Annotated in this window: 54 protein-coding genes, 1 tRNA gene and 1 riboswitch (2 of these 56 only partly in view); of the genes, 24 read left to right on the forward strand and 31 right to left on the reverse strand. The window is 70.7% G+C overall.

All coding sequences use genetic code 11. The features are described 5' to 3' along the window. The 3 genes from DAI20_RS00765 to galU all read right to left on the reverse strand — a co-directional run. Positions 1–600 carry the 5' portion of a hypothetical protein gene (locus DAI20_RS00765; protein ID WP_108248686.1) on the reverse strand. The gene continues 399 nt to the left of window position 1, outside the view, so 600 of the gene's 999 nt are visible here — the first part of the coding sequence; its start codon is at positions 598–600; its stop codon lies off the left edge, out of view. Between the two features lie 160 nt (positions 601–760). Further along, on the reverse strand, positions 761–1,423 hold the full coding sequence (locus tag DAI20_RS00770) for a GNAT family N-acetyltransferase (RefSeq protein ID WP_108248687.1): 663 nt from the start codon (positions 1,421–1,423) through the stop codon (positions 761–763). Positions 1,424–1,454: 31 nt separating this feature from the next. Then, positions 1,455–2,351, reverse strand: a complete 897-nt coding sequence (gene galU / locus DAI20_RS00775; RefSeq protein ID WP_108248688.1) for a UTP--glucose-1-phosphate uridylyltransferase GalU — start codon at positions 2,349–2,351, stop codon at positions 1,455–1,457. Positions 2,352–2,392: 41 nt separating this feature from the next. Here galU and DAI20_RS00780 point away from each other — a divergent pair, with 41 nt between their 5' ends. The 4 genes from DAI20_RS00780 (at position 2,393) to DAI20_RS00795 (ending at position 5,528) form a co-directional block, all read left to right on the forward strand. Then, on the forward strand, positions 2,393–2,971 hold the full coding sequence (locus DAI20_RS00780) for a 5-formyltetrahydrofolate cyclo-ligase (RefSeq protein WP_108248689.1): 579 nt from the start codon (positions 2,393–2,395) through the stop codon (positions 2,969–2,971). Between the two features lie 6 nt (positions 2,972–2,977). Beyond that, a complete protein-coding gene (locus DAI20_RS00785; protein ID WP_108248690.1) occupies positions 2,978–3,370 on the forward strand; it encodes an FmdB family zinc ribbon protein in 393 nt (130 codons plus the stop codon). Between the two features lie 2 nt (positions 3,371–3,372). After that, positions 3,373–3,816, forward strand: coding sequence for a large conductance mechanosensitive channel protein MscL (mscL, locus tag DAI20_RS00790; protein WP_108248691.1), 444 nt, complete (start codon positions 3,373–3,375; stop codon positions 3,814–3,816). A gap of 152 nt (positions 3,817–3,968) precedes the next feature. After that, complete coding sequence (locus tag DAI20_RS00795; RefSeq protein WP_108248692.1) at positions 3,969–5,528, forward strand: alpha-N-arabinofuranosidase; 1,560 nt, start codon at positions 3,969–3,971, stop codon at positions 5,526–5,528. A gap of 149 nt (positions 5,529–5,677) precedes the next feature. Here DAI20_RS00795 and DAI20_RS18355 read toward each other — a convergent pair whose 3' ends face one another. Continuing rightward, entirely contained in the window at positions 5,678–5,836 is a 159-nt protein-coding gene (locus DAI20_RS18355; protein ID WP_159084861.1) for a hypothetical protein, read from the reverse strand. 140 nt (positions 5,837–5,976) lie between these two features. Further along, positions 5,977–9,975 carry a DUF4011 domain-containing protein gene (locus tag DAI20_RS00800; protein WP_168927662.1) on the reverse strand — a complete coding sequence of 1,333 codons (3,999 nt, stop codon included), beginning with the start codon at positions 9,973–9,975 and terminating at the stop codon, positions 5,977–5,979. 313 nt (positions 9,976–10,288) lie between these two features. On the opposite strand from DAI20_RS00800, the gene DAI20_RS00805 reads away from it, so the two are divergent. Then, positions 10,289–10,360: transfer RNA gene (locus tag DAI20_RS00805), tRNA-Arg, on the forward strand. Positions 10,361–10,471: 111 nt separating this feature from the next. Here the strand turns inward: DAI20_RS00805 and DAI20_RS00810 are convergent. The 4 genes from DAI20_RS00810 to DAI20_RS00825 form a co-directional block, all read right to left on the reverse strand. After that, positions 10,472–12,064 carry an MFS transporter gene (locus DAI20_RS00810; protein ID WP_108248693.1) on the reverse strand — a complete coding sequence of 531 codons (1,593 nt, stop codon included), beginning with the start codon at positions 12,062–12,064 and terminating at the stop codon, positions 10,472–10,474. A gap of 219 nt (positions 12,065–12,283) precedes the next feature. Further along, positions 12,284–13,225 carry a S1C family serine protease gene (locus tag DAI20_RS00815; RefSeq protein WP_240605806.1) on the reverse strand — a complete coding sequence of 314 codons (942 nt, stop codon included), beginning with the start codon at positions 13,223–13,225 and terminating at the stop codon, positions 12,284–12,286. Between the two features lie 79 nt (positions 13,226–13,304). Then, a complete protein-coding gene (locus DAI20_RS00820; protein ID WP_159084863.1) occupies positions 13,305–14,114 on the reverse strand; it encodes a nuclease-related domain-containing protein in 810 nt (269 codons plus the stop codon). 199 nt (positions 14,115–14,313) lie between these two features. Further along, positions 14,314–15,090: a hypothetical protein gene (locus tag DAI20_RS00825; protein ID WP_159084864.1), complete on the reverse strand. Its 777-nt coding sequence runs from the start codon at positions 15,088–15,090 to the stop codon at positions 14,314–14,316. 307 nt (positions 15,091–15,397) lie between these two features. On the opposite strand from DAI20_RS00825, the gene DAI20_RS00830 reads away from it, so the two are divergent. From DAI20_RS00830 to DAI20_RS00840, 3 genes are all read left to right on the forward strand, one after another. Further along, positions 15,398–17,185, forward strand: a complete 1,788-nt coding sequence (locus DAI20_RS00830; RefSeq protein ID WP_108248697.1) for an MDR family MFS transporter — start codon at positions 15,398–15,400, stop codon at positions 17,183–17,185. Beyond that, a complete protein-coding gene (locus DAI20_RS00835) occupies positions 17,182–17,664 on the forward strand; it encodes a MarR family winged helix-turn-helix transcriptional regulator (RefSeq protein ID WP_108248698.1) in 483 nt (160 codons plus the stop codon). Before DAI20_RS00830 ends, DAI20_RS00835 begins: the two co-directional genes overlap by 4 nt. Positions 17,665–17,902: 238 nt before the next feature. Further along, complete coding sequence (locus DAI20_RS00840; RefSeq protein ID WP_108248699.1) at positions 17,903–18,766, forward strand: phytanoyl-CoA dioxygenase family protein; 864 nt, start codon at positions 17,903–17,905, stop codon at positions 18,764–18,766. Positions 18,767–18,873: 107 nt separating this feature from the next. On the opposite strand, the gene DAI20_RS00845 is transcribed toward DAI20_RS00840, so the two are convergent. Together DAI20_RS00845 and DAI20_RS18360 are read right to left on the reverse strand one after the other, a co-directional pair. Further along, a complete protein-coding gene (locus DAI20_RS00845) occupies positions 18,874–20,892 on the reverse strand; it encodes an amidase family protein (RefSeq protein ID WP_108248700.1) in 2,019 nt (672 codons plus the stop codon). A 224-nt stretch (positions 20,893–21,116) separates the two neighbouring features. Continuing rightward, a complete protein-coding gene (locus DAI20_RS18360; protein WP_159084865.1) occupies positions 21,117–21,287 on the reverse strand; it encodes a hypothetical protein in 171 nt (56 codons plus the stop codon). A gap of 231 nt (positions 21,288–21,518) precedes the next feature. Here DAI20_RS18360 and DAI20_RS00850 point away from each other — a divergent pair, with 231 nt between their 5' ends. Genes DAI20_RS00850 through DAI20_RS00860 form a run of 3 tightly spaced genes read left to right on the forward strand, consistent with a single transcriptional unit; the run spans position 21,519 to position 24,891 of the window. Beyond that, positions 21,519–22,175, forward strand: coding sequence for a DUF4956 domain-containing protein (locus tag DAI20_RS00850; RefSeq protein WP_108248701.1), 657 nt, complete (start codon positions 21,519–21,521; stop codon positions 22,173–22,175). Continuing rightward, the gene (locus tag DAI20_RS00855) at positions 22,172–23,050 is read left to right on the forward strand and encodes a polyphosphate polymerase domain-containing protein (RefSeq protein WP_240605807.1); all 879 of its coding nucleotides are present in this window, start codon (positions 22,172–22,174) and stop codon (positions 23,048–23,050) included. Before DAI20_RS00850 ends, DAI20_RS00855 begins: the two co-directional genes overlap by 4 nt. 8 nt (positions 23,051–23,058) lie before the next feature. After that, a complete protein-coding gene (locus DAI20_RS00860; protein ID WP_108248702.1) occupies positions 23,059–24,891 on the forward strand; it encodes a carbohydrate-binding domain-containing protein in 1,833 nt (610 codons plus the stop codon). Between the two features lie 308 nt (positions 24,892–25,199). On the opposite strand, the gene DAI20_RS00865 is transcribed toward DAI20_RS00860, so the two are convergent. The 5 genes from DAI20_RS00865 to DAI20_RS00890 form a co-directional block, all read right to left on the reverse strand. Beyond that, positions 25,200–27,179, reverse strand: coding sequence for a M23 family metallopeptidase (locus DAI20_RS00865; protein ID WP_159084866.1), 1,980 nt, complete (start codon positions 27,177–27,179; stop codon positions 25,200–25,202). A gap of 654 nt (positions 27,180–27,833) precedes the next feature. Next, the gene (locus DAI20_RS00875) at positions 27,834–28,922 is read right to left on the reverse strand and encodes a Gfo/Idh/MocA family protein (protein WP_108248705.1); all 1,089 of its coding nucleotides are present in this window, start codon (positions 28,920–28,922) and stop codon (positions 27,834–27,836) included. Then, on the reverse strand, positions 28,919–30,697 hold the full coding sequence (locus DAI20_RS00880) for a dihydroxyacetone kinase family protein (protein WP_108248706.1): 1,779 nt from the start codon (positions 30,695–30,697) through the stop codon (positions 28,919–28,921). Before DAI20_RS00880 ends, DAI20_RS00875 begins: the two co-directional genes overlap by 4 nt. A 121-nt stretch (positions 30,698–30,818) precedes the next feature. Further along, positions 30,819–31,781 (reverse strand): 3-hydroxyacyl-CoA dehydrogenase family protein, encoded by a 963-nt coding sequence (locus tag DAI20_RS00885; RefSeq protein WP_108248707.1) that lies wholly within the window; start codon positions 31,779–31,781, stop codon positions 30,819–30,821. Positions 31,782–31,828: 47 nt separating this feature from the next. Continuing rightward, positions 31,829–32,791: a sugar phosphate isomerase/epimerase family protein gene (locus DAI20_RS00890; protein ID WP_205781318.1), complete on the reverse strand. Its 963-nt coding sequence runs from the start codon at positions 32,789–32,791 to the stop codon at positions 31,829–31,831. Between the two features lie 172 nt (positions 32,792–32,963). On the opposite strand from DAI20_RS00890, the gene DAI20_RS00895 reads away from it, so the two are divergent. After that, entirely contained in the window at positions 32,964–33,335 is a 372-nt protein-coding gene (locus DAI20_RS00895; RefSeq protein WP_108248708.1) for an RNA-binding S4 domain-containing protein, read from the forward strand. Between the two features lie 103 nt (positions 33,336–33,438). On the opposite strand, the gene DAI20_RS00900 is transcribed toward DAI20_RS00895, so the two are convergent. Beyond that, positions 33,439–33,771, reverse strand: coding sequence for a DUF7882 family protein (locus DAI20_RS00900; protein ID WP_108248709.1), 333 nt, complete (start codon positions 33,769–33,771; stop codon positions 33,439–33,441). 216 nt (positions 33,772–33,987) lie between these two features. On the opposite strand from DAI20_RS00900, the gene DAI20_RS00905 reads away from it, so the two are divergent. Further along, positions 33,988–34,314, forward strand: a complete 327-nt coding sequence (locus tag DAI20_RS00905; protein WP_108248710.1) for a DUF7882 family protein — start codon at positions 33,988–33,990, stop codon at positions 34,312–34,314. Positions 34,315–34,326: 12 nt separating this feature from the next. Here the strand turns inward: DAI20_RS00905 and DAI20_RS00910 are convergent, their stop codons facing one another. The 3 genes from DAI20_RS00910 to DAI20_RS00920 form a co-directional block, all read right to left on the reverse strand. Beyond that, a complete protein-coding gene (locus DAI20_RS00910; protein WP_108248711.1) occupies positions 34,327–34,824 on the reverse strand; it encodes an HNH endonuclease in 498 nt (165 codons plus the stop codon). 352 nt (positions 34,825–35,176) lie between these two features. Further along, complete coding sequence (locus DAI20_RS00915) at positions 35,177–36,130, reverse strand: C40 family peptidase (protein ID WP_108248712.1); 954 nt, start codon at positions 36,128–36,130, stop codon at positions 35,177–35,179. Positions 36,131–36,402: 272 nt separating this feature from the next. Next, positions 36,403–37,095 carry an iron-dependent transcriptional repressor DtxR gene (locus DAI20_RS00920; RefSeq protein ID WP_108248713.1) on the reverse strand — a complete coding sequence of 231 codons (693 nt, stop codon included), beginning with the start codon at positions 37,093–37,095 and terminating at the stop codon, positions 36,403–36,405. A 97-nt stretch (positions 37,096–37,192) separates the two neighbouring features. On the opposite strand from DAI20_RS00920, the gene serC reads away from it, so the two are divergent. Both serC and DAI20_RS00930 read left to right on the forward strand, forming a co-directional pair. Continuing rightward, entirely contained in the window at positions 37,193–38,305 is a 1,113-nt protein-coding gene (serC, locus tag DAI20_RS00925) for a phosphoserine transaminase (protein ID WP_108248714.1), read from the forward strand. Positions 38,306–38,309: 4 nt separating this feature from the next. After that, positions 38,310–38,546: a DUF2530 domain-containing protein gene (locus tag DAI20_RS00930; protein ID WP_108248715.1), complete on the forward strand. Its 237-nt coding sequence runs from the start codon at positions 38,310–38,312 to the stop codon at positions 38,544–38,546. Here DAI20_RS00930 and DAI20_RS00935 read toward each other — a convergent pair. After that, the gene (locus tag DAI20_RS00935) at positions 38,543–39,430 is read right to left on the reverse strand and encodes a DUF3027 domain-containing protein (protein ID WP_108248716.1); all 888 of its coding nucleotides are present in this window, start codon (positions 39,428–39,430) and stop codon (positions 38,543–38,545) included. The two genes, DAI20_RS00930 and DAI20_RS00935, sit on opposite strands and share 4 nt — an antisense overlap. Beyond that, positions 39,423–39,806 carry a cold-shock protein gene (locus DAI20_RS00940; protein WP_108248717.1) on the reverse strand — a complete coding sequence of 128 codons (384 nt, stop codon included), beginning with the start codon at positions 39,804–39,806 and terminating at the stop codon, positions 39,423–39,425. The genes DAI20_RS00935 and DAI20_RS00940 overlap by 8 nt, the downstream gene beginning before the upstream one ends. A gap of 84 nt (positions 39,807–39,890) precedes the next feature. Between DAI20_RS00940 and DAI20_RS00945 the strand changes: the two genes are divergently transcribed. The 6 genes from DAI20_RS00945 to DAI20_RS00970 all read left to right on the forward strand — a co-directional run bounded on the left by DAI20_RS00945 (position 39,891) and on the right by DAI20_RS00970 (position 46,672). Continuing rightward, positions 39,891–40,166: a multidrug ABC transporter ATPase gene (locus DAI20_RS00945; protein ID WP_108248718.1), complete on the forward strand. Its 276-nt coding sequence runs from the start codon at positions 39,891–39,893 to the stop codon at positions 40,164–40,166. 19 nt (positions 40,167–40,185) lie between these two features. Next, the gene (locus tag DAI20_RS00950; RefSeq protein WP_108248719.1) at positions 40,186–42,069 is read left to right on the forward strand and encodes a helicase-associated domain-containing protein; all 1,884 of its coding nucleotides are present in this window, start codon (positions 40,186–40,188) and stop codon (positions 42,067–42,069) included. 20 nt (positions 42,070–42,089) lie between these two features. Further along, positions 42,090–43,736: a DNA repair helicase XPB gene (locus DAI20_RS00955; RefSeq protein ID WP_108248720.1), complete on the forward strand. Its 1,647-nt coding sequence runs from the start codon at positions 42,090–42,092 to the stop codon at positions 43,734–43,736. A 78-nt stretch (positions 43,737–43,814) separates the two neighbouring features. Next, a complete protein-coding gene (locus DAI20_RS00960; RefSeq protein WP_108248721.1) occupies positions 43,815–44,507 on the forward strand; it encodes a response regulator transcription factor in 693 nt (230 codons plus the stop codon). Between the two features lie 69 nt (positions 44,508–44,576). Continuing rightward, complete coding sequence (locus DAI20_RS00965; protein WP_108248722.1) at positions 44,577–46,340, forward strand: sensor histidine kinase; 1,764 nt, start codon at positions 44,577–44,579, stop codon at positions 46,338–46,340. A gap of 38 nt (positions 46,341–46,378) precedes the next feature. Continuing rightward, entirely contained in the window at positions 46,379–46,672 is a 294-nt protein-coding gene (locus tag DAI20_RS00970; RefSeq protein ID WP_108248723.1) for a WXG100 family type VII secretion target, read from the forward strand. A 98-nt stretch (positions 46,673–46,770) separates the two neighbouring features. Here DAI20_RS00970 and groL read toward each other — a convergent pair whose 3' ends face one another. The 6 genes from groL to DAI20_RS01000 all read right to left on the reverse strand — a co-directional run bounded on the left by groL (position 46,771) and on the right by DAI20_RS01000 (position 51,739). Beyond that, the gene (groL, locus tag DAI20_RS00975; protein ID WP_108248724.1) at positions 46,771–48,399 is read right to left on the reverse strand and encodes a chaperonin GroEL; all 1,629 of its coding nucleotides are present in this window, start codon (positions 48,397–48,399) and stop codon (positions 46,771–46,773) included. A gap of 134 nt (positions 48,400–48,533) precedes the next feature. Next, positions 48,534–49,571: a DUF3048 domain-containing protein gene (locus DAI20_RS00980; RefSeq protein WP_108248725.1), complete on the reverse strand. Its 1,038-nt coding sequence runs from the start codon at positions 49,569–49,571 to the stop codon at positions 48,534–48,536. 63 nt (positions 49,572–49,634) lie between these two features. Beyond that, on the reverse strand, positions 49,635–49,838 hold the full coding sequence (locus tag DAI20_RS00985; protein ID WP_108248726.1) for a cold-shock protein: 204 nt from the start codon (positions 49,836–49,838) through the stop codon (positions 49,635–49,637). A 407-nt stretch (positions 49,839–50,245) separates the two neighbouring features. After that, entirely contained in the window at positions 50,246–50,815 is a 570-nt protein-coding gene (locus tag DAI20_RS00990; RefSeq protein ID WP_108248727.1) for a LytR C-terminal domain-containing protein, read from the reverse strand. Between the two features lie 22 nt (positions 50,816–50,837). Then, on the reverse strand, positions 50,838–51,227 hold the full coding sequence (locus DAI20_RS00995) for a DUF3263 domain-containing protein (protein ID WP_108248728.1): 390 nt from the start codon (positions 51,225–51,227) through the stop codon (positions 50,838–50,840). A gap of 38 nt (positions 51,228–51,265) precedes the next feature. Continuing rightward, positions 51,266–51,739 carry a GNAT family N-acetyltransferase gene (locus DAI20_RS01000; RefSeq protein ID WP_240605808.1) on the reverse strand — a complete coding sequence of 158 codons (474 nt, stop codon included), beginning with the start codon at positions 51,737–51,739 and terminating at the stop codon, positions 51,266–51,268. Between the two features lie 69 nt (positions 51,740–51,808). Between DAI20_RS01000 and msrB the strand changes: the two genes are divergently transcribed. Continuing rightward, positions 51,809–52,210 (forward strand): peptide-methionine (R)-S-oxide reductase MsrB, encoded by a 402-nt coding sequence (gene msrB / locus DAI20_RS01005; protein ID WP_108248729.1) that lies wholly within the window; start codon positions 51,809–51,811, stop codon positions 52,208–52,210. Positions 52,211–52,311: 101 nt separating this feature from the next. On the opposite strand, the gene DAI20_RS01010 is transcribed toward msrB, so the two are convergent. Then, positions 52,312–53,292: a DMT family transporter gene (locus DAI20_RS01010; protein WP_108248730.1), complete on the reverse strand. Its 981-nt coding sequence runs from the start codon at positions 53,290–53,292 to the stop codon at positions 52,312–52,314. Between the two features lie 153 nt (positions 53,293–53,445). On the opposite strand from DAI20_RS01010, the gene DAI20_RS18365 reads away from it, so the two are divergent. After that, the gene (locus DAI20_RS18365) at positions 53,446–53,592 is read left to right on the forward strand and encodes a hypothetical protein (RefSeq protein ID WP_159084867.1); all 147 of its coding nucleotides are present in this window, start codon (positions 53,446–53,448) and stop codon (positions 53,590–53,592) included. Between the two features lie 138 nt (positions 53,593–53,730). After that, a riboswitch (cyclic di-GMP riboswitch) is annotated at positions 53,731–53,805 on the forward strand. 15 nt (positions 53,806–53,820) lie between these two features. Continuing rightward, a complete protein-coding gene (locus DAI20_RS01015; RefSeq protein WP_108248731.1) occupies positions 53,821–54,477 on the forward strand; it encodes a hypothetical protein in 657 nt (218 codons plus the stop codon). A 61-nt stretch (positions 54,478–54,538) separates the two neighbouring features. Here the strand turns inward: DAI20_RS01015 and DAI20_RS01020 are convergent, their stop codons facing one another. Beyond that, positions 54,539–55,921 (reverse strand): sensor domain-containing protein, encoded by a 1,383-nt coding sequence (locus DAI20_RS01020; RefSeq protein WP_108248732.1) that lies wholly within the window; start codon positions 55,919–55,921, stop codon positions 54,539–54,541. After that, a protein-coding gene (locus DAI20_RS01025) for an alpha/beta fold hydrolase (protein WP_108248733.1) crosses the window boundary here: on the reverse strand, positions 55,914–56,642 show its 3' portion. 102 nt of this gene lie beyond the right edge of the window; 729 of the gene's 831 nt are visible here — the last part of the coding sequence; the start codon falls outside the window, past its right edge; it ends in the stop codon at positions 55,914–55,916. Before DAI20_RS01025 ends, DAI20_RS01020 begins: the two co-directional genes overlap by 8 nt.

Genomic DNA, 56,642 nt, shown 5'->3' on the forward strand with positions numbered 1-56,642 from the left:
GGCAGCTGGCGCCGCGACCTGCGGATCCTGCTGGTCGCCGAAGTCGGGGAACGCGGTGCGCACGACGCGGCGGACGGGCGCCTGCGCCACCTTGCGGGCCTGGGCGATCCGCGACATCCGCTGCAGCCCGGCGAGGGCGAGCATCGCGGCGATCGAGCTGACCACGAGCAGACCCCAGGCGCCGGCGGACGCGACCTGGCCGAGCCCGACGGCGATCCCGATGAGGGCAAGCGCGAGCACGCCCGTCGCGGTCAGGCGGGTGCGGCGGAGTCGCACGGCGGCGGTGGGTGACGCGACGGTCTGCGGGGCGACCTTCGGCAGAGCACGCGCGGCGGCGGCATCGCGGGCCCGGGCCGCGGCCTCGGCCTCCTCGGCGGCTCGTCGCAGGGCACGCTGCTGCTCGGCGACGCTGCGCGCCGACGTCTCGGCGCGAACCTCGTCCGGCACCTCCGCCGTCTCCGCCAGGATGCGCAGCGTCTGCTGCAGGCGCACGGCGTTCCGTTCCGTCGCGAGGTACTGCCGCCTCCGCAGCCACGTCGGCAGCAGGTATGCCAGCCAAAGCAGCGCCGAAAGCGCGATGATGATGCCGCCGAACTCCATGCTCCCCACGTTAGGAGTCGGGTGCATCCGCACGGCCGAAGCAGCCGGGGTGTGTTGTGGGGAAAACGCCCGTGAGGTGCCGGATTCGGCGCTTCCCGAGCCGGATCCGGGTCCGAGTCGGGCACCTCACGGGGAGGGCCGAGCGGAACCGAACCTCAGGTCAGCGGCGGCGGGCGATCGGGAGCGGGTTCGCGGCCGCGTCGCGGTCCGCCTGCGGGATGGTGGCGGCATCCGTCGGCACGTCGCGGTCGAGCCAGCGGCGCAGCACGCCGGTGTCGAGCTCCTCCGTCACGAGCGCGAAGCAGAAGTGGTCGCGCCACTCCCCGTTGATGTGGATGTACCGGCGCCGCAGGCCCTCGTAACGGAAGCCAAGCTTTTCAACCACCCGCAGCGACGGCGCGTTCTCCGGCCGGATGCAGATCTCCATCCGGTGCAGGCCGAGCTGGTAGAAGCAGTAGTCCGTGGCCAGCGCGACGGAGATGGGCGTCGCGTTCTTGCCCGCGAACCGCTCCGCGACCCAGTAGCCGATGGTCGCGGACGAGAGCGAGCCGTAGCTGATCCCGGACACGTTCAGCTGGCCGGCCAGCTCGCCGTCGTACTCGATGATGAACGGCAGGCCCTGACCCGACCGCGCGTTGGCCTGGAGCGAGCGGATGCTGGCGCGCGCGTCGAAGGACAGCGGCGCGTGGGGGCTCGTCGCCTCCCACTGCCGCAGCCACGACCGGTTCTGCACGAGCTCGCGCTCGAGGGCGCGGGCGTCGCGCACCCGCACCGGGCGGATCGAGACGTGCCCCTCCCGGAGCGTCGGAATGGTTGCCGGCACTTCTGAACCCCGCTCCACGCGGACCGCGCGGCTAGCTTTCCAGCTTCTGCGTGAACTCCTGCAACCACGGACGGAAGTCGTCGCCGAGGTCCTCGTGGTCGGAGGCGAGCTGCACGATGGCCTTCAGGTAGTCCAGCCGGTCGCCGGTGTCGTAGCGGCGGCCGCGGAACACGACGCCGTACACGCCGCCGGTCCACTCGGGCGCGCCGGCGAGCTTCTCGAGCGCATCCGTCAGCTGGATCTCGCCGCCCTTGCCCGGAGGGGTCTTCTCGAGCACGTCGAAGACCTCGGGGCGCAGCACGTAGCGACCGATGATCGCGAGATTGGACGGGGACGTGCCCGGCGCGGGCTTCTCGACCAGGCCGGTGACGCGAACCACGTCGGGGTCGTCCGTCTCCTCGACGGTGGCGACGCCGTAAAGGTGGGTCTGCGAGGGGTCGACCTCGAGCAGCGCGATGATGCTGGCGTTGCGGCTGATCTGCTCCTCGATCATCTTCGTCAGCAGCGGGTCGCGCGCGTCGATGATGTCGTCGCCGAGCAGCACGGCGAAAGGCTCACGGCCCACGTGCATGGCGGCGCGGAGCACGGCGTGGCCGAGACCCTTGGGGTCGCCCTGGCGCACGTAGTGCATGTCCGCGAGGTCGGTGGACTCGTTCACCTTGCGCAGGCGCTCGCTGTCGCCCTTCTGCAGCAGGGTCGCCTCGAGCTCGGTGTTGCGGTCGAAGTGGTTCTCCAGCGCGTTCTTGTTGCGGCCCGTGATCATGAGCACGTCGTTGAGGCCGGCGCCCACCGCCTCCTCCACCACGTACTGGATCGCGGGGCGGTCCACGACGGGCAGCATCTCCTTCGGCATCGCTTTCGTGGCGGGCAGGAAGCGAGTGCCGAGGCCTGCGGCAGGAATGACGGCCTTGGTGATGTGAGAAGCCATAGGGGACAGGCTATCGAGATTTGTTAACTAAAATCGTCGCCATGGTTACGGAGGCGAGTCATCGCAAGCGGGCGCTGCGCATGGAACTGCGCGAGCGCCGCCGCAATCTCACCTCCTCGGAGCGCGAGGCGGCGACAGAGGGACTGACCCGCAACCTCATCGACCTCGTCACCTCGCACCGCGCGAAGTCGATCGCGTGCTACCTCTCCGCCACCGACGAGCCGAGCACGAGGCCGTTCGTCGATTGGGCGAACCGCAACAATCTCCGGGTGCTGTTCCCGGTCTCCCGAGAGGACGGGCTGCTCGACTGGATCGTCAGCCGCGCCGAGGAGGAGACCGAGGGCTTGTTCGGCATGCCCGAGCCGATCGGCGAGGTTCTCGGGCCGATCGCGATCAATCAGGTCGACCTCATCATCGTGCCCGCGGCCGCCGTGGACGAGCGCGGCATGCGGATGGGCTGGGGCCGCGGCTACTTCGACAAGACGCTCGGGTCCATGGAGGCCTGCCCGCCGGTCTACGCTGTAGTGTTCGATTCCGAATTCGTGGACTCCGTGCCGCGCGAGGTGCACGACCAGCCCGTCAACGGGATCGTCACCCCCACTCGCATCCTCACCTTCTAGGACACCGTGCCCACCTATTCCTACCGCTGCACCGCGTGCGGCAACGCCTTCGACATCCAGCAGTCCATGAGCGACGCGTCGCTCACCGAGTGCCCCGTGTGCGGCGGCACGCTCCGCAAGGTCTTCTCGCCCATCGGCGTGACGTTCAACGGGTCGGGCTTCTACCGCACCGACTCCCGCTCCTCGGGCTCGAAGTCCGGGTCGGCGAAGTCGTCCGGGTCGTCCGGATCCTCGACGTCGTCCGGCGGCGACTCCTCGTCATCCTCGTCCTCGTCCTCGTCGACCTCCTCCGGCTCCGGCACGGGATCCTCGTCGTCGAGCAGCGGGTCCTCGGGATCGGGCGGATCGAGCAGCGGGTCCTCGGGATCGGGCGGATCCGGCTCCGGCTCCGGGAAGTAGGCGTGAAGGGCTTCAAGGAGTTCATCCTCCGGGGCAACGTCATCGACCTCGCCGTCGCCGTCGTCATCGGCACCGCCTTCACGGCCATCGTGAACTCGCTCGTCGCCAACATCTTCAACCCCGCGATCGGCGCCCTGTTCCAAGCCTCCAGCCTCGACGCCCTGTGGGTCGTGACGCTGCCGAGCATCAGCGGCGAGGATGCGGAGATCCGGTTCGGGGCCGTCATCGGCGCCGTGCTCCAGTTCCTCATCATCGCCGCGGTCGTGTACTTCGTGCTCGTGCTGCCGATCAACCACCTGAAGAAGAGCGCGTTCGCGCGGCAGAAGGCGGAGGACGAGGCGACGCCGGAGAACCTGCCGCCGACCGAGGCCGAGCTCCTCATCGAGATCCGCGACCTGCTCGCCGGCCGCCCCTCCCCCGAGGGAACCCAGAACCCGCGCGGCTGACCCGTCGCCGGCCGGCGGCCGCGGGTCCCGATGCCGCCTCGCCGGGCGGAGAGCGCCCGCGGCCGCGCGGCGCCGCATTCCCGTCGTTACTATTGCGCACTGTCGCCCGCCGTCCGGCGGGCAGACACGCACTCGACGATGAGGATCCGCGAATGCCCCAGGACACCACCACCGCATCCGACGACACGACGGGAACGGGCACCGCGGTCCGCGCCGTCATCAACCTCGACCTCGAGGGTCCGCGGATCAGCAGACACATCTACGGCCACTTCGCGGAGCACCTCGGCCGGTGCATCTACGACGGGTTCTACGTCGGCGAGGACAGCGACATTCCGAACGAGGGCGGCATCCGCCTGGACGTCGTGGAGGCACTGCGCGCCCTGAACATCCCGAACCTGCGCTGGCCCGGCGGCTGCTTCGCCGACGAGTACCACTGGATGGACGGCATCGGTCCCAAGGAGGATCGGCCGAGCATGGTCAACACCCACTGGGGCAACGTCGAGGAGAACAACCACTTCGGCACGCACGAGTTCATGGCGCTGTGCGAGCTGCTCGGCGCCGACCCGTACATCAGCGGCAACGTCGGCAGTGGCACCGTGCGCGAGATGAGCGAGTGGGTGGAGTACCTGACCCGCAACGGCGACAGCCCCATGGTGCGCCTGCGCAAGCAGAACGGCCGCGAGGAGCCGTGGAAGGTGCCGTTCTGGGGCATCGGCAACGAGGCGTGGGGCTGTGGCGGCAACATGAGCGCGCAGGCCTACACGGACGAGGCACGCCGTTACTCCACGTACTGCCGGAACCACGGCGACAACACGCTGTACCGCATCGCGGCCGGCGCCCGGGACGACGACTACTCCTGGACGAAGACGCTGATGGAGTCCATGAACTGCCTGGGCTGCCAGCGCGAGCCCACGAGCTACTTCCAGGCCGTGTCGTTCCACTACTACACGATCCCCGGCCCCTGGGAGGACAAGGGGAACGCGCTCGTCTTCACCGACGACGAGTACTACCTGACGATGCTCAACGCGCAGCGCGTCGACGAGATCATCGAGGGCCACTCCCGGGTCATGGACTGCTACGACCCGAAGAAGCGGGTCGGCCTCGTGCTGGACGAGTGGGGCACCTGGTGGAACGTCGAGCCGGGCACCAACCCGGGCTTCCTGTTCCAGCAGAACACGCTGCGCGACGCCCTCGTCGCGAGCCTGCACTTCGACATCTTCCACCGGCACGCCGAGCGACTCGTGATGGCCAACATCGCGCAGACCGTCAACGTGCTGCAGGCGATGCTGCTCACCGACGGCGAGAGCCTGGTCCTCACGCCCAGCTACCACGTGTTCGAGATGAACAAGGGACACCAGGACGCCGCCTCCCTCGACGTGCACCTGCTGGGCGTGACCGCACGCGAGGTGGAGGGCGAGGAACTCCGGACCCTGTCCGCCTCCGCGAGCGTGAAGGGGAGCACCGCGCTCGTCTCGGTCAGCAACCTCGACGCGGGGAGCGCTCGCGAGGTGTCGTTCGACCTGCGGGGCCGGTCCGTGACCGGCGTGCGAGGCCGCATCCTCACCGCGGACACGCTGCAGGATCACAACGCCCCGGAGCATCCGGAGTCCGTCGCGCCGCGCGACTTCGACGGCGCCGAGACCACGGACGACGGCCTCCGCGTGGCCCTGCCGCCGCACTCCTTCGTCACCCTGGAGCTCACCCTGGCCTAGGTGCTCCGCAGCACGGTCGCGCACGGGTCCCCCTACGGTCCCTGAGCTCGTCAAAGGGACGTTCCCCGTGCGGGCAGCGTCCCTTCGACAGGCTCAGGGACCGTGGAAGGCAGGCTCCAAGCCGCGCCCCGGAGTCGGATGCGGGCGGGCTAGCCCCAGTGCGGTGGGACGTCGCGGCGCAGGCGCTCGTCGTTCTCGCCGCTGCCGGATGCGGGCCGGTCGCCCCAGGCCTGGTCGGTGTCCTCGCTCGCGCGCACCGGCGCCGCCCCGGGCACCTCGCGCTGCGGCGTGGGATCGGATCCGGGCACCGGCTGGGTCCGCGCCCGCCGCGGGCAGCGCTTCTTCGGTCCGGCTTCGGATGGCGCGGCTCCGGATCGCTCGGCTCCGGACCGCTGCGGTTCCGGTCGGTCGCTCATCGGGGCGCCGCGATCACGGGTCGAACCCGCGCTCACTCCGCGTCGGGCCGGTACGGCGACGCGGTCGACTGCGCGTGCCGCGTGTCGTCCGTCACCGGGATGGGTCCGGTCGCCGCGTCGGGCTCGCTGACCCGTGCGGCATCCGCCTGAGCCTCCCCGGCGAACGCGTTCCCGGCATCGGCCTGCGCGCCTTCGTCCGTCACGACGTCCGCAGCGGCACCCGCCTCGCCGTCCGACTCCTCCGCGCCCGCGGTCTGCACCGGGATGGGCTCGGTGTGCGGCGCGGCGGCACCCACGGCGCCGAGCGCCCGGGCGATCTTCGCGGCGACGGCATCCGGGTCGGCGAACAGCTCGAAGCTGTGCACGCGCAGGTAGTGCCAGCCGAGCCGCTTGAGCATCTCGGGGCGCAGGCGCAGCGACTCGCGCAGGCTGAAGCGGTTGACGGTGCTGTCGGTCTCGATCGCGATGGCGCGGCCCTCGTACGACGCGACGAGCGCGAGCTTGCCGCGGTGTCCGAGCGACACGGTGAGGCCGAGCACCTCGAGGCGACGGGCGAGGTCCACGAGCATGGCGTCGCTGTCGTCGGGCAGGTGCTCCTCGACCGTGCGGGCCTTGGCCTCGCCGAGGATCTGCGCGAGCGCGACGATGCCGTGCCGCATCCGGTCCTCGTCGATGTCCTCCGGCTGGAAGCAGGAGACGACCACCATGGAGCGGCGGGCGCGGGTCATGCCGACCGCGAGGAGTCGCTCGCCGCCCGGCGCCGCGAGGGCGCCGAAGTTGGAGAGCACGCGGCCGTGCGGGGTGCGACCGTAGCCGACGGAGAAGATGACCCGGTCACGGCTCTGCGCGACGCACTGCTCGAGGGTCGCGACCATGAACGGCTCGGCACGCTCGCCGAGGAAGAACTCGGTGACGTCCGACCGCTTCGCCGCCGCCGCGAGCACGGCCTGCTGCACGCGCACCGCGTGCTTGGCGCTCGCGGTGATGACCATGAGGGACTCGCGCGGCCGCCACTTGGCGTGGTCCAGTACGAGCTGCACGACGCGCGTGACCTCGGCGTCGACGCTCTCGACGGCGCCGGTGTCCTCGTCCGCCATGCCGTGCCCGTTCTCGACGAAGTCGAGCGAGAGGCTGCTGTGACCGAGGAACGTGCCGGCCCAGGGCAGGGACTGGATGCGGCCGCCGTAGAAGCGTCGGTTCACCAGCTCGGCGAGGTCCTCGCCGCCGGCGCGGTAGCTGCGGGTGAGCGACAGGGTCGGCAACAGCTCGCCGAGTCGCGCGAGGGCGGAGTCGGCATGCAGCTCGTCGAGGGTGGTGTCGTTCTGGCGGGAGGCACTGTCGACCGGCGGCGCGGGCTCGGTCACGGCGATCGAGAAGGGCGTCGGCGTCTGGGTGACCGGATCGCCGAACACGACGGTCTGCTTCGCGCGGCGGATGGCGCCCAGGCTCTCGGCGAGCGTGATGGCGCCCGCATCCACCAGGAACAGCGCGTCGAACGGCATGGTGTCGGTGATGTCCGGCACCTCGTAGGGCGAGGCGAGCCACACCGGGGCGACCGAGCGGGACAGGTGCGGCGCGGACTCCTGCAGGGTGAACGCGTTCACGTCGTCGCCGCGTAGCAGCTGCTTGAGCGCGTGCGACTCCTCCTGCCAGTCGACGAGGCCCATCTTCCAGGCCTCCGCGAGCTGCCACGCGAGCAGCTGTGCGCTGCCAGCGGCGTGCGCCTCATCCACGAGGCGGAAGTCGGCTTCGAGCCGGTCGAGGATGTCGGTGTTCGCGTTGAGCAGGCGCTTGTCGCTGGCCAGCAGGTGCTCGAGCACCGACTGCCACCAGGCCAGCTCGAGCTCGGCACCGACGCTCTCGGCGGGCATGTGCCGCTGCGACAGGTCCGTGAGCAACGGGTCGAGGTCGAGGGAGCGCAGCTCCGCGAGCAGCGCCGTGCGCTCCTGCAGGTTGTTCAGGACCTCGGACTCGGCCGCGAGGCCCTCAACCTTGGACAGCAGGTCCGGGATCGAGAGCTCGGCGAGCGGCTCGCGCCTGGTCAGCTGGCTCAGCGGCTCGTCGAGCACGGCGAGGTCCTCCGCGACGCGCTGGTACGCGGCGTGCACGTCGCCGATGCCCGTCGGCACCTCGGGCGTGACGCCGCCCGGCGCGTAGCGGTGCCACGACTCGCGCTGGTGCTGCACGCGCACGAGCGCCTCGTGCATGTCGGCGATGTGCACGCCGGGGCGCACGTACTCCTTGGCGAGCTTGCGGAGCCGGCGGCGGTTCGCGCCGGACATCTCGGCCGAGTCCTTGCGTGATCCGGTCGCGATGATGAGCTCGGTGAGCGGCCGGTCGAAGACGACGGGCTGGAACTTGTCGAGCGTCTCGCGGAGGTCGAGCAGCAGCCGCAGGTACAGACCGAGCTCGGCTATCGACTCGAACATGCGCATGTGCGTCTTGGCGACGAGGTCGGTCGCGCGCTCGAGAAGGTTGGGCAGCTCGGTGTCGTGCAGGGTCTTCGCGAGCTGGTGCGCGCTCGACGCGGCGGCCGTGGTCGGGAAGCTCGCGCCATACCAGGGCGAGTCGTCCGGGCCGTAGCGGAACTGGCCGAGCGCGGCGGCGCGGACGAGGGTCTCGGCGGCGCCGGCGCGGTCGTCAGCGAGGGCCTCGATGGAGCGGCGGGTGAGGCGGGCGGTGGTCGACGGCGGGGCCGGAAGCAGGGCGAGGCGCGCGAGCTCGCTCAGCGCATCCAGCACCGAGACATGCAGCACCGGATCCTGACGGCTGAGCGCGTGGCGGTAGTCGAGCAGCACGTGGCGCAGGCGTACGAGCGCGTCGTCGACCTCGTTCATCGAGGGCTTGCGCGCCTTCTCGTTGCGCGAGATGGCGGCCACGACGTCGCGGCGCAGCGTGCGCGGCGACACGGCGAGGCCGGGCAGGTCGATGGCGGAGAGCCGCTGGGCGATGCCGGCGAGCGTCGAGTGCCGCGGGCTGACCACGAGCACGCGCTTGTGCTGCGAGACGAGGCAGCCGATCGCGTTCACGATGGTCTGCGTTCCGCCGGTGCCGGGCAGGGTCTTCACGACCAGCGAGTTGCCCGCGTTGATCTGCGCGATGACGTACTCCTGCTCGGAGTCGGCATCCAGCAGCAGGGTGTCGGTGACCGGTGGGCGGTCGTCCTGGGCGATGGGCTCCACGGGCGCATACGCCTCCCCCACGCCCCAGCGGGCGGTGGGGTTGCCGGCGATCGCGTCGATGACGAGGTGGTCGAGGTTCTGGGCGTCGCGCGCCATGGCGAGCCCGACCTCGGCGAAAGACGACACCACGAGGCGCGGGTGCACCGTGAAGTTCGGCAGGTGCGTCGTGAGGCCGCGCAGGCGGTCGATCACGGGCTGCGGCTTGAAGGATCCGTCGGACAGGGCGAGGGCGACGAACGACCGCGCGTCGAGGGTGATGCCGAACTGCTCGTGCAGCGCGCGGGCCAACGACGGGTTGAGGAAGGGCTGACCCTTGAGCTTGATCTCGAAGTCGCGGCCGTGGCGACGGATCGCCAGCGGGCGGAGCAGCACCGGTGCCCGGTAGCCGTTCTCCCCGTTGGTCCACTCGGCGAGGCCGATGGCGAGGTGGATCGACTCGATGCCGCGCGACGACAGCAGCTCGATGCCCTTCTGGGTGAGCTCGCCGGCCGCCACGCGCGCGGTGCGCAGTGCGATCTCGTCACGGATGAGGCTCGACAGCAGCGTCGTCTTGCCCGTGATGAACTGCGCGAGCCCGCCCGGATGCGTCGTGGACAGCTCGATGCGCGACCGCGGGGTGTCCGAGAAGTGGAGCAGCGGCGAGGGGCCGCCCACCTGAGCGAGCTGGGCCCGCCAGCGCTGCCACGAGGGCTCGGCGACGTTCGTCGCCTGGAAACGCGGGTCGCCCACGCTCAGCGCGTGGGGCGCGGTGTCGTTGTGCGAAGCGTTCGTCAACGGATCCTCTGCATGCTCATCGACGATGCCGGACAGCAGGTCCTCGTCGTCGGTTCGGTTATTGGCGCGCCACACGGCACCCAGACTAAGCGCCAACAGGGGCTCCGCTCCCCCACCACGCCCGGGTGTCACGGGATCGAAGTCCTCCATATGTACCCCACGACGTCCCCCGTGTTACTCCTGGTGCCGGTGTCACGAGTGCCAGCGTGCACCGGTGGGGCCGGTCCATCACGGTCCCTGAGCTCGTCGAAGGGACGCAACGGGTCAGCACGTCGACTGGATCACCTGGACGCGGCAGGCAGCTGCGGCCGGCCCTCGCCGACACCGTCACCCAAGGCCGGCGCCCAGACACGACTCCCCCGCGAGCCCGGGTATCATGGCCGGGTCAGCCTCTGTAGCTCAATGGAAGAGCAGTTCCGTCCTAAGGAAAGGGTTGGGGGTTCGAGTCCCTCCAGGGGCACCCCGTCTTCAGCACCAGCGCCTCGCAGGGGCACGCTCACTGGCAGCAGGGTCGCGCACGACACGCTGTTGCTCGTCCTCCCCACCGAGGTTCGGGACCCGGACTCGACTCCTAACGCGAGCTGGAGCGGACGGAGCGATCCGCGTCAGTGTCCCCCTCCGCTGCGACGTCCGAGGCGCTCGTGACCCGCACGTTCCCGCTTCCGGCGGCGGCGTGGGTCGTCGCGTCCACGTAGGACGGACCGGACACGTCGCTGTCGGTCGGCCCGTCGGCGTCGGCTTCCGACGCGCCCTCCACCGCCGCACCCTCAGCATCCGCACCCTGCACCGGGGCCGATGCGTAGGCGGCGGAGAGGCGGCGGTAGGGCGCCGACACGAACGCGAGCAGCACGACCACCAGCAGCACGGCGCTCGCGCCGAAGAAGGCAAGCGCGATCCCGCGGGCCTCGCCTGGGCCGAGGAGCCAGCCGAGCGAGTCGCGGCCGGCCCGGGTGTTCATGTACGGGATCAGCCAGAACTGCGCGAGCGGTCCGATGATGAAGGACGACACCGGGGCAGCCGCCGACTCCAGGCTTGCCGCGAAGCCGAAGACGCGGCCCTGCTTCTCGAAGGGCACGACCCGCTGCACGATGGTCTGCTCCGACGCCTCGGCGATCGGCATCAGGCACATGAACAGCAGGATGCCGAGCGCGTAGACCCACCACACCTCGCGGATCGCGAAGGTCATCCCCAGCAGCGCGACTCCGATGTTGATGAGGAGCATCGTGCGCACGGGGTTCTTGCCGAGCCCGAACCGGGCGACCAGCCCGCCACCGACGATGAAGCCGATGCTCGTGACGCCCAGGACGATGCCCCAGATCTCGACCGAGAAGAGGGTCAGGCCGTAGGGGTCCATGAGCGCCATGAACACGCCGCCCACGAGGTTGTTGAACGTCGAGAACAGGATGAGCGCGAGCAGCCCCGGCACCGCGACGACGGCCGGGATGACGCCCTTGAACCCGAAGCCCTTGGGGGCGGCGCCCTCCACGTGCACGACGCCCCGCTCGGGGATCGGCACGAAGAACAGGTGGACGAGGGCGAGCGCGGTCGCGACGATCGCGATGACGACGGTCCACCCCATCCCGAGCAGCCCGATGGAGAGGCCGGAGAACACGCTGGTGACCATGAAGGCGAGCCCCTGCACCGCGCCGACGAGACCGTTCGCCTTGTCGCGGCGGTCGCCGGGGACGAGCAGCATCACGGTCGTGGACAGCGCGATGTTCCGCATGTTCTCCACGACCCCGCCGACGAGGATCACACCGGCGAACACCCAGAACCAGGGTCCGCCCCAGTCCACGAGCACGGCCTCGGGGAACGACAGGTACAGCCCGCCGGCGAGGAGGTAGGTGACCAGCGTCACGGCGCTCGCGAGCACCATGACGGCCTTCTTCTTGTTGTGGTCGACGATGACCCCGAAGACCACACCGAGCGCGGCCACGAGCAGCATGTACGAGCCGCCGATGATCGCCGTGGCGAGCACGGACCGGGTCTCGAGATAGGCCCAGAAGGTCAGCGCCCACCACAGGTAGCTCGAGGTGACGTTGGCCACCGCGGTGTTGGCGAGCACCTGGTAGAAGGCGCGGACGGTCCGCGGCCCAGGCGTGTACTCGTCGGGGCCGTTGCCCCTGTCCGACGTGTTGTCCGACGTGGCGACCGGATGCGACATGCGTGCTCCTCCTGCGGAGACTCGTGATGGAGCTGCTTCGGCGGACGGCTGATGTGGACACTGTTCACATCACATGAGGGACACGCTACCGAAGCGAGCCCCGCGCCCGCAATGGGGAATAGTCGGCGATCGGGAGAACGGCCGCTCTCGTCCTTTGCGCCCCTCGCCGAGCGGCGCGCTCGCCCGGCCGCGCGCCTACCGCTGCGACTGGCCGCGCGCCTACCGCTCGTCGAGCTCCCGCGGCACGGTGATCGCGTCCACGAGGGCGCCGTTGCGCCAGACGGTGATCTCGATGGGCCTGTCTATGGCGTCGTCCACCATGAGCTGCTGGATTGCGGTGGCGGTCAGCACGCGCGTGTGACCGAGCTCGATCACGATGTCGCCGCGGTGCAGCCCGGCCTCCTCGGCGGGGCTGCCGGGCGCGACACCGGCGACCTGCAATCCCGTGGCCGAGCCCACCCGCGCGGCCGCCTCGGGCGCGAGCGGTACCTGCGCCCCGATGATCCCGAGCCAGGCCCGACGCACCCGGCCTTCGGCCATGAGCGCGGTGATGATCCTCCGCGTCGTCGCATTGATCGGCACCGCGAGTCCCACGCCGACGCCGGCCACCGCCGTGTTCACGCCGACCATCCGACCCGCGCTGTCCGCCAGGACTCCCCCGCTGTTGCCCGGGTTCAGCGCCGCGTCCGTCTGGATCACCTCGTCGATCACCCGGCCGGCCTGCGTCGGCAGGGAGCGCCCGACGGCGGACACGATGCCCGCCGTGACACTGCCCGCAAGGCCGAGGGGGTTGCCCAGCGCCACCACGACCTGACCCACGCGCAGCTGCGACGCGTCGCCGAGCTCGACCGGATGCGGGACCGCGTCCCGGGCGCGCAGAACCGCGAGGTCGGAGAGCGTGTCGCGCCCGACCACATCGACCCGCGTCGTCGTGCCGTCCGAGAACACCGCGTCGGCGGCATCCGCCCCGGCGACCACGTGGGCGCTGGTCAGGAGGAGGCCCTCCGCGTCGATGACGCTCGCACTACCGGCGCCCGATCCCCGCGGGCCGCGCACGGCGATGCTCGCCACACTGGGGAGCACGCGCTCCGCGACCGCCACCACCGTCCTCGAGTAGGCGTCGAGGAGTCCGTCGTTGTCCATCCCGGGCGGGCCGTTCATGGCACCAGAGCGTACGTCCGGCCGCGCCCCCGACGAGCGTCGTTCGCTTGCAGCACAGACGGGGGAACTCGACTTGAGGTCAGTGCACCAGACCGGTGATCAGCGCGCCCGCGAGGGCGATCGCACCCTGACCGAGGGTGAGCGCACCCGTGACGAGCGCGGCACCTCCCGCCAGCGACCAGAGCCGGCGGACCGACCGTGACTCGCGCTCGCCGCGGTGCAGCTCCTCCCAGTGCACCTTGACGGCCTGGGTCGGCGGGACCATCGATGCGCTGTACCGCTCGAGCGCGGCGCAGACGGAGTCGGCCTGGAACTCGGACAGCGACGCCGGCCGGCTGACCAGGATGCGCACCAGCTGCGAGGCCGGGGCAAGGTCGATGCCGTCCGGCAGGACCTTGGCGTCGACACCGCGCGCCCCCACGATCGCGACGCACGCGCGAACGGGTACCCCGACCACGCCGGCGTCGGCGAGGATGCGGGCGACGCCGCGCGCCTCGTGCTGAGCGGCGCGGACGTACTGCTGCCGCCGGCCGTTGACGCGCACGTTCATTCCCCGGGCCCACACGCGTCCACCGCGGTGGTGCTTCGCGTTGATCGTGAAGACGCCCTGCGGCCCGACGACCACGTGGTCGACGTCCGACATCCCCGTGCCGATGGGCAAGGAGTGGAACACGTGCCAGCCGAGCGGCAGCCGGCTCAGTTCATGGCCGACCTCCTGCTCACCGAGCACGCCCTGATACCAGGGCCAGTCCTCGGCGGAGAGCGGCGAGACGCCGAGCACGCGCTGGAGCGCGGTCCGCTCGGTGGTCGTGGTGTCGGCGAGCCGCTCCATGAGCAGCTGCGCGGGTATGCGGCGCGGAGCCACCTTCACCCGAGTCCGCGTCGCCACGCGCGCGAGTAGATCCTGACCTGTCGTGCCCTGCATATCCTGCTCCCCCTTGCCCTTCGGCACGATATGGCCGGCCGGGGATGCGGCGCTGCCCCCACTTTGGGGCGCTGCGGCGACCCGGGCGGCTGCGAGAGCGCGTCCCACCGAAGATTCGCTACCTGATCGACGCTGCCCATAGGCGACGGGAAAGTCGCTTTCCCTACTGCGTAGCAGTTTCCAGATTCGCCATCGTCGCACTGGCGAGCTCTGAGACGACCTGTGGATCGATGCCTCCAAGACCCACCTGAGCGATGGTAACCACGTTGTGACCCGACGCGACGACGGCGATGTCGGCGATGACGATGAGGAAGCTCACCGAGGCCTGCAACTTGAACGCGAGCGTGGAATCCGCATAGTTGGGCAGCGAAACAGGCAGGATTTGCACCGCCGAAGTGATGCCCTGGTCGTCAGTGATAGTGAAGTTGGCACAATCCTTCAGCTTCTCGGCGAACGCCTCTAGCTTGTCGGAGTCCACCTCGGACTCGTAGCTCTTCAGCTCTACTGTGGCTCCGTGCAGGTCGAACATCTCGTCGCCGGACTTCTTGAACTCGGCCTTCGAGGCGGCGACCGCCTCCTCGCCCTCAGGAACGAGAGCAACGTCACCGAAGTCGGTACTTGCTGAGAGGTCGCACTCGGCCGGGTTGTACGTGGAGGCCGCGTCGTCGTCCGCCGCCCCCGCGTCATCAATCGACCCCACCTCCCACCCCTCGGCAGTGATGGCTTCGACGGCGGGCAGGGCGGCGTCAGCCTGATCTTGCGTCAAGACGCCTCGCGACCCGCTGGCTGCAGGTTCGGCAGTGGCTGTAGGAGAAGCGACCGCTTCTTGATCACCGACCGTGACCGCCTCTTTTGCCGGCGACGAACATCCGGCAAGTAGCAGCGCCGCGACTCCCATGGTTGTTGCAGAAATACTCAAGCCTGATCGGCGCAATTTCATCGATCTCCCTCATCCCCGTGTTCCGCTCACTCTAAGCGGAGCGGACGTCCCCTGCTTCGGGAGGCGAGAGCGCCCTTCGGTTGCGACCGACGGTCTCGGACCGAAGCAGCACATGGGACTGCACTGCTCATATGAAAAAGCCTGTAGATACTCGTCGCGTCCCTGGGCGAGCCCAGGTCGCTCGAGTCGCGTAACAAGAACTGGCCCAGGTGCGCCGCGCAGGCACCGGCAGCAGCCCGCGGAGATAGTTGACCGATGTCCACTACCGGCGTATAGTTGACAGCAGTCAACCAAAAGCAGGAGATCGATGTCGCGCACCACCACCGCAAAGCACCGCAAGGAAAAGGAACCACGCCAGCCCGTCTCGCCCGACGGCAGCATGAGCCAGAGGCAGGTGCTCGAGTCCCTGTCGGGGCTGCTGCTCGGCATGTTCGTGTCGATCCTGGCCGGCACCGTCGTCGCCACGTCGCTGCCGATCATCATCTCGGACCTCAAGGGCGACCAGTCCGCCTACACCTGGGTCGTCACCGCGACGCTGCTCGCCACGACGGTCAGCACGCCGCTCTGGGGCAAGTTCGCCGACCTCTTCAACCGCAAGCTGCTCATCCAGCTCGCGCTCACGATCTTCGTCCTCGGGTCCGCGCTCGCCGGTTTCTCGCAGAACACCGACATGCTGATCGTGTTCCGCGTGCTGCAGGGCCTCGGCGCCGGCGGCCTCGCCTCGCTCAGCCAGATCATCATGGCCGACATCATCAGCCCGCGTGACCGCGGCAAGTACGCCGGCCTCTTCGGCGGCGTCATGGCCATCGGCACCGTCGGCGGCCCGCTGCTCGGCGGCCTCATCACCGACGGGTTCGGCTGGCGCTGGAACTTCTTCATCGCCCTGCCCGTGGCCGTGGTCGCCATCATCCTGCTGCAGCGCACGCTGCACCTGCCCAAGCACCCCAAGCGCACCGTGCACATCGACTACTTCGGTGCCGTGCTGATCGCCGCGGGCGTGTCCCTCCTGCTGATCTGGGTCTCCCTCGCCGGCAAGGACTTCGAGTGGGCGTCCCTCCCCTCGTACGTCATGGTCGGCGGCGCGGCTCTGCTCCTGATCGCCGCTGTGATCGTCGAGCTGAAGGCCCCCGAGCCGATCATCCCGCTGTCGATGTTCAAGAACCGCACCTTCACCCTCGCGGTCATCGCGAGCATCTCGGTCGGCGTCTCGATGTTCGGCACGTCGGTGTTCCTCGCGCAGTACATGCAGCTGGCCCGCGGCGCGACCCCAACCCAGTCGGGCCTGCTCACCATCCCCATGATGGCCGGCCTGCTCATCGCGTCGACGATCTTCGGTGGCATCATCAGCCGCCGGGGCACCTGGAAGGCCATCATGGTCTCCGGCTCCGTGCTCGTCGTCGCCGGCACGATCCTCCTCGGAACCCTGCAGTACGACACGAGCCTCGTGTTCGTGGGCGTCTTCATGTTCACCCTCGGCGCCGGGCTCGGCATGCTGATGCAGAACCTGGTGCTCGTTGTGCAGAACTCCATCGAGGTGAAGAACCTGGGCGTCGCCACGAGCGCGGTCACGTTCTTCCGCAGCCTCGGCGGCACCATCGGCGTGTCCGTACTGGGCTCCGTGCTCGGCACGCTCATCGCGGACCACCTCGCGACCGGCATCGTGAAGCTCAGCCCCGCTGAGCAGGCCCAGGCCGCACAGACGCTCGGCGACGGCACCATCCCGCACGTCGCCGACCTGCCGGACGCCATCCGCATCCTCGTCGAGAGCGCCTACGGCTCCGGCGTCGGCAGCGTGTTCTCCTACAGCGTGCCGCTGGCCGTCGTCACGCTCATCGCGGTCATCTTCCTGCCGAACGCCAAGCTCGGCACCAAGAACGCCGTGCAGTTGCGGGGAGCCCGCACCGGTGCCGTGGACGTCACGGCCGTCGATGATCAGCGCAAGCGTGAGCGGGAGGACGCCGGGGATGCCGCCATCACCGCGTCCACCGCCACCGCCGCCCTGAGCGCGGTCGGCCAGGCCCACCCGACGGGATCCGTACAGGTCATCGACACGGACACCGACGACAACGCGCGCTCGGCTCAGGCACGCCGATGACCGAGTCCACGACAGCCGCCGGCCGCACAGCCACCGCGGACGACGAGGCGGCCGAGGCCCTGCACGCGGTCGAGGAGCAGATGAGCGCCCTCGGGCGTCGCATCCGGGCCGTCACGCGCGACGCGGCGGTGAAGATCGACCCGGCGCTGCCGCCGTTCGGGCTCAAGGTGCTCCGGCACCTGTTCCGCAACGGTCCGGCGCACGCCAGCGCCGTGGCGGACCACCTCGACGTGGATCGCAGCGTCATCAGCCGCCAGGCGAAGCAACTCGAGGAGCTCGGCCTGCTCGAGTTCCGCACGGATGAGAATGACGGCCGGGCCCGCTTCCTCGCCCTCACGCCGCGCGCCACGGAGCGCATGGCTGAGGTGGGCTGGGGCGACAGGACTCCGCTCTTCCAGACCCTCGCGAGCTGGTCCACCGAGGACCTCCGCCAGTTCGCGCGGTACATCGAGCGACTGAACGAGCCCCTCGAGAGCTGACGACCTCGAGTGCGATGAGGCCCCGGATGCCGGCATCCGGGGCCTTCCTGCGTCCTCGGGAGCTAGTGCGACCAGCCACTCCGACAGGGTCGCGAGGGTTCTTCTCTCTGACCGCGCAGGACCGGACACCGGGGCGGCCCGTTGCAGCCGACCGCGTCAACGGGTGACGCTGACGGGCACACCGGCATAGCGTTGCTGCACGGGATCCACCCGCACAACGAAGAGCGGAGAACGAGCAATGACGCACGTCACGGACAACCGACCGGACAGCATCCCCGTACCCGAGGGCGCGGACAAGCAGACCCGCGAGATCATCGAGGGCATCTACGGTGACGGGATCATCGCCTGCAAGGGCGCGCTGCCCCGGCGCTGGGCCGAGGAGCTGGCGGAGGACATCGACGTCGCCTTCAAGGAGGCCCTGACCCGGAAGAACGGTGCCGTGGGCCGCGGGCCGAACCGGCACTACGTCGAGATCCACCCCGAACAGATCCGCGGCTTCGTGGAGCTCGTCGACCACCCCTGGGTGCGCGCGGTGTCCGAGGCGATCCTCGGGCCGGACTACCAGATCATCGAGCTCGGCTTCGACGTGCCCCTCGCCGGCGCCGTGAACCAGCCCTGGCACCGGGACTTCCCCATGCCGGAGGAGACTCGCGTGCACAAGCGGCTCAACTCCCTGGCCTTCAACGCGACGGCCGTGGACACCAAGGAGGACATGGGGCCCTTCGAGATCGCGCCCGGCACCCAGTGGGACCTGTCCGAGGAGTTCGACCACGGGATGTTCCCGCCCAAGTCGTGGTACCCCCGCTACGAGGAGCGCGCGGTGCGGAAGTTCCCGCAGATGGGCGACGTCTCCGCGCGGTCGGCCCTCACCATCCACCGCGGCACCCAGAACTTCTCGCAGACCGCCCGGCCCGTGCTCGTGCTCGGCGTCGACGCGCCCGGCGCGGGCAACGCCGAGCGTCACGACATGGCTGTCACCCACGGCTTCTGGGACTCGCTGCCCCAGCGCGTGCGGGATCACCTGGTCTGCCCCGTCGTGGACGAGCTGCAGCCGATCTACCAGAAGCACACCATCGAGGGCCTCATGATGGGCAACGCCTGACGCCGCGCCGTTCCGCTGACGGCGGAAGTCGCGAGCGCATCACCACGGTCTGCAGCGCGAAAGGGCCCGAACCGCGCCGCGGCTCGGGCCCTTCCTCGTGTGTCCCCTTAGTGCTCGGCTCCCGGTGAGGTCAGCGCCCGCCGGCGGCGGTCCCGCATCCGGCCGGATACCAGCGCCGCGGCTCCGGTGACCATCAGGGCGAGGGCGGCGAGACCGCTCGGCACCGCGTCCCCCGCACCGGTCGCCGCGAGCGCACCAGGCGCCTTCTCACTCTCGGGCGCAGCGTCGTCGGTGGGCAGAGTCACGGGCGTCTCCCCCGCGGGCACGGTCGGCAGGGACGGCGCGAGATCAACGTCCGGCTCCTCCGCGCCGGGATCCGCGCCCGGGTCTACGGGCGCAGGCGGCGTCGTGCCCGGGTCGGGCTCGGTCACCGGCGTCTCGGCTCCAGGGTCGGGCTCGCTCACGGGCGGCTCTTCCACCGGCGGCTCCTCGACCTCGCGCGGCAGCTCGGGCGTGCTGGCGGGGGCGACGCGGTGCAGCGTCGCCTGCTCGTAGTCGTATGCCATCGCCAGCAGCTCGGCGTCGTGGTTGCGCGGTGCCGCGAGCTCGAGGCCGATGGGCAGCCCCGACTCGGTGAAGCCCGCGGGCACGGACATCGTCGGGATGCCGGTGTTCGCGCCCAGGTCGCAGAACGCGGTGCCCGCGCCGTCGGGCGCCGCGGGGACCTCGGAAGTGGGCATCGCCATGGCGTCGAGGTCGTGCTCCTCGAAGAACGCGTCGATCGCCAGCTTGCCCGCGTCCTGCGCCGCCACGGCGGCGTCATAGGCCGTATTCGGAATGTCCTCGTTGCTCAGGAAGTAGTCGACCGTGTCCTGGGTCAGCGACGTCTTGCCGTCCGCGACGACATCCGAGAAGGTGAGCGCGTCGACGGGCGCGGTCAGCTCGGCGAGGCCCTCCGGCCACTCGGCCTCGGTCGCTGCGAAGAAGGCGTCGATGCTCGGACGGATGTCGATCCAGCCACCGCTCGCGAGCACGGTCTGCACGAACTCCCGGGTGAAGGGAACGTCCACGATCTCCGCGCCCTGAGCCTCGAGGTCCAGGACCGCCTGATCGATGATGGCCGTCGTCTCGGCTAGGCCGGGGTACCCAGGCTGCTCCTCGAAGTCCCAGTGGAAGTAGCCGATGCGCTTGCCTTCGAGGGCGGTGTCGCTCAGGCCCTCGACGTACTCGTCCGTGTTCTGGCCCACGGCGATCTCGGTGAGCGGGTCGGCGGGGTCGTAGCCCGCCAGCACCTCCATCAGGAGCGCGGCGTCGGTGACGGTCTTGGTCATCGGCCCGGAGACGTCCTGTCTGGCGGACAGCGGCACGATGCCGTTGACGCTCGTGAGGCCCATCGTCGGCCGGTAGCCGACGAGGCTGCCGTGCGCGCTGGGGCCGATGATCGACCCGCACGAGTCGGTGCCGAGCCCGGCCGGCCCGAAGCTCGCGGCAACCCCGGCGCCCGTGCCACCGCTCGATCCGCTCGCGCTCAGCGCCTGGTTGTACGGGTTGGCGGTGCGCCCCCGCTCCGAGCTGAGGGTGAACCGGCCGTGCCAGGCGAACTCCGACATGTTCGTCTTCGCCAGGATGATCGCCCCCGCGTCCCGGAGCCGCGCGACGGCCGTCGAGTCGGCGGCCGTCCGGTAGGTGTGCAAGGACGCGCTTCCCGCGGTGGTGGGCAGGTCGAACGTCGCGTAGTTGTCCTTCACGAGCACCGGCACGCCGTGCAGCGGACCGCGGATCTCGCCGTCGGCGCGCTCCGCGTCACGCTCCGCCGCGGTGGCAAGCGCCTCCGGATTCGTGAGGATCACCGCCGCGAGGCCCGGCTGGTCGCCGTACGGGTCGTCGTACGCCGCGATGCGGTCGAGGTACTCCTGCACGAGGGCGACGGAGGTCTGCTCCCCCGACTCAAGAAGGTCGAGCACGTCCGCGACGCCGAGGTCGACGACCGATGGGCGAGCAACTGAGGAGGGCGCGGCGAGCGCAGCGGGGGCGGTCACGGTGGCGGCGATGGCTATGCCGGAGCACAGGGCGAACGCAGCCGAGGCGCGGGTCGCACGGCGAAAGGCGCGTGCCGGTTCTGTCATGGAGTTCCTTCGGTGGGGGAAAGGGGTTCTCCGTGAGCATGGCCGCCGGCTGTTTCCGCGCCGTTACGCCATCGTTACGTTTCTCCGGGCGCCACCGCCCTACACCTCAAGCCGGCGCCTACGCGCCGGTGCGCTTCCGCTCAACGACGGTCCGGGACGCTCCGCTCATGAGGCGCTGCGGCCGCACGCTCCGCGCCGCGCGTCCGGGTGGATACGGGTACCGGTCAGACCCGGTTGCGCTTGGTGGTGATCGACCGGCGCACGAAGCCGATGGCGATCGTGCCGGCGATGAGGATGATCGCGATGATCGAGAGCCACACGAGGCCCTCCACGACGAAGCCGATCACGGCGAGGATCGCCCAGAGGACGAGGAGCACGATCAGCAGAACCACCATGCTGCGACCCTACGCCCCGACCACCACCCGTGAGGTGCACGATTCGGCTCCAATTCGCGCCGAGGAAGAGCCGATCCGTGCACCTCAGGGAAGACGAGGGAATGGGGAATGGGTGACGGACGTGCGGGGAGGGGCGAGGTGGATCCGTATGCCGCTCATCGGGTGGTCATAGGAATCGCATAGCGGCGACGGGCGGAATGGGGGAACCGCTACATCCCGGAGGTTCCCCCCATGGCGCAATTCGCCTTCATCCTGCTCGACCTCGCACTGATCTCGGTGCTGACGTTCGGGCTCTATTTCCCCCGGCACCGCAACCGCGACCTGGTCGTGGCCTACCTGTGCGTGAACGTCGGCGTGCTCGCCGTCGCGGAGGTGCTCGCCTCCAGCGTTGTCGGGGTCGGACTCGGCCTCGGCCTGTTCGGCGTGCTGTCGATCATCCGCCTGCGCTCGTCCGAGATCGCGCAGCACGAGGTCGCGTACTACTTCGCGGCCCTCGCGCTCGGCTTGATCGCGGGGCTCAGCTCAACGCTCGCCCCCCTGCCCATCGCCCTGATGCTGCTCCTCGTGGTCGTGATGTACCTCGGCGACTCCCCGCGGCTCCTGCGCCGCTACCGTCAGCAGATCATCACCCTCGACCGGGCGATCGCGGACGAGGGTGAGCTGCACGACCGCCTCGAGCGGACGCTGGGTGCCCGCGTGCGGGTGGCGATCGTCCAGCAGCTCGACCTGGTGAACGACACGACCCTTGTCGACGTGCGATACCAGGTGCCGCAGCACCCCCGTTCCCGCTCGGCAACCGGGTCGGCCGCTCCGGACGCGGCGCTCTCCGAGGCCGGCTCCCCCGCCGCCCTGCGCGCGGACGGGCTGTACAGCGAGGCGCGGTCGTGACCGCCCTCGACCGGCTGCGAACCATCGGGCTTCAGGAGCTCGTGGAGCAGGCCGCGATGCAGACGAGGGTCGACCGCAAGTACGTGCTCCCCCGCGACGACCTCGGCGAGGTGCTGCAGGCCCTCGACCCGGCCACCCGCGTCCTCGACGAGGGCGGCCGGCGTGGGTTCGCCTACGAGTCCGTGTACTTCGACACCCCGGACCTCGCCAGCTACCTCTCGGCCGCGCGCAAGCGGCGGCGCCGGTTCAAGATCCGCACCCGCGCCTACCTCGACTCCGCCGAGGCGTACCTCGAGGTGAAGACCCGCGGCGGACGGAGCCTCACCGTGAAGGACCGCATCGCGTACGGCATCGACGACCGGGCCGTGCTCACGGCGGAGGGCCGCGAGCACGTCGACCTCGTGCTCGCGGACGCCGGCATCGGCTCCGTCGGCCCGGGCGACCTGCGCCCCACCCTCGTCACCCGCTACGCGCGCACGACGCTTCTGCTGCCGGATGCCGTCGGCCGGGCGACCGTGGACGAGGACCTCGAATGGGCGTCTCCGGATGGACGGCGCGTCCGGCTGCCCGAGCTCGCGATCGTCGAGACCAAGTCCGGTTCGTCGCCCTCGACGGTCGACCGGCTGTTCTGGTCGCGGGGACACCGCCCCTGCGGCATCTCGAAGTACGGCGTCGGGATGGCAGCCCTCGATCCCGGGCTGCCCGCGAACAAGTGGAGCCGCATCCTGCGGCGCCACTTCGCCGGCCCGGCCCTTCTCGGCGGTGGACCCCCAGAATCTTCGCCCGGCAGCCGGCCGGCGCCCGGTCTCCCCGCCCCCGCTCTTCCGACCCACCACACCCCTCACCCGGCCACCTGGTCGGCACACACCCGTTAGGACACCTCGTGCGACACCCGAGATACTCCCTGTTCCTCCCCGTTCTGCTCACCGGCGGCCTGCTCGCGGGCTGCACCGCCGTGGCAACCGGGACCACCGGCACGTCCTCCACGTCGTCCGAGACCACCTCGTACGACGTCCCGGCGGACACGACCGCGGCCGATGTGCTCGCGGCGAACGACGCCGACCACGACGACGCATCCGACTACGAGTGGGACCCCGCGGACGTCGTGGCGGTGACACTCGAGGGCGACGGCGCGACCACCGCAGGCACCGGTGTGGCCAGCGACGGCGGCACGGTCACCATCACCGCCGCGGGCACATACGAGCTCAGCGGCTCGCTCGACGGCCAGGTCGTCGTCGACTCCTCCGACGAGGGATCCGTGCGGCTGATCCTGAACGGCGTCGACATCTCGAGCGACTCCACTTCGGCCATCGCGGTCACGGCGGCGGACGACGCCATGGTCGTGCTCGCCGACGGCTCGGAGAACACCCTGAGCGACGCCGCAGCGTACACGGAGGACAGCGAGGTGAACGCGGCGCTGTTCAGCGAGGCCGACCTCACGATCACCGGCGACGGCTCGCTCGACGTGACGGGCACCGGCAACGACGGCATCACGAGCGAGGACGGCCTCGTGATCGACTCCGGCACGATCTCCGTGACGGCAGCGGACGACGGCATCCGCGGCAAGGACTACCTGGTGGTCAACGGCGGCAGCGTGACCGTCGACTCGGGGGGCGACGCGCTGAAGTCCGACGACGAGGAGGACGAGACTCGGGGCTACGTGTCCGTGACCGCGGGGTCGCTCCGGCTCACCTCGGGCGGCGATGGCATCGATGCGGCCACGGACGTCGTCGTCACCGGCGGCAGCCTCGACGTCACGGCCGGGAACGGCAGCGGCAGCGAGCCCGCCGCCGACGCGTCCACGAAGGGCATCAAGGGGGCCGTATACGTCGTGCTCGCCGGCGGGGACGTCACGGTGGACGCGTCGGACGACGCCCTGCACTCCAACGGTGCGATCGGTCTGAGCGGCGCCACCATCAGTGTCGCCTCCGGGGACGACGGCGTGCACGCCGACAGCCAGCTGGCTGTCACGGGTGGCTCGGTCACGGTCACCGGTTCCTACGAGGGCCTGGAGAGCGCCACCATCGGGATCTCCGGCGGTGACGTCGCCGTGACCGCGAGCGACGACGGCATCAACGTGGGCGGAGGCGACGGCTCCGCCGAGCAGGGCCCGGGCGCGGCGATGGACCAGATGTCGGACACGGGCGACTACGCGCTCACGATCTCCGGCGGCACCGTCGCGGTGGACGCCGACGGGGACGGTCTCGACTCCAACGGCACGGCGACGATCTCCGGCGGCACGACGGTGGTGAGCGGCCCCACCATGAACGGCAACGGGGCACTCGACGTGAACGGCACCCTGACCGTGTCCTCGGGCACGCTGCTCGCGGCGGGAAGCTCCGGCATGGTGGTGACGCCGAGCGCGGACTCGCCCCAGTCCTCCGTCGCCGTCTCGTTCGACGCGACCCAGCCGGCGGGCACGGTGGTTCAGCTCCTGAACGCCGAGGGCGAGACCCTCGAGACGTTCGAGTCGTCGAAGGACTTCGCGTCCGTCATCTTCTCGTCGACGGACGTCGTGGCGGGTGAGGAGTACGAGGTCTATGTCGGCGGCACCGCGACGGGTGATTCGGTCGGCGGGTACTCCGCGGGAGGCGACTCGAGCGGCGCGACCCTCTCCTCCACTGTCACTGCCGGCGACTACAGCGCCGTCAGCAGCGGGATGGGTGGCGGCCCCGGTGGCGGCGGCCGCCCCGGTCGCCCGAGCGACGGCTCCTGAACGAGCCGGTTCGTCGGCTGCCGGTCAGCGCGCGTGGGCGAGCAGCGGTCCGTCACCGGCCCTGAGGAGGAGCGCCGGCCGGCTCTCGGAAATCCGGTTCGTTATATAGGAGATCCGGTCCGTTAAATAGGAGTGCCGCGGGCCCCCCGGCCCGCGGCATTCTCCGTGGTCGCATACCCCCCGGTAGCGACCGTTCCCCCCTTGCGTGCGAGCCCCCCGGCTCCCACATCTAGAAATCTAGGCGCTACTGGGAATTCACCACAGTCCCCCTTAGGGGGTTCCCCGTTGGGGGGTTCCCCCTACGGGGGTCAGCGGTTGTGCTCGGTCAGCCAGGCGTAGGGGTCCACCTTCACGCCCGCGACGATCACCTCGAAGTGCAGGTGCGCGCCGGTCGAGGAGCCGGTGTTGCCGACGCGGCCCACGCGGTCGCCCTGCTTCACGTAGTCACCCACCGCGAAGACCGGCGAGTTCACCAGCATGTGCGCGTACAGCGACTGCACCTTCCTGCCGTCGATCGTGTGGTCGATCACGACGTAGGTGCCGAAGCCGCTCGTCGCGGAGCTGCGCACGACCGCGCTGACCCGGCCGTCGGCGATGGCGGCGATGTCCGATCCGCTGCCCGGCGTGAAGTCGAGCCCGTTGTGGATCGGCTGGCAGACCGAGCAGACGTAGGGGCGCGGGCCGAAGCGGTCAGTGAGCGGAACGCCCTTGAGGAACGGCCACTGCACCGCGGCGTACGGGTTGTTGGTGAAGGTGCTCGCCAGGCGGCTGTAGGTCGCGACGTTCGCCTTGGGGAACACGGGCGCGGCCACCGTCACGGTCGAGCAGGAGAGCTTGACGTTGCTGCCGTCGCCCTTGTTGATGGCGTAGACGCACACGTCGTGCTCGCCCGGGCTGGTCACGACGTCGATCGTGAAGCCGTGCGCCGCCCCGTACTTGGGGTAGACCGCGGCCACGTCGGGACGCAGACGGTCGGCCTTCGCGGTCTGCGCGTACTTCCCGTCGACGTAGACGTCGACCAGGATCGCGCTCGCGGCGTTGGGGTCGAGGGCCCAGCCGCGCACGGACAGCGTGCCGACCTGGCCGATGAACTGCTCCACCGCGCCGACCGGGCTTCCGCCGGACAGGCTCGTCGCCCGGATGGGCTGGGTCACCGTGGGCTCGGGCTTCCCGGCGCCCAGCCACTCGGCGTAGCTGATGGGACGGTCGAGGGTGAGTCCGGTGTACCAGATGGTGGGGTCGTCGGCGGTCTTGTGGAAGTGCCCGCCCGGTGCGGCCGAGAGGACCTCGGGGCGCGGGTAGGCCTCCGCCGCCCACTCCGTGCCGCTGACCGCGTATCCCGCGCCACCGGCGATGTCGGTGTACCGGACGATCTCCGGGGCCCAGGAGAGCTTGCGGAAGCCCTCGTTCTTGCGCTGCTCGAAGGCACGGTAACCGGAGTCCGCCCACTCCTTGTTGGTCAGGGCGTGGTTGATGCCGTCGGGCCCCTCGACGAGCACGTCCTTCGACGTTCCCCACTGGTAGAAGTAGCTGCCCTTGATCCAGCCGGCCGCGCGGGCGGTCGGCGATCCGGCGGTGCGCCACTGGTCGAACGTCAGCGCCTCCCACTGCCAGGCACTCTCGCCGCCGGGCCAGAAGGTGACGGCGTAGAGGGTCGGCGACCAGGGGTACCGCACGTAGTCGGTCGCGGTGCTGCTCGGAGTCTTGCTGCCGTACACGGTGGACCAGCGCTTGTAGCTGAGCGGCGTCGGCGTCGTGCCGTTCACCAGCTCGTAGATGGTGGACGAGTAGTCGTTCTTGTAGATGCCCCAGGTCTTGGCGGTAGCGGTGGCCTGCACGTCGGCGATTCCGCTTCCGTCGGCCGGAGCGGGCGCCGCGGGCGTCGGGGTGGGCGTGGCTGCCGGTGCCTTCACCACGGCGGGCGCGGGCGTAGTGGTCGGTGCCGCGGTGGGGGCCGGAGTGGTCACCGGCGCCGCGGTTGGCGTGGGCTTCGGCGTCGGTGCCGCCGTGGCGGCCGGCTTGGGCGCGACGGGCGTCGCGCTGGGCGTCGGCGTGGCGGTGGCGACGGGCGCGCCGGTCACCGAACGACCCGCGGGCGAGGTCGTCGCCGACGACGTCGCCCCGTCCGTGCTGACGGTGCTCACCGGGTCCGCTCCCGGCACCGGGGCGCCGGTCGCAGCCTGCGCTGCGGTCGGGAACAGGAGGCATCCGCTCATCACTGCTGCTGTCATGAGAGCGGCGCCGCGTCCGTTCCGGCGGAACGCGGACTGCTTGTTGGACTTCTGCACTGGTTATTCTTCCCTCGTTCGGTGAGCGAGGGAGCGCGGGCGACCGCGCGCCTCAGCGCGGGCACACCCGTATCCCCCGGCCCATCTCGTGATCCCCCGACGGCTGTCGAGCACCGTCCCCACGGGCCCGATCAGCGACCCCGTACGCCGGTCAGGAGACCGGCCGGATCACTGTCGCCATCCTCACCAGCGGCGGCGTCCGCCGCGGTGTCCTCGTCCATTCTGGGGGTCGCGGACCATCGAGTCTTGCCCCCAATATGGGGCGGCGTCCGGCGTGGCGCCGCGGCACAGCGGCGGATCGCGCCATCCGCACGAAGGCGAAAGTGCGGATGAGAGGGAGAAAGGGCTGAGGCCCGGCTCCAACAAGGGGGGTCGTGGAGCCGGGCCTCGGAGTACGGCAACCCACGAAAAACCGGCTCGCACTCGGGAACGGGTAGGGGGGTATCCGTTCGGCCGGGGGCCGGGGTTCGCATCGGATCGCGCGTACCGCCAGGAGTTAACATAGCGCGTTGTCCTCCACTTGGGGGACCCCACTCCGGGGGGCGTGAAGCAAATGCACAGCGGGGCGCACCGGGAACGGACGGGGTGGCTGAACGCCGCTTCCCGCCGTCGCTTCGTCGCTTCGTCGCTCGCGTTCCAGGAGGGCCCGGGCGGCTATGCGTGCGCCCAGACCTGCGGTTCGGACCGGACCGGCTTGCCCGTGCGGGCCGACTCCTGCATGAGGAGCGAGAGGTAGTTGTCCTGCGACGCCTCCGCCAGGCTGTAGAACGGCGGACCACCATCGACGTGGTCACTCATCCGCACGAGGCATTCCGCGATCGCGATCTCATCGTCGCTCAGGCGACCCGGCAGGAAGGGATTCGTGAAGACCCACTCGTCGCCGAGGATCAGGCCGCGGAGGAACAGACCCTCGAGGTTGCCGCCCTGACCGGCCTCGATCCGTCGGATCGTGCCGAACATCGGGGTGCGGAAGTCCTGGAGATAGCTGACCTCGAGGTCGCTGATCTCTCCCCGCTCGCCGCGGATGAGTAGCCGGTTGCGACGGATCCAGGAGAAGTACTGCTCCCCGGCGAAGTCGTACACGCCGAGGCGGTCGGCGCCGAACTCGAAGCGGGCCGTGATCTGCTCCGCGGTCACGCTCCTCTCCTCGGTCGGGTCGCCGGTGCGGTCCGGTCCCTGCGCGAGCGGCGAACGGAACACCGAGGCGGTGATGGTCGCGTCCTCGAAGGTGATGCCGAGCGCGCGGCGGAGGATGCTCACGCCGTGGTAGTCGTGGCACTGTCCCACGAGCACATGGCTGATCGGGCCGAGCCGACCCGACGCCGCGACCGCCAGCTGCGCCCGAAGCAGAGGCGAGAGGTGGTACTGCTCGGCCACCTGCAGGATGGCCCCGTCCGCGACGAGGCGGTGCAGCGGTTCGGACGACTCGGCGTCCAGCGACGGCGGCGTCTCGGTGAGCGCGGGCACGCCGAGCTCGGTGAGCCGGATCATCGTGGCCGGTGCCTGCTCGCGCGGCACCGAGACGACGACGAACTTCGGCCGCGTCGCCACCAGCTCCTCGACGGTCCGGAAGGTCGGCACGCCCCAGGCCTGCTCCACCTCACGGCCGCGGTCCGCGGAGCGCGTGACGACCCCGGTGATCTCGAAGCGCTCGGGCAGCGCCCGCGCTATCCGCTGGAAGAACTCGCTCCGCCAGCCGCTCCCGACGATGCCGAAGCGGATGGGCGACGCGGCTCCCGTCACGAGGTCCCCTGCTCGGGCTGGGCCGCCACCGTGGGCAGGGCGTCAGCGATGGCGGTCACGATGAGGGCGAAGGAGTGGGCGCCGGGGTCCGGGGAGCCGAGGCTCTTCTCGGCGTGCGGGCGTGCGCGGCCCATGCGGGGCATCAGGTCCGACGTCGCCGCCGCCGCCTCCGTCGCGGCGAGCGCCGCGGCCGCGAGCGCGTCGCCGGGGGCGGACCCACGGTCGAGCTCCTCGCGGAAGCGCGCGGCGAACGGCACGATCGCGTCCACCATGGTCTTGTCGCCGACCTCGGCCTTGCCCACGCCGCGGATCGCGTCGACCGCAGCCTGCACGGCCTCGGCGATGTCTGCGGCGGCCGGATCCCGGTCGTCGCCGATCCGGGTGCCGAGCGTCGTCAGCGCGAGCCCCCACAGGGCGCCGGAGGTGCCGCCCGCCCGGTTCGACCAGGCGTCGCCCGCTCGGGTGAGCACCGTGCCCGCCCCGGCGTCGCGCGCCAGGGCGTCCTTCGCCGCACCGAGGGCCGCGGACGCGCCACGCTGCATGCCGATGCCGTGATCCCCGTCACCGGCGACGGAGTCGATGCGCCCGAGCTCGTCGGCGTGCTCGTCCATCGTCCCGGAGAGCGTTTCGAGCAGCGCGGTCACGACGGACGCGGCCGCCCGGGATGCCGGGCTGGCCTCGGGAAGCGCGGCCGACTCGGAGTCGCCCTCGTCGTCGAGCGCGTCCGCGGCATCGTCACCGAACTCCTCGCCGCCCGTGGCGGCACCGACGCTGCCCTTGCGGTAGGCCGGCGTGTCTGTGGGCGCCGACCAGAGCCGCTCGAGCTCGTCGTCGAGCCAGAGGATCGTGAGTGAGGCACCCGCCATGTCGAAGCTCGTCACGAGCTCCCCCACCTCGGGCTCGACCACCGTCACCCCGGCCTCCTCGAGCAGGCGGGCGACGCTCCGGTAGACGACGAAGAGCTCCTCGTACTTGACCGTGCCGAGTCCGTTCAGGATCACGGCCGCGCGCTGCCCGTTCGCGTCCTCGACGCTCGGGGGCAGCTCGTTCAGCAGGCTGGTGACGAAGAGCTCCGCCAGGCCGTCCGCCGTGGGCACGTCCGTCTCGCTGATGCCCGGCTCGCCGTGGATCCCGAGACCGACCGCCATGCGGCCCTCCGGCACCTCGAAGAGCGGGGCGTCCGCACCGGGAAGCGTGCAGCCGGAGAAAGCGACGCCGATGCTCCGCGTGCGGTCGTTCGCGAGTGTCGCCACGCGCACGACCTCCTCGAGGTCCGCCCCCTCCGCCGCCGCCGCGCCCGCCACCTTGAAGACGGTGAGGTCACCGGCGATCCCCCTGCGGCGGGAGATCTCGTCGACGGGGGCGCTCGAGATGTCGTCCGTCACGGTGACCGTGCGGCACGGGATGCCCTCGTCGTTCAGCCGCTGCTGGGCGGTGTCGAAGTTGAGCACGTCACCGGCGTAGTTGCCGTAGCTGAGGAACACTCCCCCGCCGTTCTCCGCCGCCTTGGCCACGGCGTAGACCTGCTGCGAAGACGGCGACGCGAAGAGGTTGCCCATGGCGGCGCCATGAGCCAGTCCGGGACCGACCAGCCCGCCGAAGGCCGGGTAGTGGCCCGAGCCGCCGCCGATCACGACGGCCACCTGTCCCTCCGGGGTCCGCTGGCGGCGGGCGACGCCGCCCTCGACTCTGCGGACCCAGCGCCGGTTGGCGGCGACGAAGCCCTCCACCAGTTCGTCCGCGAAAGCGGTGGGATCGTTGAACAGCCGGGTCATGCCGGACCTCCTCTGCGTTCGTGCAACTGCGGCAGTGCAGTTGCGTTTCGTGCGTCAACCGTTCGTGGTGCGGGCGTCGTCGACGGGCCGGGCCTGCCGGCGACCGACGGCGCCGGTGGGACTAGTGGATGGGCGACGGACCGAGCTCGCGCAGCAGCTGGGACAGCTTGCTGTAGGCCTCGCTCCGATAGGCCACGACGCCCTCGACCTGCTCGGGCGTGTAGTCGGTCGTCAGGCCCTGGCCGTTCTTCGTGCCGAACCGGCCGGCCTCGACGGCGTCCTTGAGCATCTGCGGCGTCCCGAGGCGCGGCCCGAAGGCCTCCTCGAAGGTGCGGAAGCAGTTCGCGTACACGTCGAGCCCGGCCATGTCCGCGATCTTGAAGGGGCCGAAGAACGCGAGCCGGAAGCCGAAGGTCGAGCTGACGATCGTGTCGACATCCTCGGGGGTCGCGATGCCCTCCTCGACGATGGACATCGCCTCCTTGAGCAGCACGTACTGCAGCCGGTTGAGCACGAAACCGGGAACGTCGGCGACGAGGGCGCTCTGCCGGCCGGCGCGGGCGAGCATCTCCTTGACGACGGGCACGAGCGACCGGTCCGTCGCCTCTCCGGCCACCAGCTCGACGCCCGGGATGAACGGGGCCGGGTTGCTCCAGTGCACCGTGAGGAAGCGCTCGGGGCGGTCGACCGCGACCGCGAGGACGCTGACCGGGATCGTGGACGTGTTGCTGCCGATGATGGCGTCGGGCCGCGCGGCCGCGCTGATGCGGCGGAGCACGTCGTGCTTGACCTCGACGATCTCGAGCACCGCCTCCTCGATGAAGTCGACGCCGGCCACCGCATCCTCGATGCTCGCCGCGGCGCGGAGGTTCGCCCGCACGGCGTCCGTGCTGCCCGCCGGGAAGAGGCCCTGGAGCTCGAACTGCTCCGCCTCGCGCAGCAGGCGCGCGAGCTGCTGCTCGGCCACCTCCGCCGACACGTCCGCGATCACGACGGGCATGCCCGTCATGGCGAGCGACTGGGCGATGCCGCCGCCCATGTATCCGGCGCCGATCACGGCGACGCTCTCGATGCGTTCGATCATCCCTGTGGTTCCTTTTCGTAGTGACGAGTGATGCGGGTGCCGACCGATCAGGCCGGCACCTCGGCCGGAAGGATCCGGCGCAGGTAGTCGCGGTTGGTCGCGCTCACGCTGAGCCCGTCGCCGCCGTAGTGCTCGACGCAGAAGGCGCCACGGTAGCCGGACTCGATGGCGAACGCGACGGCGTCGCGGTAGTTGATGACGCCGAACTCCATGGGGGACGGGATGGTCATCACCGCGCCCGTGGTCGCGTCCTCCGCCCGGTAGTAGTTCTTGACGTGCCAGTAGTTCGCGTACGGCACGGTCTTCTTGACCATGTCCTGCCACGACTCGACCGGCCGGTGCAGCCGCACGATGTTGCCGAGGTCCGGGTTGAGGCCGACGTGCGGGTGGTCGACGTCGCGGACGAAGCTCACGGCGCCGTCGGCCGTGCCGATGTAGGTGTCCTCGTACATCTCGAGCGACACGTGCACGCCGATGGACTCCGCATGCTCGCCGAGCTCTCGGATGCGCTCGACCGCGGTGCGACGCACGCCGTCGTCGTCCGGGTCCTCGGCGCCCTGAACGGTCCAGAACCACAGCGCCTGCTGCTGCTCGGGGGTGAGCGCCCGGAAGAGGCCGAACGACACGGTGCCGATCCCGAGCTCCGCGGCGACGTCGAGAACGCGGTGGCTGTACTCGAGGTACTCGTCCCCGTGCTCGGGGTCGACGACGCTCCGCCTGGCCGTGGACAGCGACACCATCGCGAGGTCGTGGTCCTCGACCACCGCCGCGAACTCGGCCCGGCGCTCCGGGGAGAGGTCGGCGACGCGGAGCCAGGAGTCCGTGGGGTCGAGGTGCCGGAAGCCGGCATCCCGCACCTGACCCAGGGTCCTCGCCCACTGCTCGGCGGTCTGGTCCTGCACGCCGGCGCCGTTCATGGTGGACCCCGCGAAGTTGATCATGGCCGCCGCGATGGGCCAGTTGTCCCGCCCGAGCGGGCCGTTCAGTCCGAGGTGGGGTGTTCCGGTCACGCTTGTTACCTCCGCCGTCGACAGGTTTCTCTCGGCACCCGCACACACATCGTGGAGGTCCCCGGTTCGCCCAACGGTAGTAGGGATTCCGGGCGGGTGCGACACGCCGCCACCCCGGCCCCCTCTGTGAGCCCCCTCCGTGGGCCGCGCGCGGGAGACATAGCATCGACTCATGGAGCAGCTTTCCTCGGTGCGGGTCGACGCCTGGATCTGGGCGGTCCGGCTCACCAAGACGCGCTCGCTGGCGACCGCGGCCTGCAAGGCCGGGCACGTGCGCGTGAACGGTGACCGGGCGAAGCCCGCGCAGACGGTCAAGGTCGGCGACGCCGTGCGCGTGCGCACGGGCGAGCGGGAGCGCATCGTCGAGGTCGCGCGCATCGTCGCCAAGCGGGTGGGCGCCGCCGTCGCCGCGGAGTGCGTCGTCGATCACACGCCGCCGCCCCCGCCGCGAGAGCACGTGGCGATCGCCGGTGTGCGCGACCGCGGCGCGGGACGCCCCACGAAGCGCGACCGCCGCGACCTCGATCGGCTCCGCGGGTACTGAGGACCCGCGAGCACCGGGACGTCGCGAGGGCGGAGGCTCCCCGAGCACCGGGGCTTCGCGGTCGCCGAGGGCTCGCCCCGCAGCGGCGTCGCGACGGCGACGGTCAGGCGCGAGCGGCCCGGGACGCCTCCGTCCGGGCGACGGGCTCGGCCATCAGCACCAGCCCCGGCCCGCTGTTGGCCCCGGCCATGAGCTGCGAGATCCATTCGTGGTTCAGCTCCGGCATCCGCGTGCCGAGGTAGCGGAAGTACAGCGGCACCGAGGTGTCGAGCCAGATCGAGGTGCGCCGGTCACTGTCCTGCCCGTCATCGCTCCACGACAGCAGGAACGACTCCCGTCTGCGCAGCTTCGTGCCGATGACGACCTGGAGGTGCGCGAGCGTGCGATCGTCGAAGTCGACGGTGAGGTCGCCGTGCCCGTAGATCAGAGTGCCCATCGACCACGTCCCGGTACGCTCGCCGGCTCATCATCGAGGGGCGTTTTGCACCGGAAGCGGCGAGCGCCGCTGCGCCTCACGTACAGTGATACCACGTCCACCGGGCGCGCAGCATCACCTCCCGGTCCTGTATTTCCCAACCCCGGAACGGGCTCCGTCGCCCACCGGGATCGGCGCGGACCGCGGTCTGCAGAGCGAAGGAGGCAGGGTACGACGATGGGCAGGCTGATGTACGGCGAGTCCGGCGCGGAGATCGTCTTCGACGATCGCGTGCTCGTGCACCTCCAGATCGCCATCGGTGCCAAGCTGCGCCGGCACGAGAGCTTCTTCCTCTCCTGGCGCGATGACACCGCCACGGGGTTCGGGCGGAGCAGCATCTGGCTCGACACGGCGATCCCGCTCTACTTCCGCTACTTCGGCGGCCGCACCCCCGAGATCAATCGCGACTGGATCTCCGTGCTCATGGACTCGGCGAACGGGCCCACCGGGATGCAGGTGCTCAAGGAGCCCGACCCGCCGGGGCACCCGAGGCCGCGGGCCTGACCCCGGTCCCGGTCAGGCGGCGGCCTGGAGGAACTCGTCCCACTCCGGGAGCGAGCGTTCCATGCCCTTGACGATCCAGGTCGTCCCGCGCGGCGCCTTCGGCGTCGTCCGCATCATCCAGCCCATCTCCATGGGAGTGCGGTCGCCTTTGACGTTGTTGCAGCGCAGGCAGCAGGCGACGAGGTTCTCCCAGGTGTCCTCGCCGCCGCGCGAGCGCGGGATGATGTGGTCGATGGTCGTCGCCGACCCGCCGCAGTAGGCACAGCGGGATCCGTCGCGTCGCAGCACCCCTCGACGGGACACCGGCACGGCTCGCGCCCCGGGGATCCGCACGTAGCGGCGCAGCAGGATCACGGACGGGCGCTCCCAGGCGCCGGCCGAACTCCAGATCGGATGCTCGTCGTCGCTGGCCAGCACCGTCGCCTTGCCCTCGAGCACGAGCACCAGCGCCCGCTTGAACGAGACGATGGAGAGCGGTTCGTATCCGGCGTTGAGGACCAGTGTGCGCATGTTCTTCCTTTCGGACCGGCCTGGACGGCTTCCAGGCAGTCGAGCTCGAACCGCTACAGGTGATTCCGGGCAACAAAAAAGGCACCGTCGTAAACGACAGTGCCTTCTCCGAGCAGCAGGCTGCCCGGACACGTGTGCACGCAATGCTCCCGCAGGCAGCACCGAGGTACCCGTTGGCCGCGCCCATCCATGGTTGGGATGGTTCGTACCGAGTCCATCAGTGCTCCCCGAGGAATCCGTAGTGGTGTCGGCAAACAGGGTAACCCATGGGATCCGAAAAGCAGCGACGGGTGCGCCCTCCTTGAAGGAGGCGCACCCGTCGCGGTGTCTTGCGGGAGGAAGAGGCCGGGACCTAGATGCCGATCCGGACGAAGTAGACGCTTCCGGACCAGATCGGCCGCTCGCTCACGCTCTTGCCCGGGCGGGGGGCGTCGATGAAGTTGCCGTTGCCCGTGTAGATGCCCATGTGGCTGTGGTCGTTCCAGATGACGAGGTCACCGGGGCCCGCCTCGGCGCGCGAGATGCGCGTGCCGACCGCGGCCTGGGCGCTCACGCCGTGAGCGAGGTTGACGCCGAACTGGGCGAAGACGTACTTCACCAGACCGGAGCAGTCGAAGCCCGCGGGCGTCGCACCACCGAAGCGGTACGGGACGCCGATGTACTGGCGCGCCACGGCCACCACCTGGGACAGGCTGGAGCTGGCGTACGGGGCCGCCTCGACGAGCTCCGTCGCGCTGGGTCCCGTGTAGGTGCTGCTGGAGTTGCCCGCGGCCGTGGTGCTTCCACCGGCGCTGCTGCTCGAGGCTGCCGTTCCCCGGCTCACCGGGGTGGCGGCGGCCGCGGCTGCGGCAGCGGCGGCACGCGCCTCTGCGGCGGCCTGAGCGGCGGCAGCGGCTGCGGCAGCCGCGGCGGCGGCCTCCGCGGCCTGGATCTCGGCAAGGCTCGTGGCGGTGAAGGTGTCGCGCGACAGCACGGGCGCGGCGGCGGCGACCGACACGGTCTGCGCGTTCACGGCGCTCAGGGTCTGGAGCGAGGCCGGCGCCGACGCGGTGGCGGCGGTGGCGTCGTCGGGGCCGACGGCGTAGGCCGGAAGCGCGAGAACGCCGATCAGGCCGGAGACGAAGGTCATCACGACGACGTTCACGACGCCGCGCCTGCGGTACGTAGCCCGAACGGGCTTGACCACTGAGATCGATGCGGTGTTCAGACGCTGAGCGAGCGCGTGCTGCTCGGCACGGAGTGCGGGAGAGACGGCCGGGATGGGGCGGATGATGCGGAGCTCGCCGGTGTTGGCGGGGTGCGTCATCGGGGGTGCGGGTGTGTGGGTGGGGCGGTTCACGAGCGAACCGGGGGCATCAGTCAGGGTCAATTACTCGGCCTCCAGCGCCTCAACGCGCAAGCGGCGTTGTCCCGTCCAGAACAAGTAGTCCTTGATCATCGAGCTCAAGAGACGGGAGATGGAGACGTCTTGACTCGGGCCCTCTGACCGGGGTGTCGGTCAGCGGGCTCGTTCGAGGGTAAGGGAAGATAACGGTTTTGTCACGCTGGCAAGGGCCTGCGCTAACAAATTGGTAACGCTCAGGCCGAGATGAAGATGTGGCTGGCCACCTCGGTGGGCAGCTCCAGACCGTCGCCGAAGCCCTCCACCTGCACCAGCACGTACCGTCCGGACTGCGCGAATGTCGCCGTCGCGCCGGGCACGACGCCCGCCTGCTTCAACTGCGCGAGCAGCTCGGGGTCGAACTGGACCGGCTCCCCCAGGCGACGGATCTCGCCGGTGACGGCACCCGACGCGGCGGCCACGACGGGCACGACGTTGGCGACGCCGGACATGAACGCCACCGCGGGAGAATCGCCCAGCTCGTCGAGACCGGGGATGGGGTTGCCGTAGGGCGACTCCGTCGGGTGACCCAGCAGATCGAGGATCTTCCGTTCGACCTGCTCGCTCATGACGTGCTCCCAGCGGCACGCCTCCTCGTGCACGAACTCCCACTCGAGGCCGATGACGTCGTGCAGCAGTCGCTCCGCGAGCCGGTGCTTGCGCATGACGTGAACGGCCTTGTTCCGGCCCTCGGTCGTCAACTCGAGGTGACGGTCACCGGAGACGACGACGAGGCCGTCGCGCTCCATCCGCGCGACGGTCTGCGACACGGTCGGACCGGAGTGTCCGAGGCGCTCGGAGATGCGGGCGCGGAGGGGAACGATGTTCTCCTCCTCGAGGTCGAGGATCGTGCGCAGGTACATCTCCGTCGTGTCGACAAGATCTGTCACAGCTGCCTCTCCCTCACGATGCCCGACCCGGTCAAGCCTACTGTCTGACCTCTCCCCCGCCGGACGGGCCGGATGCCCCGGTCGATAGGATGCCGCCATGCCAGAGATCACCATCCCGACGTCGCTCCTGCCAGCAGACGGGCGCTTCGGAAGCGGCCCCACCAAGGTGCGCCAGGAGCAGCTCGACCACCTGATGGCGTCGCGCGAGATCCTGGGGACCTCGCACCGCCAGGCCCCCGTGAAGGACCTGGTCGGCCGCGTCCGGTCCGGCATCGCCGACCTGTTCCGGTTGCCCGAGGGGTACGAGGTCGTGCTCGGCAACGGGGGATCGACCGCCTTCTGGGACGCCGCGGCCTTCTCGTTGATCGAGCGGCGAAGCCAGAACCTGGTGTTCGGCGAGTTCGGCCAGAAGTTCGCGTCCGCCGCGGCGGCCCCGTGGCTCGAGCAGCCCGACGTGCGCACGGCCGAGCCCGGCACCCGCAGCACCGCTTCGCCGGTGGAGGGCGTCGACGTGTACGCCTGGCCGCAGAACGAGACCTCCACGGGCGTCATGGCACCCGTGACCCGCGTGCACGGTGACCCGGGCGCCCTCACGGTCATCGACGCCACCAGCGCCGCGGGCGGCGTCGACGTCGACGCCGCGGAGTCCGACGTCTACTACTTCGCCCCGCAGAAGAACTTCGCCTCGGACGGCGGGCTGTGGCTCGCCCTTCTGTCGCCGGCCGCCATCGAGCGCGTCGAGCGGATCGCGGGCGGTGACCGCTACATCCCGGAGTTCCTGAGCCTGAAGAACGCGCTCGACAACTCCCGGCTCAACCAGACGCTGAACACCCCGGCCCTCGCGACGCTCGTGCTGCTCGAGGCGCAGCTGGACTGGATGAACGGGTCCGGCGGGCTCTCCTTCGCCGCCGCGCGCACTCGCGAGTCCTCCTCCGCCCTGTACGACTGGGCCGAGTCCGTGGACTACGCCTCGCCGTTCGTCGCCGACCCGGCGGACCGCTCGCAGGTCGTCGTGACCATCGATTTCGCCGACGCCATCGACGCGAAGGCGATCTCCTCCGCGCTGCGTGCCAACGGCGTCGTCGACACGGAGCCGTACCGGAAGCTCGGCCGCAACCAGTTGCGGGTGGCGACCTACGCGGGCATCGACCCGGCCGACGTGCGAGCCCTCATCGGCTCGATCGAGTACGTGGTCGACCAGCTCGGCTGACGCCATGCCGCTGCGCCTGTGGATCCGGGACCGTGACCGGCGGGCCGATCCGGCGCCCGCGGAAGCCACCGGGCGCACGGCCGTCGCGGTGGGCACCGTCGCCTGGTCGGCGGCCGCGGTCGCGGCCCTCGCGTTTCCAGGTGCGATCGGCGCCGACGACCCCGCCGTCGTCACGACGTGCGGGGTCGGGGTCGCCGTGGGCCTGATCGGCCTGGTCTACACCGGCCGGCGGCCCGGCTAGTAGACGTTGCCCTCGTCGTCCTCGTCGGTCCGGGGCGAGTCGTAGTCGTCGTCCTCGTCCTCGTCCTCTTCGGAGTCCTCGTCCTCCTCGTCGTCGGAGTCCTCGTCGTCCGATTCCTCGTCGTCGGAGACCTCGTCGTCGGAGTCCTCGTCGTCCTCGGTCTCCTCGAACTCGACGCCGTCGAGCACGTCGTCGAGGTCGTCGGTGAGATCCGTCTCCTCGAGCGCCTCCTCGTCGTCGACGTCATCGTCCTCGGACTCGTCGTCCTCCGCCTCGGCCTCGGCGGCGCGGGCGGCCTCCTCCTCGGCGAGCTCCTGCGCGGTGTTGTACTCCGCCAGGCGGTCCGACCACGGCACCCACTCGGGAGCGAGGAGCGCACCCTCGCCGGGCAACAGCTCCATCTCCAGTACCGACGGCGGCTCGTCCCCGCCGAGCACGGACAGGGTCACCGTCCAGTTCCAGCCCGGGTACCCCGTCATGGTGCAGGGGAAGAGCACGGAGACCGCGTTGTCCGCGGCGACGACGCCGCGCCATTCGGCTCCGACGGTGGACGCCGGAGTCACATCGAGCAGCGCCGTGCGGGCTATCTGGACGGTCGCCGGCGGAAGGTCGACGGGCACCGGCTCGAACGCCGGCACGGGCTCAGCCACGGGCTCCGCCTCGTCTAGGGGCTCCGCGTCGTCCAGGGGCGCTGCGACACCGGCGGGAGTCGCCTCGTCCACGGGCGCCCCGTCCACGGGCGTTACGTCGCCGACGGGTGCTGCCCGGTGCACGAGGGTGGCCTCGTCGACGGGCGCTGCCTCGTCGACGACGGGCACCGTCTCCTGCGCGGGCGCGGCCTCGTCGACGGATCCCGCCTCGCCGACGGACTCGGGGTCAGACATCCAGGTCGTCCGCGACCCGACGCAGCACGGCGGCGATCTTCCGGCCGTGGGCACTGTCGGGGTAGCGGCCGCGCTTCAGGTTCGTCCCGATGCCGTCGAGGAGCTTGACCAGGTCCTCCACGATGATCGCCATGTCGTCCGCGGGCTTCCTCGCCATCTTCGCGAGGCTCGGCGGAGCGTCGAGCACGCGCACCGACAGGGCCTGCACGCCGCGCTTTCCCGCGACGACGCCGAACTCGAGACGGGTGCCGGGCTTGACGCCTGACACGCCTGCGGGCAGGGCGGACGCGTGGAGGAAGACCTCTTGGCCGTCATCTGAGCTGATGAAGCCGAAGCCCTTCTCGTCGTCGTAGAACTTGACCTTGCCGGTGGGCATGGAGACCTCTTTCGGATGCGTGCAGGAACCTGCCAGCCTAGTTTAACCGTCCGCACCCGGTGAGGTCCGCCCTATCCTGGGTGGATGCCCACCGAAGCCGAGCGTCCCGTCTCCCGAGTCGAGCGCATCCTCGCGTTCATGTCGCTGACGCTTGTCGCGGTCTCCGTGCTCGCGATCCTCGCCGTCATCATCGGCACCGGCTTCGGCGCGGGAGAGAACGACGGATTCAGCCGCGGCATCTGGCCGTTCATCATCGTGCTGCCCGCCCCGGGCCTCACCCTCGGGCTCGTGCTCCTTCTCGCTCTCCTCGTGGTGTCGTGGAGTCGCCGCGGACGCGAGAACAAGCGGGCGTCCCACTGAGGACCGGCGGACCGCCGCGATGAGCACCGTCCTCGCGCTGGCCACGAGGCTGCGCGCCATGCCGGACGGGGAGCTCCTGTCCGTCCTGCGCGCCCGGGCGGTGCCGGCCAACGGCATCGCGGACGTGTTCGACCTCGCCGACGCGCTGCTGTCGGCCGAGAGCGTGCAGCGCGCGCTCGAGCGGCTCGACCGGCCGACGCTCTGCATCCTCGCCTCGGCCGGGGCCCTCGCCGCCGAGGGCACGGCGCCGACGATGGCCGCCGTGAGGGACAGGATCCTCTCGCTCGCCGAGCGCGACGACGCCGTGCCCGCCGACGCGGACGAGCGGGCAGCCGCCCTCAATGCGCTGCTGCTCGCCGAGTCGACGGGCGACGAGGTGCGCCCGTACGAAGGCGTGCGGGCCCAGCTCGAGCGCTGGCCGGAGCTCGGCCTGCCGTCCGAGGCCGAGCTGGCCGCCGCGGCCCCGCCGCCGTTCCTCGACGCGGTCGACCTCACCCGCGAGGGCGGCACCGATCGTCTCGCCGCCGAGCGGGCCTTCGCCACCGTCACAGCCGTCACCGAGCTCGTCGCCGCGCTCGCGGAGGAGCCGGCCCGCGAGCTCAGCAGGGGCGGGCTCGCGCTGCCCGACACCAAGCGGCTGTCGTCCGCCCTCGCCGTCGACCTGTCCGCCGTGCCCGCCGTGCTCGCCATGGCGGAGCGCGTAGACCTGGCGGCCCGCGAGGGGAACCTGTGGCTCCCCACCGGCTCCGCCTCGGCCTGGTCGCTCGAGTCCTCGGCCGACCGCTGGTGCTCGCTCGCCCGATCCTGGCTGGACGGCCTGTCGGAGGACGTGCGCGGGATCCTCCGGCTGCGCTCCCGGGCGATGTGGGGCGAGGGGCTGCTCGCGTTCGTGGCCTGGGCCTACCCCGCGGGGCAGGCGTGGCTGAACGCCCGCATCGACTCGGTCATCACCGAGGCGGAGCTCCTGGGCATCACCGCCCAGGGGTCGCCGAGCGTGCCGGGTTCCGTGCTGCTCGAGCACGGCGCCGAGGCCGCCGCCGACGTGCTGAGCGCTCTGTTCCCGGCCGAGGTAGACCGCGTCTACGTGCAGCAGGACCTCTCCATCGTCTCGCCCGGCCCGCTGGCCCCCGCGCTGGACGCCCGCCTGCGCACCATGGCGCACGTGGAGAGCCGCGCCCAGGCGTCCACCTACCGCGTGTCCGCGGACAGCGTGAACCGGGCCCTCGCGTCCGGCGAGACCGCGGACAGCGTGCTCGAGTTCCTCCGCGGCATCTCGCTGACCGGGATCCCGCAGCCGCTCGACTACCTCGTTCACGACGTGGCGTCGCGCTTCGGCCTGCTCCGGGTGGGCAGGCTCGACACCGGGGACGAGCTCGCGCGCAGCTACGTGCGGTCGGACGATGCGCACCTGCTGACCACGCTCGAGGTCGACCAGGCGCTCGCGGCCCTGCGCCTGACCAGGAGCCCCGGCGGCCGCCTCTCCTCCCCCGCCGACCGCGACGCCGTGTTCTGGGCGCTGGCCGACGCCCGCTATCCCGCCGCGGCGGAGGATCGCGAACACCGCGTCGTCCCCCTGCGGCGGGCGCGGGTCGGCAGCCGCCCGATCGAGGACCGCCCCGATCCCGCGCGCACCATCCTCGACCGCCTCCGGCTGGCGGAATCCTCCGACCCGAACTCGATGGGCGCAGACTGGCTCGCGCGGCAGCTCGACATCGCCATCCGCGGGCGCCTGACGCTGATCGTGCGGGTCGCCATGCCGAACGGCGCCGAGGTGCAGTACGAGCTCGAGCCGACCGGCCTCTCGGGCGGCCGGCTGCGGGCCCGCGATCGCCGCGCGGACATCGAGCGCACCCTCCCGGTATCGCACATCACCGGCCTCGGCCCGTCGGACACCGCGCAGTAAGCCCGATTACACTGACCGCCGTGTCTGACGGCCCCCTCATCATCCAGAGCGATCGCACTGTCCTGCTCGAAGTCGCGCACCCCCAGGCGGAGGACGCGCGACACGATCTCGCGGTCTTCGCCGAGCTGGAACGGGCGCCGGAGCACGTGCACACCTACCGCATCACCCGGCTGGGCCTGTGGAACGCGCGCGCCGCCGGGCACACCGCGGAGGACATGCTGGCGACGCTCGAGCGCTACGCCAAGTTCCCGGTGCCCCAGACCGTGACGGTCGACATCACGGAAACGGTCGGCCGTTACGGGCGGCTGCGCATCGAGCGCGACGACGAGGACGAGCTCGTGCTGCGCAGCACCGACATCGCCGTGCTCACCGAGGTCGCCGGGGCCCGCCGCATCACGCCGCTGCTCACCGGGCGCCGTGACGACGACGCGTTCACCGTGCAGCCGTGGGCCCGCGGCCAGCTGAAGCAGGAGCTCGTCAAGATCGGCTGGCCCGCCGAGGACTTCGCCGGCTACACCCCCGGCACGCCGCACGACATCGACCTGATCGAGGACGGCTGGTCGCTCCGCGACTACCAGCACCGCGCCGTCGACAACTTCCTCGGCGGCGGCTCCGGCGTCGTCGTGCTGCCCTGCGGCGCGGGCAAGACCCTGGTCGGTGCGGGCGCCATGGCGGCGGCGAAGACCAACACGCTTATCCTCGTCACGAACACGGTCTCCGCCCGGCAGTGGCGCAGCGAGCTGCTGAAGCGCACCACCCTCACCGAGGACGAGATCGGCGAGTACTCGGGCCAGACCAAGGAGGTCAAGCCCGTCACCATCGCGACCTACCAGATCCTCACCGCCAAGCGGAAGGGCGAGTACGCGCACCTCGCGCTGCTCGACGCGCTGGACTGGGGCCTCATCGTCTACGACGAGGTGCACCTGCTGCCCGCGCCCGTCTTCAAGCTCACCGCCGACCTGCAGGCCCGGCGCCGGCTGGGGTTGACGGCGACGCTCGTGCGCGAGGACGGCCGGGAGAGCGACGTCTTCAGCCTCATCGGGCCCAAGCGCTTCGACGCGCCCTGGCGCGAGATCGAGGCGCAGGGCTTCATCTCGCCCGCCGAGTGCTTCGAGGTGCGGATCGACCTGCCGCAGCAGGAGCGGCTGCAGTACGCCGCGGCCGCGGACGAGGAGCGCTACCGGCTCGCCGCGTCCGCCCCGGCGAAGCTCGACGTCGTCAAGCAGCTGGTCGCCAAGCACAGCGGGGAGCGCATCCTCGTGATCGGGCAGTACCTCGACCAGATTGAGGAGCTCGCCGACGAGCTGAACGCGCCGCAGCTCACGGGCGCGACCCCGGTCGACGAGCGCGAGCGGCTGTACCAGGCGTTCCGGGACGGCGACGAGAAGGTCCTGGTGGTCAGCAAGGTCGCGAACTTCTCCGTCGACCTGCCCGAGGCGACGGTCGCCATCCAGGTGTCCGGCTCGTTCGGCTCGCGGCAGGAGGAGGCGCAGCGCCTCGGCCGCCTGCTGCGCCCCAAGGAGTCCGGGCTGTCCGCGAACTTCTACACGCTGGTCTCGCGCGACACCGTCGACCAGGACTTCGCCCAGAACCGGCAGCGCTTCCTCGCCGAGCAGGGCTACAGCTACACGATCCTCGACTCGCACAGCCTGGAGCGCGCCGCCTAGGGCCGGGCGTCCGGCGCTGTCCGGCGGCGCCCACTCGACTCCCAGGCAGCGTCCAGCGAACCCGCAGATAATGTCTGCATGACTGACGGACCGAAGATCCTCATCGTCGACGACGAGCCGAACATCCGCGACCTGTTGACCACCAGCCTCCGCTTCGCCGGGTTCGCCGTGCGCGCGGTCGCGAACGGTGCCCAGGCCATCTCCGCCGTGCTCGAGGAGGAGCCGGACCTCATCATCCTCGACGTGATGCTCCCCGACATGAACGGGTTCGGCGTGACGAAGCGGCTCCGCGCGGCCGGCTACACGGCGCCTATCCTCTTCCTCACGGCGAAGGACGACACCGAGGACAAGATCACCGGCCTCACGGTCGGCGGCGACGACTACGTCACCAAGCCGTTCAGCCTCGACGAGATCGTGGCCCGCATCAAAGCGATCCTGCGCCGCACGATGCACGCCGACGAGGATGCGATCATCCGTGCCGGCGAGCTGACCATGGACCAGGACACGCACGAGGTGCTCGTGGGCAACCAGCCGATCGAGCTCAGCCCGACCGAGTTCAAGCTCCTGCGCTACCTCATGCTGAACCCCAACCGCGTGCTGTCGAAGGCGCAGATCCTCGATCACGTGTGGGAGTACGACTTCAACGGCGACGCGGGCATCGTGGAGTCCTACATCTCCTACCTCCGGCGCAAGCTCGACCAGTTCTCGAGCGAGCCCGTCATCCAGACGAAGCGCGGATTCGGGTACATGCTGAAGGCGGCGAAGGTCTAGCCATCCCCCAGCTTCCGTCGCCTAAGGTCGGCTAGTCCGAACGACCCGAACCGAGGAGGCCACCGCATCGTGCACGAGAAGCTTGCCGAGCGCTGGGCGTCCATCTCCCTGCGGACGAAGATCACGGGCGTCACCGTGCTCCTTCTCACCCTCGGCCTGCTCATCTCCGGTCTGGGCACGACGGCGTTCCTGAAGCCGCAGCTGGTTCGCAACGTCGACGACCAGCTCGTCTCCTCGCTGAGCGACATGAAGACCATCTTCGGCCAGGACTTCGAGGGCACGACGTTCCGCCAGGCTCACGTCGAAGGGGCGAACGAGAACTACTACGTTGCGCTCGTCGACCCCGAGGGCCGCGTCATCGCCGACAACTGGCGCCCCGACCGCGACAGGCGCCTGCGCCCCGTGCTGCCGGACCTGACGGTGGCCACCGCCAAGGAGGTGGGCACCTCGATCATGCCGCTCACGGATGCGTCGGGGCGCAACGAGTGGCACGCCGCCGTGCGCCAGAGCACCCTCTCGGGCAGCCCCGTCTTCTACACGCTCGTGGTCGCCTCCCCCATGCGGCCCATCGAGACGTTCATGGCCACCTATCTCGCGGTCTTCTTCGGCTTCGGCGTCGCCGTCGTCGTGCTCGGGGCCGCGCTCACCCGGCTGCTCGTGACCACGACCTTCGCGCCGCTGCGCGAGGTGGAGCGCACCGCCGCCGCCTTCGCCGACGGCGACTTCAGTCAGCGCCTCGGCGGGGCGACCCCGAACACCGAGGTCGGCCGGCTCAACCGGTCGCTGAACACGATGCTCAATCACATCGACAGCGCGCTCTCCGACCGCGCGACGACCATCGAGCAGATGCGGCGGTTCGTCGGCGACGCGAGCCACGAGCTGCGCACGCCGCTCGTCTCCGTGCGCGGCTACGCCGAGCTGTACCGGATGGGCGCGCTGCAGACCCCGGAGGACGTGGCGAAGGCCATGGACCGCATCGAGAAGGAGGCCATCCGCATGGGCGGCCTCGTCGAGAATCTCCTCGCGCTCGCCCGGCTCGACGAGACGCGGCCGCTCGAGGTTCAGCCCGTCGACCTCTACCCGATCGCCCGGGATGCCGCCCTCGACACCATGGCGTCGTCGCCCGACCGCGTGGTGACGGCGCTGCCGCCCGTCGTCCTGTCCTCCTCCGCCCCGGCCATCGAGGATGGCGCGGACGACGGCAGCGCCGCGCTGCCGGATCTCGAGGAATCGACCGCCGGCGCACCCGCCACCACCACGGGGGCGATCGCCCTCGCCGGCGCCCGCCTCGCCCGGCTCCGGGCCCGCCGCCCGCGACGCTCCGACCCGGCCGGCGCCGCTCCGGAGACCCTGCCCGCCGACGCGCCCCTGCTCGTGGACGCGGAGACGACGGAGGTGTCGATTCCCGCCCTCGTGCTCGCGGAGGAGAACAAGATCCGCCAGGCGGTCACCAACATCCTCGGCAACGCCGTGCGCTACACCCCCGAGGGCACGCCGATCGAGCTCGCCGTGACGGTCGACCCGGTCGCCGAGGAGGCGAGCATCTCGGTCATCGACCACGGCGAGGGCATCCCGCCCCAGATCCGGGAGAAGATTTTCCAGCGGTTCTGGCGCGCCGACACCTCGCGCACGCGGGAGACGGGCGGCAGCGGCCTCGGCCTGGCCATCGTCGCGGCGATCATCTCCGCCCATCACGGGCGCGTCGAGGTGCTGGACACCCCGGGCGGCGGCGCGACGTTCCGCCTGGTCTTTCCGCTCCTCCAGAGGAGCCAGCAGGCCCCCGCCGTCAACAGCATCACCCCGCCGGACGCCGGCACGCCGCCCCGCTCCTAGCGTGTGAGCCTCACCGTTCCCCAACGAAGGAGGCTTTCATGACGAGATACCAGGTGGACAGCGACGCCGTCGCCTCGGCGACGGCGGCCGCCCACGGCTACATCGGCCGCATCGAGGCGGAGGTGGGCGGTCTGTACGCCCTGCTCGTGGACCTGCAGAACTCGTGGTCCGGTCCGGCGGCCGCCGCGTTCCAGTCGGTCGTCGCCGAGTGGCGGGCGACCCAGCAGCGCATCGCCGAGGGCATCGCCGTGGTCAACCAGGGGCTGGCCGCCGCCGGGCAGCAGTACGCCGAGGTGGAGGTGGCGAACGCCAGGCTCTTCGCCGGTCGCTGACGCCGCCGCCGGCCGATCACACCCCGGACGCGACAGTGGGCGGTTCCCCGAGGGGAACCGCCCACTGCTGTGCGTGCGTTGGTGCTTACGCGACGGACTTAGAAGTCCATGCCACCCGTCGGGTCGCCGGCCGGGGCCGGGTTCTTCTCGGGCTTGTCGGCCACCACGACGGACGTGGTGAGGAACAGACCGGCGATGGACGCGGCGTTGACGAGCGCGGAGCGCGTCACCTTCACCGGGTCGCTGATGCCGGCGGCCAGCATGTCGACGTACTCGCCGGTCGCGGCGTTGAGGCCGTGTCCGGTGGGCAGGCCGCGCACCTTGTCGACCACGACGCCGGGCTCGAGGCCCGAGTTGTAGGCGATCTGCTTGAGCGGGGCGTCGATCGCGACCTTGACGATGTTCGCGCCGGTCGCCTCGTCGCCGACGAGACCGGTGAGGGCCTCGGAAGCGAACGCGGTCTTGCCCGCCTGGATGAGGGCGACGCCACCACCGGCGATGATGCCCTCCTCGACGGCGGCCTTCGCGTTGCGAACGGCGTCCTCGATGCGGTGCTTGCGCTCCTTGAGCTCGACCTCGGTGGCCGCGCCCGCCTTGATGACGGCGACGCCACCGGCGAGCTTCGCGAGGCGCTCCTGCAGCTTCTCGCGGTCGTAGTCGCTGTCCGTGTTGTTGATCTCGCCACGGATCTGCGCGACGCGACCGGCGATCTGCTCCTCGTCGCCACCACCCTCGACGATGGTCGTCTCGTCCTTGGTGATGATGACCTTGCGAGCCGTGCCGAGCAGGTCGAGGGTGACGTTCTCGAGCTTGAGACCGACCTCCTCGGAGATGACCTGGCCGCCGGTGAGGATCGCGATGTCCTGCAGCTGGGCCTTGCGACGGTCACCGAAGCCGGGCGCCTTGACGGCGACGGACTTGAAGATGCCGCGGATCTTGTTGACGACCAACGTGGCCAGGGCCTCGCCGTCGACGTCCTCGGCGATGATCAGCAGCTGCTTGCCCGCCTGGATCACCTTGTCGACGACGGGGAGCAGGTCCTTGATGTTGGAGATCTTGGAGTTGACGATGAGGATGTAGGGGTCCTCGAACACCGCCTCCTGGCGCTCCGGGTCGGTCACGAAGTACTGCGACAGGTAGCCCTTGTCGAAGCGCATGCCCTCGGTGAGCTCGAGCTCGGTGCCGAAGGTGTTCGACTCCTCGACGGTGACGACGCCCTCCTTGCCCACCTTGTCGATGGCCTCGGCGATCAGGGCGCCGATCTCGCGGTCGCCGGCGGAGATGGACGCGGTGGCGGCGATCTCCTCCTTGGTCTCGACCTCCTTGGCGTTGCTGATGAGCTCGGCCGTGACGGCCGCGACGGCCTTCTCGATGCCGCGCTTCAGTCCGATCGGGTCGGCGCCTGCGGCCACGTTGCGGAGGCCCTCGCGGACGAGCGCCTGGGCGAGCACGGTTGCCGTCGTGGTTCCGTCGCCGGCGACGTCATCCGTCTTCTTGGCGACCTCCTTGACGAGCTCGGCGCCGATCTTCTCGTACGGGTCGTCGAGCTCGATCTCCTTGGCGATGGACACGCCGTCGTTGGTGATCGTGGGGGCGCCCCACTTCTTCTCGAGTACGACGTTGCGGCCACGCGGGCCGAGCGTCACCTTGACCGCGTCGGCGAGGGTGTTGAGTCCGCGCTCGAGGCCGCGACGAGCATCCTCGTCAAAAGCAATGATCTTTGCCATATGTGTTTTTCGCCCTCCCGGACGTAGTGAAAAAACGATGGGGGTTAGCACTCATGGTTCGCGAGTGCTAGCCAATTCTGGCACTCTCGCTAGTCGAGTGCAACTGAGCGGCGCGGCCGGTCAGGAGACGGCGGTCAGGAGACGGCGCTCCGCACGGTGCCCGTGCCGTTCGGAACGAGCTCCACCCAGGTGTTGCCCGGCGAGAGGGTCAGCACGGTGCCGGTGGCACTGACGAGCCGCAGGGGCGCGCGTGCGCCCTCCTTGACCCAGGTGCCGCGGACGATGCTGCCGCCGGTGGCGATCCACGCCTCCCCACTGCCCTCGAGCTCGGTACGCGGCACCCCGGGCGACTCGTCGATGTCGACCCGGGCGACGACGACGTTCACCGCGGTGATGGGCGCGCCGGACTGCGCGACGTCGGGCACGCCGTTCTGCGAGCGCGCGTAGTTCCCCGCGCGCGGGTCGTGCGCCCAGGCGGAGGAGCTCGTCGGCGAGAACGTGGTCTCCAGCGTGGCCGAGGGCTCACCCGAGACCACGGCGGCGGCCTCGTCCGGCGTCGGCGAGTACCGGAACTGCAGGGGCGGGGCGTCGAGGTCGCGGTTCTCGGCCACGATCCTGTCGGCGCGGAGGAGCACGTTGTGCGGGGCCTGGCGCTCGAGGGACCGCCAGAACACGTCCGCCGTGCCCTCCTCGCCCTCGAGGGCGTTCAGGACGCCCGTCTCCCGCATGGCCCGCACGAAGCGGTCCTGGCCGCCCGAGTACGCGATGATGCCGCCGAAGGGCGAGACGATGTCGGGATCCATCGGCCGGATCGACCGGATCGGGCCGACGGCGGGCGGCAGGTCGGAATGCCACACGGCGACGTACCGCGTTATGCCGCCCTCGACCAGCTCCTCGAAGACGATGTCGGCATGCTCGAGGCCGTACTGCGGCCGCGCCGATGGGTGGTTGTCGATCTTCGCGGCGAGGGACGGATGCTCCCCGTCGCCCTCGTTCACGGGCGTGCCGAGCAACGGAGACAGCCGCACGGGGGCCTCGAGCGTGCTCGTCGGCGTCGGCTCCTCCGACGGGAGCGACGGCGTGCAGCCGGCGAGCGCCAGCCCGCCCGCCAGAAGCAGCAGCGCTGCTGTGCGCCCGCGACCCCTCGCGAGCGCGCCCCCGGTACGCGTCATGGCGAAAAGACTAACGCCGCCCGCTGATGCGGGCGGCGTCAGTGCTCGACGGTGGGGTCGCCGTTACGCGGGACGGACCGACTCGGCCTGCGGGCCCTTCGATCCCGTGCCCACCTCGAAGGTGACCTGCTGGCCCTCTTCGAGCGACTTGTAGCCGCCCATCTCGATGGCGGAGTAGTGCACGAACACGTCCTGCCCTCCCCCATCGACGGTGATGAAGCCGTAGCCCTTTTCAGCGTTGAACCACTTCACGGTTCCGTTCGCCATGTGTACTCCCTGTGCTGTTCCTTTATGTGCGGCTCGGAGCAACTGGCTCCGCCCGGGTCCTCCGCACCTTCCGTCCGTTCAATCCGCCCCGACCTGCAAAGGGACGACAACGGGTTGCACACCGACGAGCCAAATGATGACGACCAAACAGGATGATAATGACGAAGCGGGCCCTTTCGGGAGTGCTATTCGTCGTCAATTTCGATAAGCGCCGGTATACGGGAAAGATTAAACCTGGCGGTAACACCGCGGGCGGAACGGGCGCCCGCGCGACGGCCCGATCGGCGCGGACCGGAGCGAGTTCCGGGCCGCACCCCGGGACGGCAGGGCGCTCGGCAGAGGGCGGGTCAACACAGCGCCGGTCGACCCAGGGCCGGTCGACACAGGGGCGATCAGCACATCGCGGATCAGAGCGGGTAATCGGCGCCCACCACGACGGTCAGGCGCGCGACTCCGGCAGGGTCCTCGCCGTCCTGCGGCGCGTAGTTCTCGGAGAGGCGCACCTCGGCCGATCCGAGCGACTGGGCCGCCCCGAGCGCGGCGCCCTCGTTCACCGGGTCCCAGTAGTAGACGGTCGTGGTCTCGACGTCCCGCGTGCTCGCGTTGGCCCGGGAGCCGACGTTCCAGCCATCGTCCGCGAGCCGCTCGGCGACCTCGGCGGCGAGGCCGGCGGTGTTCGTGCCGTTGAGCACGGTGACGAGGATCGCGGCGTCGACGACGGGCTCGGGCGTCGCCTCCGTCGTGGGCGTCGGTGTCGCGGTCTCGGCGATGGGGAGCACGCTCCCGCCCTCGAATGCGATGCCCTCCCCGATGACCGTGAGGGCGATCACCCCGGCGGCGACGAGCGCGAGCGTCGCGGCGAGCGCCCAGGCGAACACGACGAGGCCCCGGCGCCGCGGACCGGCCGCCCGATGGGCGCCGACGCGCTTCAGGTCGTCGGGGATGTCGTCGAAGCGATCGCGGGGGTAGCTGGCCATCGGGAGGGTTCTGGCGTTTCTGTCAGTCGAGGCGGTCGGAGCGGCGACGGAGGTCGTCCCCCATGCGTCGGGCCCGCTCGGCCCTGGTCGCGGCCCTGCTGTCGCGCACGCGCTGCAGCCGCTTCACGAGCATCGGGTCGTGGGCGAGGGCCGCTGGCGAATCTATCAGCGCCCCGAGTATCTGGTAGTACCGGGCGGACGAGAGCCCGAAGTTCTCCCGGATGGCCTGCTCCTTCGCGCCGGCGTGCCGCCACCACTGCCGCTCGAAGGCGAGGACGCGAAGGTCCCGGTCACCGAGGCCGGGGGCTCGGGGCGCCGGAGCGTCCGCCGGTGACGCATCCGCTTCCGCATCGGGTGCTTCCGCATCGGGTCCGGACTCCGGACCGGGGGCGTGCTGTGTCGGCTCGTCCACGCCCGCCTCCTTCTCCGATGGTCCACATCGTAGGTCGGTCACGCGGTGGAGCCGCCGCGCCCCGCCCGGTACATCGAAATGTGCGGGATGCCCGCCTCCACGTACTCCTCGCCGAACGGCTCGAACCCCAGCGACGCGTACAGGGGTGCCACGTACGACTGGGAGTGCAGGAGGAGCGGCTCATGACCGTGCAGCTCGATCACGTACCGGAGCAGCTCCTTCGCGAGCCCCTCTCCCCGCCTGTCGGCCCGCACGACGACCCGGCCCGGCAGCCGCCTCGCGCCCCTGTGCTCGGGCTCGTCGAGCAGGATGAGGCGGAGGTACGCGGCCACACCCCTCTCGTCCTCGATCCACAGGTGCTCCGTGCGCGGGTCTGGGTCGCGATCGTCGAGCTCCTCCTCGTCGATCCGCTGTTCCACGAAGAAGACCTGTGTCCGCAGCCGGAGGAAGGCGAACAGTTCGTCCGTGCTGAGCTCGGGCCAGGTCTTGCGCGTGATGGAATGGTTCGGCACAGGGGCGAGTTTACGTATGTGGCCCGCCCCGGCCGCCCGCCGGGCGGGTCACCGACGAAAGGATTCCCCGTGGACTACAAGGTCACGAAGACTGACGAGGAGTGGCGCAACGAGCTCTCCCCCGAGGAGTACCAGGTGCTGCGCCAGCAGGCCACCGAGCGCCCGTGGACGGGCGAGCTGCTTGACGAGAACCGGATCGGCGTGTACGGCTGCAAGGCCTGTGGCGCGGAGCTGTTCACCAGCGACACCAAGTTCGACTCGCACTGCGGATGGCCGAGCTTCTACGCCCCCAAGGAGGGCGACGCGGTGAAGCTGCTGGCCGACAACTCCCTCGGCATGTCCCGCGTCGAGGTCGTCTGCGCGAACTGCGGCTCCCACCTGGGTCACGTGTTCGACGACGCTCCGCAGACGCCTACCGGTGACCGGTTCTGCATGAACTCCGTGTCGCTGTCCTTCACCACGAAGGACTAAGCCCGATCCGCAGAAACCGTGTCGCTGTCCTCCACCACGTAAGGGCTGTCCTTCGCCAGTAGGGACTGACCGGTCCTGCAGAAACTCCGTGTCGCTGTCCTTCACGACGAAGGACTGAGCCCGGGCGCTCGTCGCCTCGTCGGCACCGACGCGATGCCGACGGCGACGAGCGTGAGCGCGGTGCCCGCGACGGTGGTCCACGCGACGGTGTGGCCGACGGCGGGCGCCGCGAGGTCGAGCACGAGAGACATCACCAGCTGACCGGCGATGGTGCCGAGGCCGAGCAGCAGCACCCCCGTGATCCGCACCGCGACGGCGGCCCCGGCGATGAACACGACGCCGATGAGGCCGCCGACGTACAGCCACGGCTCGGTGGGGAGGCTGCTCGGCAGCCCGGCGATGGCGGTGTGGATCGCGAACGCCACGAGCAGCACCGTCGTGCCGACGACGAAGTTGACGAACGTGGCGGTGAGGGCCGACCCCGCCATCCCGCGCACCTGCCCGTTGACGGCCTGCTGCCAGCCGATGCCGAGGCCCGCCAGGAAGGGCATCACGATCATCCAGATCGGGATGTCGCTCTGCAGCTGGGCGGACACGGCCCAGACGACGGCGACCAGCGCGAGCATGGAGCCGACGACGCGGGGCACCGTGAGCGGCTTCGGCGCCATGGTGCCGAGGCCGCGACGGTCGATCAGCAGGCCGCTGACCGTCTGCCCGCACACGGTGGCGACGGTGAACAGGGCCACCCCGAGCGCCGATGCGGTGAGCCCCTGGGAGAGCACGAGGAAGGCGCCCGCTCCCCCGCCCAGCACGTACCAGACGGGCGCGCGGCCGGCACGGACCGTGGACACCACCTGCCCGAGACCCCTTCGGCCCACCCGGGAGACGAGCATCGCGACGGCGAGCACCACGAGGCCGGACCCGAAGGAGATCACGGCCGCGAGGTACCCGTCACCCAGGGCACGGCCGAGCTCGCCGTTGATGCGGGACTGGAGGGCGACGAACGCCCCGAAGACGACGGCGCAGGCCACGGTGACGGCGACGAGCGCGCGGGATGCGGGCGGGTGGGAAGAAGGGGTCATGATGCCTTTCCGACCGATTCACCCTAGACGACCGCCGACGGCCGGGCGGTCCGTTCGTTCTGTTCCTGGCACGCGCGCCGCTCGCGTTCAGGCCCCGCAGTACGGGGTCGGGGCCATGGATAAGACCCCGACACAGGCGTACCTTTCGTCAGTATGAGGCAGTACCCCAACGACGAGTCGGTGCCTCCCACCTGTCCGGACTGCGGCGCCGCCCTCCGCGTGCTCGTCGAGCCCGGGCTGCGCGGACCGGTGTGGTTCTACGTCTGCCCGCTACACGGCCTGGTGTCCGCGGCGTCCTAGCGCCCCCACCGCACTCCTAGCGCCCTGACCGCATCGAGTCAATCCCGATTCGCAGGGTGGTGCACCGAGAACCGCGGGGTTATCGTCGGACCCGGTGCTCCTCGGACCTCGGGCCGACGGCGGACCGATCGAGACATTCACCGACAAAGGCAAACCCGGCGCGAGCCGGGGACGCAAAGCCACGGGACCCTCAGGGTCAGCCGGGCCACCGAAAGAAGAGGTACCACCGTGCAGAAGACGCGAGAGCGCCGGTCGTCGCTCACCCCCATGATCATCGGAACCGGGAGCAGCCCCCGCTGGAACGCGTTCGCCGCGGAGTGCGCGAGCTGGATGGTGACCCGCGTGGAGAACGGAGTCCGGGCCCGGGCGGTGACAGGTGAGGGACGCCTGCTCGCGGTCTTCGACGTCTTCGACAGCTGGCTCGACGGGCGCGACAGCGAGGCCGCCACGGTCGTGGACGCCGTGGTGCGGCTCAACGACCGGCACCCCATCGGTCGCATCGTCTCTCAGCAGGCCAAGCGCATCCGGTCCATTGTGATCGAGCTCGGCTCCCAGGCGGGGCTCGTCGACGTGGAGGAGTTCGCCGACTCCTGGCACATCCTCCTCCGCGGTACGGCGATGAGGGCGGTCGAGGGCGACACCGGGGCTCCCGCCCGCGCACGCGACATGGGCCGGGACCTCATCGCGCGGCATCGACCGCGCCCGGTCGTCATCCCGCTGTACCCCTTCGAGCTCGACAGTGAGTTCGATTGGATCGAGGCCGCCCAGGCCGACACGCCTCTGCCAAGCCGTGTCCGGGTTCCACACTCCTCCGACCCCTCCTTCGAGTGGTTCGACGAGTACGGCTGGGACGGCTACCCCGCCGCGCCCAGCACCTACGCCTGACGGGTCCGCGCGCCCGTACGCCTAAGGGCGAGCAGGGCCGGCGGCGCGCTGGTGCCCGAGGTCAGGCGCGCACGACCGAGTTGCGGTCGCGTCCCTCGCTCTTCGAGCGGTACATCGCGCCGTCCGCGGCCAGCACCAGGGCCTCCGCCGAGACCGTCCCATCCTGCGGCTCGTGCAGCGCGACGCCGATGCTCGCGGTGACGGGATAGCCCGCGGGCACGCCGCGCAGCGGCTCGCGCATGGCCTCGCGCACCCGGTCGGCGACCCGCACGGCCGCCGCCGCATCCGCCTCGGCGCAGACGATCGCGAACTCGTCGCCGCCGAAGCGTGCCACCGTGTCGCCTCGGCGCACCAGGCGTCGCAGGCGCTCGGCGATCTGGGCGAGCACCGTGTCTCCGACCACGTGGCCGAGCCGGTCGTTGATGGCCTTGAATCCGTCGAGGTCGACGAACAGCAGGGCGAGCGGGCGATGGGTGAGCACCGAGGACTCGATCGCCTCCGTGAGCCGGGACTGCAGGTGGGCCCGGTTGGGTAGTTCGGTCAGCGGGTCGTGCAGCGACGAGTGGCGCAGACGCTCCTGCAGCCGGATCCGGCGGAGCACCTGCCCCGCCTGCCGGGCGAGGGCAGCCTGCAGCTCCCCCGCGTCCCCCTCCACGCGGCGTGCGCGACCGAAGTAGCAGGCCACGACGCCGAGCGGCTCGCCCTCCGCGAGGATCGGCACGGCGGACATCGCCTCGGCGCGCACGGCAGCGAGACGCTCCGTCAGCCCGGGGAAGCGCGCGGCGTCGGGCAGGTGCTCGACCGTGACCGCGGCGGACATCCTCGCCGCCTGCGCCTCGGGCCCGTCGTCCGGCGCATCCCCGAGCGCCATACCGCCCGCCACGCGCCGCAGCACGGCCCCGTCGAGCACGAACACGGCCGACGTGGTGGCCTCCGCGGCCGTCCGCGCCGCCTCGGCGAGCGCGGACGCGAGTGCGCCCTCCGTCTCGCAGCCGTCGAACGAGGCGGACGCCTCCAGGAGCACACGCACCCGGCGCTCCGAGCGATCGGCCTCCCTGCGGGCGGCAAGCAGTTCCCGCTCGTAGTTCGACCGGCCGGTCGCGTCGAACAGGGCGACAAAGACGACGTCGCCGTGCGGTCCGGTGCGCTGCACGGACGAGGCGAGCACCGATCGCTCCGATCCGTCGGCTCCGCGCAGGGTGAGCGCGGCCTCGCGCACCTCGCCCTGCAAGCGCAGCACGGGGAGGTAGCGGGTCTGGTAGAACAGCCGGCCCGCCGTCGTCAGCAGCTCCTCGAACGGCCGGCCGACGAGATCGTCCTGGGCGAGCCCCATCCAGAGGGCGAGCGTCTCGTTGACGAGGAGCACGGTCCCGTTCACCGTGGTGGCGAGGAGGCCGCAGGGCGCGCTCTGCGCCAGGCGGTCGAACCCGCCGGACTCAGCCAAGGTAGTGCCGCATGGCGGCGGCCAGTTCCTCGGGCGCCGAGAGGTGCGGCACGTGACCCGTCGCGGCGAGCACGACGAGCTCGCTGCCCGGGATCGACTCGTGCACGAACACGCCGACCTCGTGCGGGGCGATGACGTCGTCCGAGCACTGCACGACGAGCGTCGGCGTGCGCACCGCCGCGAGGTCCTTCCGATTGTCGGACAGGAACGTCACCCGGGCGAAGTGGGCGGCGATGGCCGGATCCACGCGGCAGAAGCTGTCGGTCAGCTCCTGACCGAGCTCCGGCCGGTCCGGGTTGCCCATGACGACGGGGGCCATGACGGACGACCAGCCGAGATAGTTCGCGTCGAGGGTCTCGAGCAGGGCGTCGATGTCCGCGCGCTCGAAGCCGCCGACGTAGCCCTCGTCGTTGATGTAGCGGGGCGAGGGGCCGACGAGCACGAGCGCGCCGACGCGCTCGGGTGCCTGGACGGCCGCGAGGACGGCGATCATCGTGCTGACAGAGTGCGCCACGAGCACGGCGTCGCTCAGGTCGAGCGCCGTCAGGATGCCCACGAGATCGTCCGCGTGGGCGTGCAGCGAGTCGTACCGGCCCCGGTCGTAGGCGCTGAGGTCCGAGCCGCCCGCACCCACGAGGTCGAACAGCACGACGAGGTGGTCGCGTTCGAACTCGGGCGTGAGCAGCCGCCACATCTCCTGGCTGCAGCCGAAGCCGTGGGC

The organism is Planctomonas deserti (assembly GCF_003067705.1).
Classification (GTDB): domain Bacteria; phylum Actinomycetota; class Actinomycetes; order Actinomycetales; family Microbacteriaceae; genus Planctomonas; species Planctomonas deserti.

Excerpts from the sequence above, each read along its gene's own strand:
- DAI20_RS00840 (WP_108248699.1), top strand. The coding sequence starts at position 17,903 with ATGACGCACGTCACGGACAACCGACCGGACAGCATCCCCGTACCCGAG.
- DAI20_RS00850 (WP_108248701.1), top strand. The coding sequence starts at position 21,519 with ATGGCGCAATTCGCCTTCATCCTGCTCGACCTCGCACTGATCTCGGTG.
- DAI20_RS00930 (WP_108248715.1), top strand. The coding sequence starts at position 38,310 with ATGCCGCTGCGCCTGTGGATCCGGGACCGTGACCGGCGGGCCGATCCG.
- DAI20_RS00885 (WP_108248707.1), bottom strand. The coding sequence starts at position 31,781 with ATGATCGAACGCATCGAGAGCGTCGCCGTGATCGGCGCCGGATACATG.
- DAI20_RS00950 (WP_108248719.1), top strand. The coding sequence starts at position 40,186 with ATGAGCACCGTCCTCGCGCTGGCCACGAGGCTGCGCGCCATGCCGGAC.
- DAI20_RS00910 (WP_108248711.1), bottom strand. The coding sequence starts at position 34,824 with ATGCGCACACTGGTCCTCAACGCCGGATACGAACCGCTCTCCATCGTC.
- DAI20_RS00980 (WP_108248725.1), bottom strand. The coding sequence starts at position 49,571 with ATGACGCGTACCGGGGGCGCGCTCGCGAGGGGTCGCGGGCGCACAGCA.
- DAI20_RS00935 (WP_108248716.1), bottom strand. The coding sequence starts at position 39,430 with ATGTCTGACCCCGAGTCCGTCGGCGAGGCGGGATCCGTCGACGAGGCC.
- DAI20_RS00795 (WP_108248692.1), top strand. The coding sequence starts at position 3,969 with ATGCCCCAGGACACCACCACCGCATCCGACGACACGACGGGAACGGGC.
- DAI20_RS00960 (WP_108248721.1), top strand. The coding sequence starts at position 43,815 with ATGACTGACGGACCGAAGATCCTCATCGTCGACGACGAGCCGAACATC.
- DAI20_RS00825 (WP_159084864.1), bottom strand. The coding sequence starts at position 15,090 with ATGAAATTGCGCCGATCAGGCTTGAGTATTTCTGCAACAACCATGGGA.
- DAI20_RS00830 (WP_108248697.1), top strand. The coding sequence starts at position 15,398 with ATGTCGCGCACCACCACCGCAAAGCACCGCAAGGAAAAGGAACCACGC.
- DAI20_RS00940 (WP_108248717.1), bottom strand. The coding sequence starts at position 39,806 with ATGCCCACCGGCAAGGTCAAGTTCTACGACGACGAGAAGGGCTTCGGC.
- serC (WP_108248714.1), top strand. The coding sequence starts at position 37,193 with ATGCCAGAGATCACCATCCCGACGTCGCTCCTGCCAGCAGACGGGCGC.
- DAI20_RS00990 (WP_108248727.1), bottom strand. The coding sequence starts at position 50,815 with ATGGCCAGCTACCCCCGCGATCGCTTCGACGACATCCCCGACGACCTG.
- DAI20_RS00905 (WP_108248710.1), top strand. The coding sequence starts at position 33,988 with ATGGGCAGGCTGATGTACGGCGAGTCCGGCGCGGAGATCGTCTTCGAC.
- DAI20_RS00835 (WP_108248698.1), top strand. The coding sequence starts at position 17,182 with ATGACCGAGTCCACGACAGCCGCCGGCCGCACAGCCACCGCGGACGAC.
- DAI20_RS01010 (WP_108248730.1), bottom strand. The coding sequence starts at position 53,292 with ATGACCCCTTCTTCCCACCCGCCCGCATCCCGCGCGCTCGTCGCCGTC.
- DAI20_RS00900 (WP_108248709.1), bottom strand. The coding sequence starts at position 33,771 with ATGGGCACTCTGATCTACGGGCACGGCGACCTCACCGTCGACTTCGAC.
- DAI20_RS18360 (WP_159084865.1), bottom strand. The coding sequence starts at position 21,287 with ATGGTGGTTCTGCTGATCGTGCTCCTCGTCCTCTGGGCGATCCTCGCC.
- DAI20_RS00810 (WP_108248693.1), bottom strand. The coding sequence starts at position 12,064 with ATGTCGCATCCGGTCGCCACGTCGGACAACACGTCGGACAGGGGCAAC.
- DAI20_RS00815 (WP_240605806.1), bottom strand. The coding sequence starts at position 13,225 with ATGAACGGCCCGCCCGGGATGGACAACGACGGACTCCTCGACGCCTAC.
- groL (WP_108248724.1), bottom strand. The coding sequence starts at position 48,399 with ATGGCAAAGATCATTGCTTTTGACGAGGATGCTCGTCGCGGCCTCGAG.
- DAI20_RS00985 (WP_108248726.1), bottom strand. The coding sequence starts at position 49,838 with ATGGCGAACGGAACCGTGAAGTGGTTCAACGCTGAAAAGGGCTACGGC.
- DAI20_RS00780 (WP_108248689.1), top strand. The coding sequence starts at position 2,393 with ATGGTTACGGAGGCGAGTCATCGCAAGCGGGCGCTGCGCATGGAACTG.
- DAI20_RS00970 (WP_108248723.1), top strand. The coding sequence starts at position 46,379 with ATGACGAGATACCAGGTGGACAGCGACGCCGTCGCCTCGGCGACGGCG.
- DAI20_RS00945 (WP_108248718.1), top strand. The coding sequence starts at position 39,891 with ATGCCCACCGAAGCCGAGCGTCCCGTCTCCCGAGTCGAGCGCATCCTC.
- galU (WP_108248688.1), bottom strand. The coding sequence starts at position 2,351 with ATGGCTTCTCACATCACCAAGGCCGTCATTCCTGCCGCAGGCCTCGGC.
- DAI20_RS00915 (WP_108248712.1), bottom strand. The coding sequence starts at position 36,130 with ATGACGCACCCCGCCAACACCGGCGAGCTCCGCATCATCCGCCCCATC.
- DAI20_RS00880 (WP_108248706.1), bottom strand. The coding sequence starts at position 30,697 with ATGACCCGGCTGTTCAACGATCCCACCGCTTTCGCGGACGAACTGGTG.
- DAI20_RS00845 (WP_108248700.1), bottom strand. The coding sequence starts at position 20,892 with ATGACAGAACCGGCACGCGCCTTTCGCCGTGCGACCCGCGCCTCGGCT.
- DAI20_RS00895 (WP_108248708.1), top strand. The coding sequence starts at position 32,964 with ATGGAGCAGCTTTCCTCGGTGCGGGTCGACGCCTGGATCTGGGCGGTC.
- DAI20_RS18365 (WP_159084867.1), top strand. The coding sequence starts at position 53,446 with ATGAGGCAGTACCCCAACGACGAGTCGGTGCCTCCCACCTGTCCGGAC.